Here is a 57283-nt window from a genome sequence, read left to right as displayed (position 1 = left end):
CCTGATTACCGTTGTCGATGCGTCCGCCTGCGGTGTTGAGGTTTTCCTCTTTGAGGCGGGAAATAATGCTGTTAATGCTGATGTTTAACTGGCTCACCCGGCGCTGATCCACCAGAACCTGTATTTCATTTTCCAGCGCGCCGCCAATTTTTACCGAGGCAACCCCTTCAATAGACTCCAACTGTCGTTTGATTTGCTCATCGGCATAAATACGTAATGACTTCATGGCCTCAACCGACGGTTCCGGCGTACTGAAGCTTAAACCATAACGCAGGATAGGGTCGAGACTGGGGTTAAAACGCAATAACCGTGGCTTATCCACATCCAGGGGGAGTTGCAGAATATCCAGCTTTTCGCGCACTTCCAGGCTGGCGAAATCCATGGCGGTGCCCCAGGCAAACTCCAGCACCACATCAGACTGACCCGGGCGGGAGATAGATTTTACCGTGCGAACCCCTTTTACCGTACCGATGGTTTCTTCAATGGGTTTAGACACCAGTTGTTCTACTTCAGCCGGCGCAGCGCCGGTATAGTCGGTGCGAATGGTCAGAGTGGGGTAAGCCAGTTCCGGTAATAAATTTACCGACAAGCGGCCTAAAGACACCATACCAAACAACAGCACGGCGAGCGTAAACATGGCAATCGCGACGGGGCGCTTTACCGCAATATCAACAAGTTGCATAACAATCTCCTGGCGGCTATCAGCTGTTTACAATTTCAACTGGTGACGCATCCTTAAGATTGTGATGCCCTACGGTAACAACGGTTTCTGAGCCTGACAGGCCATTGGTAATTTCAATGAATTCACCGTTTTCAAAACCGGTGGTCACATCAAGTTTTTTCGCAACGCCTTCTTCTACCACAAATACACTGGTTTTATCGTCGATGGTGAGCAGCGCTTTACGTGGTAACAACGTTGCATTGGCATGGGTTGCGTAATCAATAGCCACTTCTGAGAACATACCGGCTTTAAGGCGACCGTCGGTGTTAGGCACGGTCAGGGTAACTTTAAATGTCCCGGTGGTTGCATCGACAACCGGGCTGATCCGCTCAACATAACCGGTCACGGTGTCATTGCCCAGTGCAGCAATTTTCAGGCTGGCATTTTGTTTGGACTGAATGGACGCCATTTCACTTTCAGGTAAGTAAACAATCCCCTGTAACGCTTTTTGCTGAACAATATGGAACATTCTTTCGCGCTGGAAAGATTCGGTAAGGTTACCGACTTTGGCATTACGCTCGGCAATAAAGCCGCTGATGGGGGCGGTGATAGTGGTTTCTTTTAAATCCAGTTCTGCCAGCGCCAGTACCGCTTTTCCTGCTTCATACTGGGCGGTGAGCTTATCAAAGGTATCGTCACTCACCAGTTTACTGGAGTACACCTTTTTAATTTTGCTTAATTCTTTTTCAATACCAGTCAGGTCGGCACGGGCTTTACTAAGATTCAGCTCGTAGCGCTTCTTATCGAGCTGGGCCAGGACCTGGCCTTTTTCTACATAGTCGCCTTCTTCAACGAAAATGTGCTCCACAATGCCAGACGCACGGGCCACAACAAAGGCTTCTTCTTTAGCTTCTAAAATTGCGGTGGTCTGGTAGCTCGATGAGATATCTCCCATCGTGACAGGCGAGGCTTCTACCGGAATGCTGACAACCACTTCTTCTTTTTGCTCAGCTTTACTGTCGGTAGCCTCAGCATTGATACAACCGGTTAATGTGACGCTGCTCGCCAGCAGGCCGGCGATGAGTAAGGAGCTAATGTTACGGTGGGTTTTTACGTGTTCCATGGTTTTACCTTGAAAGTATATAGTTATATACGCCTGACAGCATTCACTGTGCCAGATTGTTAAGTTAATTATAAATCCCCATAAAACAATAAATTAGCGAGCAGTTGTATCTTTGTGTAAGGAATTGTATCAATTTGAAGTGGTGGTAACGGCTAACTTTTAAGTTAACTGCTTACTTGTTGAGTGTTTTGGCTACTTTTGTGTGTATTAGTAGCCAAAAAGCCCGATTCAGGCTGAAAAAATGCAGAAAAACCGAATCAACGCGCGACAATTGTTGCTGGGGCTGTAACAATTGTGGCCTTAGGCGTTACCACGGTTTTTACTACAGCGTTTTCGGATAATTCATGTCAGCACCGGTTAAATTAGTCAGCTTTTCCATCGCCTGCATCTGCATTCTTTTGGCACTCAATTTTGGTATTCGCTCCTCCATGGGGTTTTTTATGGAGCCGGTCTCCACCGAATTTGGTTATGGCCGGGAAGTCTTTGCTTTCGCGCTTGCCCTGCAAAACCTTTGGTGGGGGCTGTCGCAACCTGTGGCTGGCGCTATCGCAGATAAATACGGTACAGGCAGAACCGTTGTAGCGGGAGCCTGCCTGTATGCGGCGGGCCTGGCCGTTACGGCGACCACCGATACGGTTGCCGGGCTCAATACTGGCGCAGGTTTGCTTATGGGCATGGGGATCGCTGCAACCGGGTTTGGCGTGGTACTGCCAGCCATGGCACGCATGGTCTCTGTTGAAAAACGGGCTTTTGCGTTAGGGTTGGGCAGTGCCGCCGGATCAGCCGGCCAATTATTGGTGGTGCCGGTTGCACAGGAATTTATTCTGAGTTTTGGCTGGGTCAATGCGTTGTTATTACTGGCCGGCTGTTCCTTGTTAATGGCGGTTTTAGCCGGCAATTTTCGCCATTCCAGTGCCGCACATCTGGCCGTTAACAAAGACAGTACCCGACAAACCATGCTGGAGGCGCTCAAAGAAGCCTGTGGTTACTGGCATTACTGGTTAATTGTGGTGGGCTTTTTTGTTTGCGGTTTTCAATTGGCATTTATTACGGTGCATATGCCGGCCTTTTTAAGCGATCGCGGATTTTCTGCCGAAACCGCCGTGGTGAGTTTGTCGCTTATCGGTCTGTTCAATATTTTTGGTTGTTTACTGTCCGGCTCCTGGTCGGGGAAGTACTCGAAGAAGAATCTGCTCACCCTTATTTACGCCCTGCGGGCCATTGCTATTGCCGCCTTTATGCTGTTTGAAATGAGTGAAATGTCGGTCTATCTGTTTTCGATTGTTACCGGCTTACTCTGGCTGGCTACGGTACCACCAACCTCGGGACTGGTGGCGCAGCTGTTTGGTTTGCCCTACATGGGGCTGCTTTATGGGATCGTGTTCCTGAGCCACCAGTTAGGCTCATTCAGCGGTGTGTGGCTAGGCGGGTATCTGTACGACCTTACCGGGTCTTACGATGTCGTGTGGTGGAGTGCCTGTTCGATTGCGCTGGTAACCGCAGTAGTGCACGTGTTTATTGATGAGCGACCCGTACCGAGAATTCGTCAGCAATCGCTGGTAGCAGGCTAACGGGGCCGTTGCGCTTGCACTGTCCCGTTAGCCGCGGGACTAATCAACAATACTGAAGCTGGTGGTGATTTCCACATTGCCTTTTAACATCAGCATTACCGAGCAGTATTTCTCCGCCGACAGTGACACCGCGCGGTCAACGTCTTTTTCTTTTAAGTTGTCACCGCTTACGGTGTAATGCGCGTGGATCTTAGTGAACACACGCGGAGGCTCTGCAGCGCGCTCTGCGTCGAGTTCACACTGACAGTCATGAATGGTCAGACGGCGTTTTTTAAGGATATCCACTACGTCGATACTGGAGCAGGCACCCACGGCCAGCAGGACCGTTTCCATAGGTGACAGGGTTTCACCGTTGCCGTCGAGGGTTTGACTAAATCCGCTGTCGGTTTTACCAGAGAAGGTAAGGGCTTGTTGCCAACTGACTGTCGCTTTCATTGTTATTATTCCACCAGGGTGATTTTTTGTTTATCCAGTTTAATTTTATGTTGTTTATACAGGGCACCTAAGGCGCGCTTATAAGCCGCTTTACTCACGTTAAAGTGGGCGTAAATTTCTTCCGGCGGGCTTTTGTCGGTTAACGTAGAAAACCCCCCGTGTGCCTCAAGATCGTCAAGTATGGCTTGTTGTAATGCATCCCGTCCGCTGGCATTCACCTGCTGCAGGGCCACATCAATTTTGCCATCTTCCCGAATCTGCTTAATGTAACCAGTGGTTTCATCGCCAACGCGTAAAGTTTTAAACGCATCACTACTAAACACCAGTCCCAGATGGGTTTGGTTGATGACCACTTTATAGCCTAAGTCAGTCTGGCCGCAGACGATCAGGTCGACTTCCTGTCCGGGACTGAAGTAAACGCCGTTTTCGCTTAAAAAGGGATGCAGTTTAGTGGTGCCTAATAAGCGGCTGGTAGCCTCATCAAAGTACAGGTAAACCGGGTAAAGCATGCCCTGATTAACCGGCATCGCCTGGTTCTGGCGGGGGACCATTAAGTCACGCGGCAGACCCCAGTCAAAAAAAGCGGCGAAGTCGGTAACGCCGACTGCCTTGAGCACTTTTACCTGACCGGTGGTGATTTTGGGAGTGGCCAGGCTGGCCGCCAGCTGTCCGTTTTCGCCGGTATAGACCATGGCCTGTACTTCGCTGTCGACCGCCAGAGGCTGGTCTGTTTCTTCGGATAAAACAATACTGCGGTCATCCTCAGAGTGGGACAACTGATAACCAAAAGGAAACTCTCCAACCACTTTAAGCGGGTTAATCTGACCAATTTTTAGCATGGGGACTGACTTTTAAAATAAAACAAGTAACATGATAACCGATATGTCACGAAGAACTAACCGCTTATGATGTTAAATTGCGATTTAGGCGAAAGTTATGGCGCCTGGACAATGCCTGTTGATGAACAAATCATGGTTCATATCGATATGGCCAATATTGCCTGTGGTTTTCACGCCGGCGATCCGCTGACCCTGCAAAAAGCCATTGGACTGGCTATTGGGCACAATGTGGCCATTGGTGCACACCCCAGTTATCCCGATTTGGCGGGGTTTGGCCGACGTAGTCTGGCCATGGGAGATGATGAGCTGATTGCCTGTCTGCATTATCAGATTGCCGCCCTCGACGGCATGGCTAAAGCGCAGGGCGGGGAAGTGGAATACATTAAACCCCACGGTGCGCTGTATAATGATTTAATGCAGAAGCCGGCACTAAGACGCACCGTTATGCAAGCCGTTGCAAGCTGTTCGGTAACGAATGCACCGCTGATGATTCAGGCCCATCCCGACCATCAGCAGTTGAGCCGTGAAGCCGCAGAGTTTGGTCTGGTATTACTGTTTGAAGCCTTTGCCGACCGCAAATACACTCCGGAGGGTTATCTGATGTCGCGCAAGGAATCCGGTGCAGTGTTAAATGAAGAACAAGCCTATGAGCAGGCCACCCGGCTGATGGACGAAGGAATTATTATTGCCAGCGATTACAGTGTGCTGAGCATGCCGGTAGATACTTTGTGTGTGCATGGTGACTCCCCCGGAGCTGTGGCCATGGCCGAATCGTTAAGGGTGGCTCTGACCAAGCGTAAGCTGACCAATGTCAGACCGGGAGCCGATGCCTGATATGCAACCTTTCGCAGCGATTCGGGCCATTGAGTTTGCCGGGGAGGATGGATTGATTTTCTACACCACCGGCGCCACACTGGCGGCGCAGAATCAGGCGGTGAAGTCATTACACCATGCAATCACAGCCCGTCGTCCGGACTGGCTTAGCGAGCTTGTCCCTGCTTACGATAGTCTGATGCTGGTGTTTGATATGACACAGGTCGACTACCATGCGGTTTATCAGTTTGTCTCTCACCTGCCAACAGCTTCAGGTACGCACAGCGCTGAGGCCAGGTTACACCGTTTACCTGTGTGGTACGGCGCGCCGGATGCCAACGATCTGGCGCTGGTGAGCGAAGTCACCGGGTTAAGCCACGAAGACATCATTTCCCGTCATCAACAAACGCCCTACAACGTTTATGCAGTAGGGTTTGCGCCAGGCTTTGCCTACCTGGGGGAGTTAGACGCCGAACTGGCCACGCCACGTTTGGCGAATCCTCGTAAAGCGGTACCCAAAGGCGCAGTAGCCATTGCCGATCGGCAAACTGCCGTATATCCGGACGTATCGCCCGGAGGCTGGCATTTGCTGGGCCTGTGTCCGGTGCCGTTATATCAGCCTGATGCAAGTGAACCTACGTTAATACAGGCTGGTGATAAGGTTACCTTTTATGCCATTAACGAAGATGAGTATTATGCGCTGGTGCAACAGGCCGGAGCGTCGCACTAATGGCTATACGGATTACCGGTATCGACTTAGCGGCTTATCCGGTGGATGGCGGGCGAAAAGGTCAGCTCCATCAGGGATTTTGTCAGTCCGGCCCCTTGGATCCTTACGCCTTTACTGTGGCTAATTTATTGTGCGGGCAGAGAAGCGCCACCGCCATTGAGTTTATGGGCGGGCTACGGGTGGAATTTACCGCACCGGCGGTGGTGAGTGTGACTGGCGCGACAGCAGAGATCAGCCTGGATAATCAACATCAGCCATGCTGGCAAACCCTGCATGTTAAAGCTGGTCAGCATCTTAGCGTTACGCCTGCTCGCCCTGGTAGCAAGCATTATCTGGCTATTCAGGGAGGTTTTGACTTTCCGCAGGTGATAAACAGTGCAAGCCTGGTGAAACGTGAAAAGCTGGGCGGTCTGCATAATGATGGGCAGCCGCTTAACGTGCACGATGAGGTACAAAGCCTGGCTGTAACGTCGCGATTTCACCTTCCGCCAGCGTTACCTCAGCCATTGATCCCCGATTACTCGCTTGCCGTGCGGGTAGGCCTGGTGCCTGGCTATCAGCATGACTGGCTCGACAGCCTGCAATGGCAGCGATTATTCAGCAGTGAATATACCGTAACTCCCCAGATTGACCGAATGGGCTGCCGCCTAAGTGGCCCGGCTATCGAGCTGCCCTCCAGGGCGCTTTATTCAGAAGCCATTGCACTGGGGGCAATGCAAATCCCGCCTGATGGACAGCCTATTGTGATGATGGCCGATCGGCAAACCCTGGGCGGTTATCCCAAAGCCGGGACTATTGCGCGATGTGATCTGAATCATTTCGCACAGGGCATTCCTGGTGATAAGATAACTTTTTATCAACTCGACGCAGATGATGCCAGAGCTAAATGGTTGCTACAATTAGCGGCTATCGAGCGCTGGTTATCCCTTTAGGTCTTTCAGGACCTGGCGTTTTTTCAACGAGACTCTCATGACCATAGCATATATAAACGGCGAGTTTGTGCCGTTGGAACAAGCCCGTATTTCACCGTTGGATCGCGGTTTTCTTTTTGGTGACGGCATTTATGAAGTGATCCCAAGTTATGCGGGCAAAATGGTTGGATTTAGCCAGCATATGGCGCGATTCACCAAAGGACTGGCTGCCATCGAGATTGATTACAAGATTAACAAGGATGAATGGCAGGATGTGGTACAACGTCTGATAGACGAGAACCGCGAGACTCTGGGTGACAATATCGGGGTATATCTGCATATTAGTCGCGGCGCAGATACCCGCCGTTATCATGCTTATCCGGAAGGCGTTACCCCTACGGTGTTTGGCTTTGCATTTGCGTTATCGGCACCGGTGAAAGCTGATCGGCACGCACATCCTGGCGCCAGTGTCTCGCTGGCTGAAGATTTGCGCTGGGAACGGTGTCACATTAAATCGACGGCGCTGCTCGGTAATGTCATGCATTTCCAGCAAAGTGTTAAAGAAGGTAATGCAGAAACCTTGCTGTACAACCATCAGGGCGAGATCACCGAAGCAAGCAGCAGTAATGTGTTTATTGTTAAAGACGGCGAGGCGGCAACCCCACCGCTGGATAATCAGTTATTGCCGGGGATTACGCGGATGCTGGTACTCGAATGTCTCAGGCTGGCGGGGATAAAAGTATCAGAGAAAGTGATTACCCTGGGCGAATTATTGTCGGCAGACGAAGTGTGGATCACCAGTTCCGGAAAAGAGATCCTGCCCATCGTGAAAGTCGGTGATAACCAGATTGGCGACGGCAAGGTGGGCGAAATCTGGGAAAAAGTGTTTGCCCTTTACAGCGAACAGAAGTTCGTTTTGTAGCAGGTCGCTTTTAATCCCAAATAAAAAAGGAGTCGTCAGACTCCTTTTTTGTATTAATCGAGGTTTTCACAGTTTTCGTCGGTACATTCACCGTAAAGATACAAACTGTGGTGGGTCAGTTTCATCTTGTTGTCTTTGGCAATTTGTTCCTGACGCTGTTCAATCAGGTCATCCTCAAACTCGATAACCTTGCCACATTTTAAGCACACTAAGTGGTCGTGATGCTCTTTGTGGCTGATTTCAAATACCGATTTGCCGCCTTCAAAATGATGGCGATTTAAAATGCCGGCATCGTCAAACTGGTTGAGTACCCGGTACACGGTAGCCAGACCAATCTCTTCACCATGTTCGATCAAAATCTTATACACGTCTTCTGCACTGATGTGTTGATTTTTTGGCTCTTGCAATATTTGCAGGATTTTTAATCTAGGCAAGGTAACTTTGAGGCCGGCTTTCTTTAATTCTTTATTTTGGTCCATTGGGTGCCTACATCTGGGATGCGAATTTCAGGCTATTATAGGTAAGTTGAGCAGATTTGAAAGCCTAACGAGGCATAGAAAATGGCGATTTCTATAAATAATGTCTATTTTTGCCTTAAACGTATAGGGTATACACTATGTTTTAAATAATGTGAATGAGATGTGCTGATTTTAACGTTCGCACTGCAGGGGCTCTCAGGAGCGCCTTTAACTCATCGATTTAGGGCTGGAGCGCGGAAATTTTCAACTTAAGTCTTCTTATGTTGAGGCCGATTAAACGGTATGTTGTCGCCGACAGTCATTAACCCCTTCGCTGCTATACTTAGTACAGCGTTGCAAACAGGAATATCAATGCCCATAACAGTCGTTAATAAAATCATCTTGGGTTTCGCTTCCTTCGGTTGTTTATTGTTAATCACCAGCATCCTTTCATACTGGGGGTTGTCAGGTATTCAATCGTCTGCCGAAGACGTCATTGAAGAGAAGATGCCCGTACAAACTCTGATGAACGAGGTTAATACACAAATACTGACACTGGCCACGATTACCGCAAACGGCTATCACGTGAGTTCTTTACCAGCGCTGCAAAGCAGCAAATCACAATTTGAAACCCGTTCTGAAACCTTTGTCAGCCGCCTTGATGACCTGGCGCTGCAACGGAGCGATGACAAGCAGGCGAGTGAGGCAATCGCCGCCAGTAAACGCTATATAGAACAGAGCCATGGCATGTATCAGGCGCTGCAGCAACAGCTCGTATTTGAACAGCGTATCGCTGAACAATCAGAAAAAGTACTGATGATTGCCGATGAAGCCAGTGCGCTAATGCTGGATTTAAGTTATCTGGACAGTAACGATCCGGGCATCGAAACGGTGATTGGTACGGGTAACAACATCGATAATAAGCTACTGACCATGAACACTGCCATCGAAGACTTAGTGAATAGTCGTGATGCTGATGCCACCACGGTTATTGAAGAAGATCTGGCGTACCAGATCAGCAATCTGGAAGTGGATAAGGATTACCTCAACCGTTTGGCTGAAACTGTTGATACGCAAGGCACGGTAGCCCTGTTTAATGAACAGTATGAAGCCTTTAAAGTTGCCCTGGCAGGTGAGGAGGGGCTGGTTTGGATGCAGCAACAAAAATTGGTTTTTACCAGTCAGAGTGCTGCACGTCAGAATGCGGCGAATGAAGCACTTAATTCAGCCCAGTCCACTATTGAAACGCTGTATGGGCAAGTTAACCAAAGCACGCTCAGCGCACAGCAAAAAATCCTCGATACGGTAACGGGTGCCTTAGTTAAAACGGGCGCTGTATTTGTTATAGGCTTAATTGCGGCCGTGGTACTGGCGGTTATTACAACTCGCAGTATTGCCCGTCCACTGGTTAAAATAAATCGTGGCCTGACTCAATTGAGTGAAGGGGATTTAACCCGCAAGCTGGACGATAACGGCAGTGATGAATTTGCGGCCCTGGCGTCTAAAATTAATGCCCTGACCGAAAGTCTGCGCAGCCTGGTGGGCAATATCCTGTCGCAGGAGCATCGGTTAGAGGAAGTCACTCAGTCGAGTATTGCATTAGGTGAGGAAAGCCTGCAGCAGGTTGGTGAGCAGCGTAAGCAGGTACAGGTGACTGCCACCAATACCGATCATGTGCGTGAAACCAGTCATCACAACCTGAACCAGATCACCACAGCCATGGAAAAGCTCAGTCAGGTAGAGCGGCAGAGTCAGAGTATTGCCGAGCTGGCTGAACATAATCGTCAGCAAGTGCTTGAGCAAGCGCGTCAGGCTGAAGCTTCGGCGCAGGTTGTCCACCGCCTCGATGAGAACAGCCGCAATATTGGCAGTATTCTGGATGTGATTAAAACCATTGCTGAACAAACCAATCTATTGGCTCTGAACGCCGCAATTGAGGCAGCGAGAGCCGGAGAGCAGGGGCGTGGATTTGCGGTAGTTGCAGATGAAGTCAGAACGCTGGCAAACCGCACGCACAATTCTACCGAAGAAATTGAAGCCATGATTGGTAGCTTACAAAAAGATGCGCATCAGGCGGTGCAAACCATTAATACCGGGCGCGAGCAGGCCCAGCAGGGCGCTAAAGCAACTGAACAGGTCACTGAGCAGGTCGCATCGATATCGTTGATTATTCAGGAGCTCAGCAGTATAAACCGTGAAATTGTTACCGATACGGAACGCCAGGATGCGCTGCTTGCTGATGTGGCTGTGAGTCTGCAACGAATTGTTGAACTGGCTGAGCTGAGTGCCAACAGTACTGAGCGGGCAAACCAGTCCACATCAAAAATAGACGTGGAAATTGCCGACTTGAAAAGGGCGGTGTCGAAGTTTAGACTTTAGTATAAATCCGCACCGCATTTTCAAGGAAGAACAATGAAATATCCGCTTTATTGGCTACTAGCTCCACTGGTTTTGACGGCCTGTGGGGCCACCGAACAGACAACCTTGCCCGACAACGGTGAATATGCACAACTGCCGCTAACGGCCGATGTGTTAGCGATGCCTGCGTGGCAGACGCTCAACCGTTTTCCGCCCCGCTATCCAAAAAAAGAAGCGATGGCGGCGAATACGGGTTGCGCCACCATTGAGTACGTAATACAGCCAGATAATACTGTGACAAGCTTACGTGTAGTGGACTCGAGCAGTCGGTATTTTGCACAGGAAGCTGAACAGGTGATTGCTAAGTGGGAGTGGTCGGCACTGCCATCTGGTATGGTGGACAAACCGGTTAAAACCCAAACGCGTTTTGAGTTTTGTCTTGAAGATGGCTCAGGACTATGTCAACTGGAAAAGCTTGCAGACAGAACCCAGTGTAGCGGCAGCGATATGATTGCTTCGGTAGGGATGAGGGTGCGCCGGGGGTAGGTGACATCAGGTAGCATTTTACAGGCACAAAAAAACGCAGGGAAAACCTGCGTTTTTTGGTTTACTGGCAAAAACTTAGGCCAGTTCTGCCAGGCAAAGCTCTTCGTTTAACTGATGGCACCAGGCGCGAATACGCTCGTCGGTAAGTTCTGGCTGACGATCTTCATCGATACCCAAACCCACAAAATGGTTGTCATCGGCCATGCCTTTAGACGCTTCAAAATCGTACCCATCGGTAGACCACTGGCCTACCAGGATAGCCCCACGGGCTTCCACGATGTCGCGAACCATGCCCATGGCATCAAGAAAATACTCTGCATAGTCTTCCTGATCGCCACAACCAAAAATCGCCACCAGTTTGTCGGTAAAATCGATTTGTTCCAGTTCCGGGAAGAAATCGTCCCAGTCACACTGGGCTTCACCGTAATACCAGGTAGGAATACCAAAGATCAGTAAATCGAACTCTGCAATTTGCTCTTTAGAGCTTTTTGCAATGTCGTGAACGTCAATCAGGTTTTTACCTAATTCTTTTTGAATTAACTTGGCAACATGCTCTGTATTGCCAGTGTCGCTACCAAAAAACAGGCCAACACTTGCCATATCTAACCTCTATCTACTTACTCTGAAAATGGTTATCCGGATACGCCGCTGCTCTGCCAGAACAGCTGGATAATCCCTTTTGCAATAAAACCCATGGCTCCCAGACCCAGCACACCATAGGCAACCACCCGGCCAATCATGGGAACATCGTTCTTTTTCAATACGTCATGGACGGCAAAAATCATCAGAACAAACAATATCACCAGCCCTAAGTCGAGCATGATAGATTCTATTTGTTCGTAATACTTCGCAAGCATAAAAAACCTTTACTGTATTTTCGCGCGCAAACTATACCACAGTAATGCGGCTATCGCAGGCATTCTTACTGACTTTTGTGTTAGGGCGGACGAACGGCTGACTGTTGTATCAGAGCGGTTGCCGCTACCCAAACCTTACGTAATCAGGCTGGCGCGAAGTATAGCATACCCGACCTTTTCAAATGCAAATGTTTATCATTTACAAAATTGATGTCAGTCCAATAACGCCCGCTCAACCAGGCCGTTAACCACCTGCGGTTTCTCGGCATGTAACCAGTGACCAACGCCTTCCACAATTTTTGCTTTCGCGTTAGGGAAATACTGACCAATGACCGTTTGATGTGCCCGGGTTATGTAGTCGGACTCGCCGCCTTTGATAAAGGTGACTTTGCCCGTGAACTGCGCGTTATCGGGCACTGTGAAGCCGCCCACATTGGCATAGTCCTTCTCCAGCCCTGTCACGTTGAAGCGCCACTGCCAGTGACCGGTGTCATCCTGGTAGAGACTTTTCAGCAGAAACTGCCTGACGCCCGGTATTTTGATCTCGGACTGCATGACATTATCAGCTTCTTTACGTCCGCTGATGGCGCTGAGATCAACCTTTTTCAGCCCGGCAAACACCGCTTGGTGATGGGGCGGGTAGGTGACCGGTGCAATATCCATGGGTACCAGTGTATCCACCCGGTCAGGATGGGTGAGAGCGGTTAGCATGGCCACTTTGCCGCCCAGCGAATGGCCCACAATATGGCACTTATCAATTTGCTGATCATCCAACACCTGGACGAGTGCGCTAACACAATCCGCCAGGGTAAAGGTGTCTACCCAGGGCGATTCACCGTGGTCAGGTAAGTCGATAGCGATTACATTAAAGGCGTCTGTGAGGTGGCGTCTGAGTGCGGCTAAATTATCCAGATTACCAAACAAACCATGGATCAAAACCACCCAGGGGGCGCCTTGATTATTGCAGTGATACTGCTCGAAATTTAGTGATATAGGCATGAGAATAAAAAAGCGGGGGAAGGCCCCGCTAATAAAGATTAAATCGCGAAATCTTCTAAAGACTGGCCTTTTTCAAGGGCGTCTTTAAATACCACAGGCATTCTGCCTACGCCGGTCCAGGCAATGGTTTCACCATCAACTGTGATTTTATATTTTACCGGGCGTTTTTTGCCTGATTTACGTTTTGGCTTGGTTTCTGTCACATCCTGTAAATCTGCTACATCAATGCCAGCTTCCGCCATTTGTTTTTTAATTTCTTCAAGCTTGGCAAGTTTTTCTTGCTGCGCTTTAATTAATTCCGCTTCCTGCTCTTTTCTTTTTTCGATAATGTTATTCAGCTTTTCCTGAACACTCGTTAACTCTTCTACCGATAAATCCTTTACGGCACCTTGTAAACGTCGTCCATGAGTTAAAATTTCTAAAAATTCACTCATTAATTACCTGCCTTTGTTTAAAAACTATGACAATTCTAATTTATAGTTGTGCTTTTTCAAAATTATATTTAAAAAACATTAAATGTATTACATATTCGGATAATTCGGCCCGCTGGCTCCCTCTGGCACCACCCACCGAATATTCTGCGCCGGATCTTTAATGTCGCAGGTTTTACAATGGATGCAATTAGCGGCATTAATCTGGAACACCGGCTGCTTTTCATCGCCTTCGACTATTTCGTAGACACCAGCAGGGCAGTAGCGTTGCGCCGGTTCCGCGTAACTGGGTAAATTCACTTTTACCGGTATCTCAGGGTCTTTAAGTTGTAAATGACACGGCTGGTCTTCGTCATGACTGGTATTGGCTAAATAAACCGAAGATAATTTATCAAAACTGAGTTTATTGTCTGGTTTTTCATAGTTTATTGGCTGGCATTGGCCCGCAGATTTTAATTTTTTATAGTCGGCATTTGTGTCTTTTAATGTAATAAAAAGATTGCCGTTAAAAATATTCTGTTCCAGTGTATTAAAAGCCCCGCCGAGTAAATTGCCGAATTTATGCAACGCCGGACCAAAATTACGCGCCTTAAATAGCTCCGTTCTTAAATCACTTTGCTGATAGGTCTGATTAAAATCTGAGCAGTAATCAGCGGTGCTACTATTTGCTAATTGTTTAAAAATAACCTCGGCTGCCATTTTTCCTGATTGTATGGCCGTATGAATACCTTTAATTTTTGAGAAATTTAATGTGCCGGCATTACAACCTACTAAACATCCACCAGGAAAAGCCATTTGCGGTAACGAATTAAATCCGCCTTTGGTAATCGCCCGTGCCCCATATGCTATGCGTTGTCCGCCGTTTAAATATTGTGCAAACAACGGGTGATGTTTCATGCGTTGAAATTCATCGAAGGGACTTAGGTAAGGGTTGTCGTAATTTAAATCAACAATTAAACCCACATAAATTTGATTATTTTCGGCATGATATAAATAACTGCCGCCGGACGCTTGGGTAAGAGGCCAGCCGGCAGTATGGACCACCAGGCCTGGCTGATGCACTGCCGGGTCGACCTGCCAGATTTCCTTAAAACCAATGGCATAGTGTTGGGCGGTGGCGTCTTTATCGAGGGCAAATTTTTCTATCAGGGTTTTCCCCAGATGACCCCGGCAACCTTCGGCAAACACCGTATATTTAGCTTTAAGTAACATGCCTGGCATGTAACTGTCTTTTTCAGAGCCATCAGCCGCGACGCCCATGTCGCCGGTGATGATGCCGCCCACGCTGCCATCGTCGTTGTAGTGGACATCGGCGGCAGCAAAGCCGGGGAATATTTCAATGCCCATGCCTTCGGCCTGCTCAGCCAGCCAGCGACACAAATTCCCCAGTGACACAATATAGTTGCCTTTATTATGCATGGTTTTAGGCGTGATCAGATCCGGCAGCTTAATACTGGCGCTTTCGCTGCGTAACAGATAAGTGGCATCCTCGGTTACTGGTTGATTAAGCGGCGCGCCTTTCTCCTGCCAGTCGGGAATGAGTTCGCTGAGGGCCGCGCTTTCCATTACGCCACCGGATAGGATGTGCGCGCCGACTTCAGAGCCTTTTTCCACCACGCACACTGATAACTCAGTATCGGCTTGCGAAGCTTGTTGGGCGAGTCTGATGGCGGTGGCAAGGCCCGACGGGCCTGCGCCAACAATCACAACGTCAAACTCCATTGATTCTCTTTCCACGGCCTCTCTCCTCAAATTCTGGGTTGATTTATTGTTCTCTGTAGGGACGCTGACTGGCAACCATATTTGCCACTTTCATGGCTTTTATTGCGTTGCGTCAAACTAAACCAGGTTGACGTTAACGTCAACTGCAAGTAAATTTTATGCTAAAGATGTTGCAAAAGTGTTGTTACGACAAATTGACAGTCGCTGTCATTAAAGTGCCATACTTATTGGAGCACGATCTAAGCAGATTAAACCGTTAAGGATGAAAGAGGCTTATATGAAAATACTGGTGCCGGTAAAACGGGTAATAGATTACAACGTCAAAGTGCGGGTTAAGTCGGATCAGTCCGATGTGGATTTAACCAACGCCAAAATGGCCATGAATCCTTTTTGCGAAATCGCAGTGGAAGAGGCGGTCAGACTCAAAGAAAAAGGGGTTGCTACAGAAATCATCGCCGTCAGCATTGGTCCTAAAGCCTGTCAGGAGCAGATCCGTAATGCTATGGCGCTGGGAGCAGACCGCGGTATTCATGTGGAATGCGACACATTTCCTGAGTCGTTACAGGTGGCCAAAATACTGGCCAGCCTGGTTGAACAGGAATCGCCGGGTCTGGTTATCATTGGTAAACAGGCCATTGATTCGGATAATAATCAAACCGGCCAAATGCTGGCTGCGCTGACTAAACTGCCCCAGGCGACCTTTGCCTCGGCGGTGAAAGTGGAAGGGGACAGCCTGAAAGTGACCCGCGAAATCGACGGTGGCTTGCAAACTCTGAAACTCAGCATGCCGGCGGTGGTGTCTACCGATTTGCGCTTAAACGAACCACGCTATGCTAAATTGCCGGATATCATGAAAGCCAAGCGTAAGCCCCTGGCAGTGATGACCGCTGACGAGCTGGGCGTTGATATTACGCCCCGGGTGACCACCCTGAAAGTCACGCCACCGCCGGCCCGAAGTGCTGGCGTTAAAGTTGAAACCGTCGCTGAACTGATGACAAAACTTCGCGATGAAGCAAAGGTGATTTCATGAGCATACTGATTTACGCAGAACACGATAACAACCACCTTAAAACTGAAACCCATAAACTGGTAACGGCTGCTAAACAGCTCGGTGATGATATTCATATTCTGGTTGTTGGGTCAGGCTGTGCGGCAGTTGCGGAACAGGCAGCGGCGATCGCCGGCGTAGCCCGAGTGATGCTGGCAGACAATGATGCGTATGCCCATCAACTGGCCGAAAATACGGCCGCTCTGGTGCTGAGTATTGCCGAAGGGTATTCACATATACTGGCGGCAGCGACAACCACTGGTAAGAATTTTATGCCACGGGTGGCGGCCTTACTCGACGTGGTCCAGTTGTCGGACATTATTGGTATCGAAAGCGCCGATACGTTTATCCGGCCTATTTATGCCGGGAATGCCATTGCCACTGTTCACAGCAGCGATACGGTAAAAGTTATTACGGTGCGGGCATCCGCTTTTGATGCGGCAGAAGAAGGCAACAGTGCATCTGTAGCAACGCTCGACACGGTAATTGAAAACACCCAGGTGACCTTTGAAAGTGATGAAATGACCAAGTCTGACCGCCCGGAACTGACTGCGGCTGGCATTGTGATTTCAGGTGGTCGCGGGATGCAGGATGGCGAGCACTTTGCCATGCTTGAGCGCATAGCCGATCAGTTGGGTGCCGCAGTAGGCGCAAGCCGTGCCGCCGTTGATGCGGGATTTGTTCCTAATGATATGCAGGTAGGGCAGACCGGTAAGATTGTTGCGCCGCAACTTTACATCGCAGTGGGCATTTCTGGCGCAATACAGCACCTGGCGGGAATGAAAGACTCAAAAGTGATTGTTGCCATTAATAAAGACCCCGAAGCGCCCATTTTTCAGGTAGCCGATTACGGTCTGGTGGCAGATTTATTTGAGGCGTTGCCTGAAATAGAAGCGGCCCTGGCGGGTTAGCTTCAAACTTTGTAAGTAACATCCGGCAGCCAGGCATCCTGGCTACCGGATATTTAATTAAACGCGCACTACCGAGTTATCGTCGAAGCTGACCGGCGAGGGCTGGTAGGCGTCTGCTTCCCAATCGTTTTCCCAGCTTTCACCATCGAGTAAATAACGGAACTGGTATTCTGCTTCGGCCGGCAGGCTAACCGTTTGTGTAAAGTCGCCATTCTTGAGCTTTTTCATTGGCTCGGCCTGAACATCCCACGCATTAAAGTCGCCAACCAGCTTAGCTGAGTCCGCATTATTGGCTTCACTCGCTTTAAGCTTAAACGTGACTTTGCAAATTGGCTTGGATTTTAAATATTGTTTTTTCAGACTCATTGTTTCTCTCCTGCTCAACAATCTGTAATTAAATTACAATTTACGCTCAAAAAGTCACCGGTTCAAGGGCTTTTGTTTGAAAATTGGTCATAAATAGACAAAAAATGACCTTTTGAAGTCAACCGTTGACCAAGGTCACGAAAGCATTCGAAATTCGTTACATTTATTAACAAAAGAAATAAAGCTAATAGTCGCGATACTTCGTAATATTAGCATCAGAAAAGTCTATGTTTATCAGGCTGGCGAAGATCAGCAACACAATCAGAGTGGCACATTCATGAAGTTATCGTCTTTAGCGAAATCGGGTCTTCCGATTATTTTACTCGGGCTGGCAGTCGTCGCGGCGGGTATTATGATCATGTCGAAAAAACCGCCGGAAAAGAAAGAAGTAGAAGAGCTGGCGTTTTTGGTGGATGCACAGCCGGTGTTTACCGAGCATGTCGAATTTACCGTGACCAGCCAGGGTAACGTACAGCCAAAACACAAAACCAGTATTGCCACCCAGGTGAGTGGCCGGGTGATCGATATTGCCGACAATTTTGTGGTGGGCGGTTTTTTCAGTAAAGGCGACGTATTGCTGACGCTGGAGCAGGATGACTATCAAACGGATTTGAGTCTGGCTGAAGCCGAACTGGCTCAGGCTGAGGCCGCGCTGCAGGAAGAGCAGGCACGCGGTAAGGTTGCCGCAGAAGAGTGGCGTTCGGTAAACGGGGTAGTCCCACCGGAGCTGGGCTTACGAAAACCGCAGCTGGCCAAAGAGCAGGCCAATGTTAAAGCGGCAAAAGCCAAGCTCGCCAGAGCCCAGCGCAACCTCGACCGTACTCAGGTTATTGCCCCTTATGATGGCATTGTCATTGAGCGCAACGCCGATTTAGGGCAGTTTGTGGGCACCGGCGCGCTGGTTGGCGAACTCTATTCTACCGAGGTGGCGGAAGTGCGATTGCCACTGACCGATGCCGATCTGGCTTTTATTGATTTGGAAAGCGGTATCTCGCATCGCAACCCGGTTACGCTTAGCGCCATGGTAGGCGGTAAGTTGCAGCAGTGGCAAGGTACGTTAGTTCGCAGCGAAGGCGTTCTTGATACCACCAACCGGTTGATTTACGCCGTGGTGGAAGTGCTCGATCCCTACCTGCGAAACAGCGGTGAATATATTGTGCCCCTGCGCTTTGGTCAGTTTGTACAGGCGGTAATCAGCGGCACGGATGCCCGTTCGCTGATTGTTATTCCCCGAAGCCTGATGCGCCTCGATGGCACCGTACTGGTGGCAGATGAAAATAATGAATTGCAGATTAAACAGGTTGATGTTGCCCGCTCTAGTCCGGAATCAGTGTATATCTCTGGCGGTCTGAGTGATGGTGACAACGTAGTAAGAAGTGCCGTGCCTAATCCCTACAATGGTATGCCGGTACGCCTGCCGGAGCAGGATCCTGCTGAGCAGGACGTAGAAGATGAAGAATCTGCGTTAGATACCGGAGTGTAAACCATGCAATCTTATAACACCCATAAAGGCCTGATCGCCTGGTTTGCCCGTAACAGCGTGGCGGCGAATCTGTTAATGTGGATTTTACTGATTGGCGGAGTATTTGGCGCTTTTAGTATCCAAAAGCAGGTATTTCCTAATTTTGAGGTGAATATTATTTCCGTGCGGGTACCGTATCTTGGTGCAGCGCCTCAGGAAGTGGAAGAAGGCGTTCTGTTAAAAGTTGAAGACGCCATAAAAGACCTTGACGGCATCAAGCAGATTACTTCTACCGCTTCGGAAGGCATGGGCTCGGTGACCATCGAGGTGGAAGAAGACTACGATGTGCAGGTTGTCCTCGATGAGGTTAAATCTCAGGTCGACGCTATTCCTAGTTTCCCTGGCAACACCGAGAAACCCATCGTTTATCGCACTAAGTTTCAGCAGGATGTGTTATGGATTGCCGTTTATGGCGATGCCAGCGAACGGGAATTAAAAGAATTTGCCAAGAACCTGCGTGACGATGTAGCCAATTTACCCGGTATTTCCAGCGTTCAGGTGGTGGGCGATCGCGACTATGAGATCTCTCTGGAACTGTCGGAATACACCTTACAAAAATACAATCTGACCTTTTCCGAAGTGGTGAATGCGGTTCGTCAGTCGTCTATTGATTTACCCGGTGGCGCCATTAAATCCGATAATGGCAATATTCTGCTGCGCACCAAAGGTCAGGCATATACCGGCTGGGAGTTTGCACAAATTGTGCTGTTAACCCGAGAGGATGGCTCGCGATTAACCTTAGGTGATATTGCAACCATTGATGATGGATTTGTAGAAGATCCCCAGTACGCCATGTTTGACAATCAGCCGGCAGTGAATGTGCGCGTGAAAGCGGTTGGCGATCAAAATGCGCTGGAAATTTCCAAAGAAGTTAATCAGTACCTGGCTAAGAACAAGAAGGACTTTCCGGCCCATATTAAGGCCGATGCCTGGGGCGATTCGTCGTTTTACCTGGCAGACCGGCTTAACATGATGCTGGAGAATATGTTCTGGGGGGGCGTGCTGGTATTTTTGGTTCTGTCATTGTTTTTGAAAATTAAACTGGCGTTCTGGGTAATGGTGGGCTTGCCGGTGTGCTTCTTAGGCACGCTGATGGTGTTGCCACTGGACATGATGGGGGTGTCGATAAACATGCTCAGCTTGTTTGCCTTTATCCTGGTGCTCGGGATAGTGGTGGATGATGCCATTATTATGGGCGAGTCAGCTTATTCTGAAATTGATGCTAAGGGACACAGCACCGATAACGTCATTGCAGGGGTGAAAAAAGTCGCTATGCCCGCAACTTTCGGGGTACTTACTACTATTGCCGCATTTTCGCCCATGCTGATGGTGTCGGGACCGTTTGGGGTGATATGGAAAACCATCGGGTTAGTGGTCATTGTGTGTCTGACGTTCTCACTGATTGAATCAAAACTGATTTTGCCGGCACATTTAGCCCATATGCGCTTAAAGCCGTACGATCCGGCCAAAGCCAACCGTTTCCAGCGCTTCCGCGATTTCTTCAGTGAAGGCATTAAGTCGTTTATTAAAAACATCTATGCGCCATTTTTGGTGAAAGCGATTAAGGCGCGCTATGTCACACTAGCCGCGTTTGTGAGCATGTTGATTTTAACCTACGGCATGTTTAAAGGGGACTGGGTGCGCTTTGTGTTCTTCCCTACGATCCCCAGTGATTTTGTGATGGCTTCGGTAGAACTGGAGCCTGGTTCGTCGTTATCGCAGCGTGATAAAGCGCTGGATACTATGCTTGATGCAATGTATCGCATGAACGATCAAATCAGCCGGGAAACCGGTTCTGGGGTGATTAGCCATGCAGTGGCCTTTGATCAGGGCTCACTGGGCGGGCAGGTATTTGCTGAACTGAGTAAAGGTGAGTCACGGGACGTTACCGATACCGAAATTCAGCGCCGCTGGCGGGAATTAATGCCAGAAATCCCTGGCGTGAAAACGCTTAATTTTAATGCTCCAGGCGGTCCTGGTGGCGGTTCAGATTTAAGTTTTGAGTTTAGTTCCAGCGATATTAACCAGCTTGAGCTGATCAGCAAGGAAGTGAAGGCCGCATTGGCTGAATATAACGGAGTGTCGGATATTAACGATACCTTCGCCGGCGGCGCCGATGAAATTCAGCTGCAACTGAAACCGCAGGCGGAAGCGCTGGGGATTACTCTTCAGCAGTTAGGACAGCAGGTACGTTATGGCTTCTATGGTGCAGAAGTACAGCGGGTTCAGCGCGACGATGAAGAAGTCAAGGTGATGGTGCGTTACCCCAAGGAAGAGCGTAATTCCATTGGTCACCTGGAAACTATGCGGGTACGTTCACCGGCGGGGCAGGATGTGCCGTTTGAACAGGTGGCAGATATCGAACTGGGCAAAGGGTACGACTCAATTATCAGGGTAGACGGCCAGCGTTCGGTAACGGTTTCGGCTGCGGTAGATAAAGACATTGCCGAACCTAACGAAGTCACCATGGAAATGATCACCCGGGTAATTCCGGAAATCATGAAAAAGTACCCACGGGTGGAGTTTAAATTGCAGGGCAATTCCCGTGAACAAATGGAAGCCATGACATCGCTGGCGCAGGGCTTATTATTTGCCTTATTTGCTATTTACGCGTTGCTGGCTATTCCGCTGCGTTCTTACACCCAACCACTGATTATTATGTCGGTTATCCCATTTGGTATTGTGGGGGCGATTCTTGGCCACCTTATGCTCGGGCATGCGGTGAGCGTGTTATCAATTTGTGGCATCATCGCTCTGTCCGGGGTGGTAGTTAACGACAGTCTGATCATGGTGGATTTTGTTAACCGCGCACGTCAGGAAGGGCATCGGCTGATGGATGCGGCGATAAGCGCCGGTACACAGCGATTCAGAGCGATTATTCTGACCTCGCTGACCACGTTTATGGGCCTGGTGCCGATTATGTTTGAACGTAGCTTACAGGCACAGGTGGTGATACCGATGGCGATATCACTGGCATTTGGTATTTTATTTGCCACGGTAATCACTTTATTACTGGTGCCTGCTCTGTATGTGATTCTGGATGATATTAAAAACGGCCTGACCCGAAACAAGCGCTCAACGCTGGCGGCAGACGCTTCCGCGGAGGCGGTTTCTAAATAATAGCGCCGTGAAGTCAAGTTAGAGTAAGGAACAGAAGCGCCGGCAGGGAAACCTGACCGGCGCTTTTTTATTGGTTGCCTTGGTGAGGAGCTTACAAAATGCCACTTTAAAATGAACCGGTTTAAAATAAATCACAAAAAGCTTGAATGCTGATAAATTATACAGTACTGTTTAGTTATACAGTATTTGAGGGTATTGTGATGAACACAGGTTTAAAAACGATTGATAACTTAATTGAACGCTTTGGTATTACCGTTGGTGAAGGGCACGATGCCTTTCAGCAAGTATTGGATCTCTACGGTGGTGACAGCCGTGCGATGACAATGAAACTGCCTTTTTGCTTTTATCAGATCATTACGAATTTGCCGGTGAGTCGTCGTTTATCGCTACACCAGTTTTATTTACCTCACCGTAAAGCGCGGCTGGCCAGTTTTTTAATTGATGAAAACGGTCAGATTGTTGAGCAGGTGTATTATCAGCGCGACAGTAAATATGTTAAAGCATGTAAAAAGTTGCAGGCCCTGGTACAACGTCATTATATCAAAGACTGGGCAAATGCAGCCTGAGACTGGCTTTCATAAAATTGTTACTAAAACCGTATAATGTAAGATAAATACCATTGTTATTTATTCGTAATATCGGATAATCACGCTTCTAGATAAGGAGTTGTGCGTGAAGGTTATCTTTTCACACGGTAAAGAAAGTGGCCCATGGGGAACTAAAATACGCTTTCTGGCCAATATTGCAGAAGAAATGGGATGCCAGATCCAGAGCATCGACTACAGTGATACCCTGGATCCAGAGAAAAGGGTGGAGATGCTCAAGGAAGCTATCCCCAAGGCGGATCCCGAAGTGCTGTTGGTAGGCTCAAGTATGGGCGGCTATGTTTCGTTAGTCACGGCATTGCAATATAAGGTACGAGGCGTATTTCTGCTGGCACCGGCAGTGGCTATGCCGGGATACCGGGTACAGGAATACCCGGTCACGTGCCCGGTAACCTGTGTACACGGCTGGCAGGATGAAATCATCCCGGCTGAGAACATTCTGAATTTTGCCAAGCAACTAAACATTACCTTGCATCTGATACCCGGCGATCATCGCTTAAATGACTCGCTGAAAGCGGTCGGCGTTTTGTTTAAACAGTTTTTGTTTGAGCGTCTCACCGATCAGTCTAAGGTCTGATTTGCCTGCTGGCAGAGGCATAGAATTGAAAAATGGCCAGTGATGCAACCAGACAGCAAAAATTAATCAGAGTAGGCATTTCATTTACCCTATTTGTGGTCAGTAGCCTCTACTTCTATTATCGCGATACATCACAAACCGAAAAGTTAAACGCGCTGTTTAACGATACACTTTTTGCGATGCCCGGCGTCAGTACTGAACTGAGTGCATTCTCTGCTAGCCCGGATGGGGTGGCCATCGACATTATCGCCACCGGATTGCCAAACCCGGCCACAGAATATAAACCATACTTGCTGGCATTTGTGTGCAGCCAACCCTCGTTCAAAAAACTTCTGCTGTCGGGCAAATCCATTGATTTTGACATGCGCGCACCGGATCGATTGGTTGGCAGCCATGTTAATATGCAAATTGATGCCGCGCGATGTCACTATCGTGATCAATGAGCGGTGTGTTTTGTAAGTCATTATCACACGGATTAGTATTGTTTAGGACAGGCAGAATAAGCCCGCCATATTGCGGCCGGCTTGGCAAAGCTTGCAACACAAGGAGGTTTTCTGAATGAGTGATTGGGTTTTACCTTACGAATTTGATTTTTACGGACGAACGGTAAAGTACGGTATAAAAGGTGAGGGTGAACCGCTCGTTATCGTCCATGGTACACCCTGGTCGTCGTTTAATTTACGCCACCTTATTGAACTTTTATCGGCAGATTTTAAGGTGTATTACTTTGATTTGCTTGGCTACGGTCAGTCAGATATGCGTGATGCAGACGTGTCGCTCGGCATACAAAATGAACTGCTCGATGCGCTGATGGCGCACTGGAAGCTGGCGTTGCCACTGGTGGTGGGTCACGACTTTGGCGGTACCACTGTGCTCAGAAATCATATTCTTAATCAGCGGCCATACAAAAAACTGGTGGTGATTGATCCGGTTGCACTGTCACCCTGGGGCTCACCTTTCTTTAAACACGTAGAGGCCAATGAAGCTGCTTTTGCCGGCGTACCTGATTATATTCATCGGGCAATTGTGGAAGCTTACATTAAAACCGCTGCTTTTCAGCCGCTCAGTCAAGACACCATTGATGGCATTCTGGCCCCCTGGTGCTCAGAGCAGGGCAAGCCTGCATTTTACCGGCAAATCGCCCAGGCAAGTTCCAGGTTTACCGATGAATTCCAACATCGTTTTAATGAGATTACTGCGCCCGTGCTGATTTTGTGGGGAAAAGAGGATACCTGGATCCCCGTTGAGCAAGCTTATAAGCTGCAGGAAAAAATTGCCGGGGCGGATCTGGTAACGATACCTGCTACCGGTCACTTGGTGATAGAGGAAGCACCGGCGCTTTTGTCGCAAGAAATCCTGCGCTTTTTTAAAGGCTGAGACTGAATTAATGAGGCGAGTACAGTTTATCAGGGAGGCAATGAAATGGGGTTTATAAACAAGCTCGGTAAGGGATTAAAAGGGGCTATAAAGGCAGTACGTAGCGATGAATATCAAATCAATAGTGTTGATATCAATTGTATTCACTGTGGTCATCAACACTTTGATGAAGGTAAGGCACAACTGAATACTGCTTTCCTTACCTTTATTAATGCGGACTGGGCAAACCAGAGTGCGTCAGTCTTAGTGTGTAAAAACTGTAGCTATATTATGTGGTTTGGCAAAACGCCTGGTAAGAAGGTGTAGTGTTGCAACAACTCATCATCAGAGGTAAATCAAGATAGATTTCAGGCAGGCCATCTACCTGAAGCTATTTAAGTACGGTGTGAAGAACGTTACTGTATAAGTTTATAGCCTCGGGCTCTCGGAGCTTTACGTAGAGAGCTGTGCAGTCGCAGCTAACGTATGCTTTTAACGTTATTTTATTGTTTAGCGTTGATGTTGGCTGAAACAAAAAAAGCCCTGACTGAACAGTCAGGGCTTTTTAGTATTTATTGATTATCAGCGCGATTAGCTGTTAATCACAGCTACCATGGCTTTGGCCAGATCGTCGATGTTAGCCTGGCTGATGCCCGCTACGTTTACGCGGCTTGAATCAACAAAGTAAACGCTGTGCTCATTACGCATTTTCTGTACTTGTTCCGGGGTAATACACAGGAACGAGAACATGCCTTTCTGGTTGTTTACAAAGCTGAAGTCTTTCTGCGCGCCGTTAGCGGCCAGTTTATCAACCAGCAGGTTACGCAGGGTAGACATGCGATTACGCATTTCGTTAACTTCGGTTTCCCACTCTTGCTTAAGTGCAACGTCGGACAAGATAATGTCTACCAGCGCACCGCCGTAGCTTGGTGGCATGGAGTACATTCCACGGGCTACAGACTGAATTTGTGCCTGAGCGATTTTCTTGGTGGCGCTGTCTGCCGTCACGATGGCCGCTAAGCCAACACGTTCACGGTAGAGGCCGAAGTTTTTGCTGCACGAGGCGGCGATGATCACTTCCGGTAAGCTTTCGCACAGCAGGCGAACACCGTAGGCATCTTCTTCCAAGCCATCACCAAAGCCCTGATAGGCCAGATCGACAAACGGCAGGAACTCTCGCTCTTTAGCGACTTCTGCCACTTGTTGCCATTGTTCTTTGGTAAGATCAGCACCCGTTGGGTTGTGGCAGCAACCGTGCAGTAATACCACATCGCCTTTTTCCACTTTACGCAGTGTTTCCATCATGGCGTCGAAACGAATCGAAGCAGTGGCTTTGTCGAAGTAGGGGTAAGTTTCCAGGCTTAAACCGGCATTGCCCATTAACGGAATATGGTTAGCCCAGGTTGGATCGCTGATCCACACCTTGGTGTCTTTATTAACGCGAGTCAGTAACTCGGCAAGAATACGTAATGAGCCGCAACCGCCCGGCGCTTGCACAGCTGCCACACGGTCGGCCATCAGTACCGGGCTTTTTTCACCCAGGATCAAGCCCAGCATACCGTCGATAAAACCTTGTACACCCTGCGGAGTGATATAGGTTTTAGACTTTTCGCGCTCAAGTAAAATGGTTTGCGCTTTGGCTACCGCAGATAAAATAGGGGTGTTGCCTTGCTCGTCTTTATAAACGCCAACACCTAAGTCAATTTTATTAGGGTTAGTATCTTGCTTAAACGCAGCAGACAAACCAAGAATCGGATCCGGGGCAAGTTGGGGTAGCACTTCAAACACGTTATGTCCTCTAAATGTACAGGAATCGGTTTACTAAGTTTATGAACAGTCCTGGGCTTTCACAAACTCAAACAACGGTGGTCGTGTGTTGTGGTTCAACACGGTTGTCAGTCTGACCACTTCATCATCTTCCGCTGGCACGGGAGTTAACCAGTCGGGCTGCGCATTATGCCATCAACTGCTGCAAATTCGAATAGAAAAGCGGTTATTCCTGCACAATTTTCCACTGAAACTCTCGGGGTGGGGATACCTTTTTGCCGTGTTCATATTCCTGCTCAATCCAGGTGACTTCACCGCGATGATTAACCAGCAGCAGGGTAGAGCTGCGTGTGCCGTAGTTGGGTGAGGCGATAAAGATAGACGACAGACGCTGTTCCCATTCAAGCGGCACGCCGGTATCCGGCAATTCGTGTTGCGCAGCCGGGGTGTTATCCTGAAGCAGGTTAAACAGCGCATCATAATCAAGCGAGGTGGCTGTACTGATGTATTCCTGCAACCTGGTTACGCCCCGCCTTACTTTGGGCCAGGGCGTATTGAGCGCACTGTTGGAAAGGCCGTGAAAGCCCGCAGCCAGCGGCGTAAAACGGTTGGTGTGATTGTTATACACCTGCAGGCGGGTAACATTGCCGTACAGCAAATTGTAGCCGTTATAGGCCTCGCAACTGTCGCTAAGCTGCTGTTCAAATAGCGCTTCGCTGGTACTGCAAGAGAGATAGTTAACCACCAGCTCGCCACGGCTACGCGCCTCAGCTTGTTCCCTGGCGGGATTACGAATATTGGTCAGCGCTGCAATCTTACCGGCACGGCTCATCCCCATCCAGGTACCACCGGCTTTTAAGTCTTTACCCGCCAGTAGGCCGGGGGATTCGTCCCACCAGTCGCTGGCTTGGGTAGGCCGCTGATATAACTCATCACGATTGGCGGCAATAATAAGCGGATAGTCTTTGTGCTGCTCAACGGCAACAAAAATAATACACATAGCGTTTGTGGCGCACTCCGTAGCGGTTACAATTAGCGATAACAGAATAACCGATCGTTGGCGGAATATGCAGTCATTCAAAGCGCCATTACCCGAATCAGTCCCACAATACCCGGTTGGTTTGTGGGGGAAATGTTGCCGTTGGTGGCTTGAAAAACGCGGCTGGACAGTGCGCGGCAGTATTGCCAATCACCCTAAAATGGTATTGGCCGTGGGCCCGCATACGTCTAACTGGGATTTTATTATTGGTGTAATGTTTAAACTGGCACTGGGTCTTGAGGTGGCTTTTCTGGGCAAGCACACGTTGTTTGAAGGGCCGCTGGGCGGTCTTATGCGACGGCTCGGCGGCATTCCGGTGGAGCGCAGCAAAGCTCATGGTGTCGTGGGAGATGTGGCTGCGCGAATTGGCCGTGCAGAGCGGTTACTGTTGGCGCTGGCACCAGAAGGCACGCGAAAAGCGGTATATCCGTGGAAAAGCGGCTTTCTTTACATTGCACAAACCGCTAGAATTCCCATTCAGTGTGTCGGCCTTGATTATCAACAGAAAACGCTGGTTTTCGGGCCCGTCCTTACAGTATCCAAAGATGTAACGGTGTCTATGGAGTCGGTATACACTTTTTACCGCACCATTACCGCTAAATACCCGCAGCAAACAATTACGGAGCCCAACGCGTGACCAAACCGGGAGTGACCACTCGTCAAGTACATGCCGACAGACTGCTAAATCAACCAGCCGACGGTGCCGTACATACCAGTACGACCAATTCTGTCTTATTCGAATTTGAAAAAACGCAAGATCTGGTAGATGTGTTCCAGGGCAAAAAGATGGGCCATGTTTACGGCCGCTCGTCGTCCGGCTCCATGGCAGCGCTTCAAACCATTATCGCCGATATGGAAGGCGGCATCGCCACGGCCTGTTTCTCAACCGGCATGGCGGCTATTACCAGCACCATGTTGTCGCTGTTTAAAGCCGGTGATCATCTGATTGTCAGTCAGTATTTGTTTGGGAATACCCGCAGTTTCTTAGATACCTTGCAGGATTTGGGCATTGAGCTCAGCTTTGTTGATGTTACTTCCATTCAGGAGGTGATTGCGGCCAGGAAAAGCAATACCCGGGCGGTGTTCACTGAAACAATTGCCAATCCGGTAACTCAGGTTGCCGATCTGCGTGCGATCGGTAAGTGGTGCGAGGAACAATCGTTACTGTTTATGGTGGATAACACCATGACACCACCACCAGCCTTTGATGCGAAAGCGATGAAGGTGTCACTGGTGCTCACTTCCCTTACCAAATATCACGGTGGTCATGGCCACGTGCTCGGCGGGGCCGTTACTGATATGGGGAATTTTGACTGGACGTTATTCAATAATATCAAACCGGCCTACCAGGTGGCTGATGAGCGGATGTGGGGCATTACCCAAATTCGTAAAAAAGGCCTGCGTGATTTGGGTGCCACGCTGTCTGCGCAATCAGCACATCTGATCTCGGTAGGTATCGAAACCCTCTCTTTGCGGATGGCGCGTAGTACCGAAAACGCCATGAAACTGGCCACCTACCTTGAAAGCCAGGACAAAATCGAGCGCGTTTATTACCCGGGCTTGTCGAATCACCCGCAACATTATGTGGCTCGGGAGCAACTGGGTGGTTATGGTGCCATCCTGAGCTTCGATCTGGTTCCTGGCATCGAGCCTTGTGAATTCTTAGATGAGCTTAAATTAGTGTTATCGGCCACGCATCTGGGAGATACGCGTACGCTGGCACTGCCGGTGGCCTCAACCATTTTCTTTGAAAATGGTCAGCGTGAGCGGGCGCGCATGGGAATTACCGAAACCATGATCAGAATGTCGGTAGGTATTGAAGATACTGATGATTTGGTTGCTGACTTCGACCAGGCCCTGGCAAAGTTTTAAGCACAAACATCACGCATTAAAAAAGCCTGCATTTTGCAGGTTTTTTTGTCTCTGCAATTAATCGTCTGCTGCTGTAATACCCTGTAATAAAAGGTTTTTATCAGGAGTGAGGAAAGTGTGGCTGGTTAGCCTCGTATATCAGCAAAAATATTTGCAACAATTTGTGAAAAAATTTGAACTTTAGCCAAATGCGAAGCACTAACTTAATGTAACAAGCAATTATGGGTTTTAATGTGTGAACCCTCGATTGTTAAAGTGTGTTCCAAGTTGAGTGTGCATATTAGCCCCGCAGTTCGCGGGGCTTTTTTTATGCGCTGATAACGTTACATGGCCAGTGCTTTTTCCACGTCTGTGCGGAGTTCTTTGTCTGAAGGTTTAACAGAGCTCTTGTAGTGCTTAACAATTTTACCGTTCTTGTCTACCAGGTATTTGTTAAAGTTCCAGCTTGGTGCTTCACCGGTGGCTTTGGTTAAGATACGGTAGAGCGGATCGGCGTCATCACCTTTTACGTGGGTTGGCTCGAACATCGGGAATTCCACCCCATAGGTTAATTCACACAGCTCAGCGGTTTTTCCTTCGTCGTTATCTTCCTGATTGAAGTCGTGAGATGGAAAGCCCAGAACGACGAAATCTTCGTCTTTGAGCTCGTCATACATGGCTTCAAGGCCTTCAAACTGTGGTGTAAACCCGCAGTAACTGGCAGTGTTAACAATCAACAGGGTTTTACCCTGATATTCGCTGCACAGGTTCACGGTTTCCTGAGAATTGAGCTTACGTTTCATGAACTTTAATACGTCAGGGCAGCTGTTTGCCTGCGCGAATAAAGGAAGCGTACTGAATAACAATGCGCCAACTAATTTTTTCATTGTTTTGTTCCTGTAGTTAGGGGGTTAACACCAATACTCTCAGTGCAGGCTGGTTGGATCAATTTATCCGTTCGGTTTATTAAAAGACCAGCATGGCAAATTCAAGGACAAATGAATACACCCGGCATAGATAGCTGGCTATAATGGGCACGAATTTATAACGAAGTAAATAATAATATGCGACATACTCTAATTAAAAGCAGTGTTTTACTAGGTCTGAGTGTGGTAGTTGCAGCTTGCAATAGCACCGCACCTGAGGCCGTCACGACAGCACCTACCGCGAATGTCCGTGAGTTCGCGAAAGTGGTTACACCGAAGGTCACTCAGGCAACTCAAGCTGATGACATCATCACTCTGGAACAAATTATGGCCGATCCCAAATGGCTCGGCCGTCAGCCGCAGAGTCCGGGATGGGGCATTGATGGCAGTGTGGTGTATTCCCGCAAACAGGAAGAGACCCAGCTGTTCGATGTGTACCGGATTGAAAATGGCCAGTCGGTAAAAGTAACGGCAGATGCGCTACATCAGTACAAAGCGGATGAGAAAGTAACCAGCAATGATGGTCAGTACACGGCCTGGAAATACGAAGACAGCGTGTTTGTAAAAATGCCCGATGGTGAAGTGGTGCGGGTTACTTATGGCCAGCCTCTGAGCAACCTGGGCTTTTTAACCGACAATCGCTTATTTGCGCGGTTATATAACACTTATATCACCATTGATTTAACCACCGGTCAGCAGGAAAAACTGCTGAGCTGGGAGTTTGCCGACGAGCCAGTGGCTAATAAACCTGCCAAAGACTTTGTGGCCAGTGAACAGCAATCGCTCATCCGCTATATTCAGGTTCAGCGTAAGAATCGTGACGATAAGTTCGTTCAACAACAAATGATGCGTGCACAAAGTCCGGCGGTAGCGCCTGCGCCGGTGTATTTTGATGACAGTGAGCGTCTGGTGGCCGCTGAACTCTCGCCCAGTGGTAAGCATGCAATCATCGTTACTACCAAAAAAGGCAGTCGCCGCGATGATTCTGACATCATGCCCCATTACATTCAGGAAGACGGGCGCATTGCCGCTATCAACGTGCGTCAACGTGTTGCTGATGCTAAGCCGGTTACCCAAACGACCTGGCTGGTGGATGTAACAACCGGCACCAAACATGAACTTTCTTATGTAGGCTTACCCGGCTATAACGATGATGTACTGGCCGATGTGAAGCGAGAGAACGCCGCTGCCCGCGGTGAAGATTACACCGATAACCGTTTGCCACGGGCAATTGGATTACTCAGCAGCTGGTCTCGTAGCGGTCCGTCTATCCGTTGGCATCAGGATGGTTCACAGGTCGCCCTGATCCTGGAAGCCTGGGATAACAAAGACAGCTGGATAGTTACGGTAGACCTTAATGCTAAAAAACTGGAGACACAGCTTCGTCAGCATGATGATGCGTGGATCAATTACCATCACAACCAGTTTGGCTGGCTAAACCAATCGCATACGCTGTTTTATCAGTCGGAGCAGTCTGGCTACAGCCATTTGTATTTGCAACAACCCGGGCAAGCGCCTCAGGCCCTGACCAGTGGTCAGTATGTGGTGGATAGTCTGACGCTGACTAAAGATGATCAGTACGTATACTTTAAAGCCAATAAAAAGCACCCTGGCATTTATGAAATTTACCGGGTGAATACGGCTACCGGTGAACAGCAGGCACTGACTGATCTGAATGGTCTGACCGATTATGTACTTAGCCCAGACGAGCAAACGTTATTGCTAACGCATTCAACAGTTACCCGACCGCCGGAGTTATATGCTCTGGGCGTAAACAGCGAGCAGGTACCGCAACAACTAACGCATACCATTAGCGAAGCGTTTCTTGCCAAGCCTTGGGTAGCGCCGCAAGTGGTCGCGATTGACTCCAGTCATACCGAACAGCCCATTTACGCCCGCGTATATTTACCTGAAGGCTATACCGAGGGTGAACCACGTCGGGCCGTGGTATTTAACCACGGCGCTGGCTATCTGCAGAACGCCCACTTAGGTTGGTCTGGTTATTTCCGCGAGTTTATGTTTCACAGCCTGTTGGTCAAGCAAGGCTATGTGGTGCTGGATATGGATTACCGGGCTTCGCGGGGATACGGCCGTGACTGGCGCACCGCTATCTACCGCCAGATGGGAACGCCGGAGCTTGAGGATCTTCGTGATGGCGTGAACTGGCTGGTGGAAAACGCCAATGTGGATCGCAACCGAATTGGTACCTATGGCGGTTCCTATGGTGGCTTCCTGACGTTTATGGCGATGTTTAACGCACCAGACCTGTTCCAGGCCGGGGCCGCCTTGCGTCCTGTCTCAGACTGGGCGCATTACAACCACGGTTATACATCCAATATTCTCAATACACCGGATGTCGACCCTCTGGCTTATCGCAGAAGTTCACCGATTTACTTCGCAGAGGGCCTGCAAAAGCCCTTGCTGATTAACGCTCCGATGGTGGATAACAACGTGTTCTTTGTGGATGTTGTGCGCCTGGTACAGCGTTTAATTGAACTGGAGAAAACCGACTTTGAAACGGCTATCTACCCGGTAGAGCCTCATGGGTTTGTCCAGCCAAGTTCATGGCTGGATGAATATCGTCGTATTTACGCGTTATTTGAAGAAAACCTCTAGTCTGCTAATTATGCCTTACGGCGGGCGGCTATAAAGTCCGCCGTTAAGGTAAACAGCCACATCAGTAAAAATAACACCGCACCACATACTGCACCGTATAAATGCGCGTCAATGGCAACGCTGGCGTCGATTAAGCTGGCAACATCCTCACTGCTTCCCTGAAACTGCTCAAACAGCAGCTTGGCTGCTACACCGGCCAGTAACAACCAGCCTGAACGCACCTTATTGAGGATATCCATGCAGGCTCCCCACACAAAAATGCCGTGTAAAGCGCCGGATAGCCCCACATACCATATCAGCTGTGGCGAGAAAAAATAAATGCCCAGACTGGTACCCAGACCACACCAGATAAACAATTTCAGAAAGGTTACCGGCCGATAGTGCTCACCGTGTAATGCCCACAGCAACACCAGACCAACCAGATTTAACACCAGATGGTAACCATTGGTATGGATTAGGTTGCCACTGATCAGGCGCCAGGTTTCCATACTTTGCAGTGCGTAGCGGTCGTACGCCAGTAAGTCTGTCATCGACTGACCGGCAAAAAATAAAGCAATACTGACCATCGCCAGAATTAACGGGCCAAGACTAAACTGTGGTTTTACTGGTAGCGCAACTATCATTGGAATTTATTGTTGATCAAAAGGCTGGGGCGCTATCATAACGAAAATGCCCTACGAAGCCTAATAAAGAGTCGGAGACAATAATGAGTCATATTCTGATTGAAACCCAAGGTGCTATTACCACTATCACCTTAAATCGCCCGGAAAAGAAAAATGCCCTGACCCGGGAAATGTATCAAACCATGGCCGATGCGTTGGTTGAAGTTAATCAAACAGAGCACTGCAAAGTAGTGGTTATCCGCGCCGAAGGAGACGTTTTCTGTGCCGGCAATGAGATAGCCGGCTTTGCAAATCACGGTAAAGAACCCCACCTGGCAGAAACTGTCAGCTTTATGAATGCGCTGCTTAACTGTAAAAAAACGGTAGTCGCCGAAGTTTCGGGCAAGGCAGTTGGCATTGGTACCACCATGCTGTTACATTGTGATTTCGTGTATACCCACGGCGAAGCCCAGTTCGTATTGCCTTTCATTAATTTAGGCTTGGTTCCTGAGTATGCATCAAGTTACATCCTGCCACGTATGGCGGGACGTCGCCGGGCCAGTGAATGGTTGTTACTGGGTGAGCCTTTTGGCGCTCAGGAAGCCTATCAGTTTGGTATGGTCACCAAAATAACAGAACCCGAAGCCTTGCGGGATACTGTCAACAAAGTTGCCGCTAAGCTGGCCGCCAAACCGGCTTTTGCTTTGTTACAGTCAAAAGCATTAATTAATAACGAGGCAGAAGCCATTCACCAACATATGGATGTTGAACTGGATGTGTTTATTGAAGCCATGGGCACAGAAGCTGCGCAGGAAGCTTTTGATGCGTTCCTGCACAAGCGACCAATTAACCCGGAAAAATTTAAATAAGAGGAAGATTCACCTTGAGTCGTAGTCGCACGCGCATTCTTTTTTTAGCAGGGTGTTTAACCCTGTCTTCCAGTTTTCATGCTCTTGCTCAGCAAACGCCGGCCCCCCGTGAAGCGGGTGAGCCGGAAGCCGCTACCGGTTATATCGAGAAAAAAGCCCATTTCAGTGAGGATTACATGGTGGTAGCCGCCAATCCTTACGCCTCATGGGCTGGCAAAAACATCATTGAGCAGGGGGGCAGTGCCATCGATGCAGCGGTTGCTGTGCAGGCCATGTTAACCCTGGTTGAGCCACAATCCTCTGGTATTGGTGGCGGCGCCTTTATGCTGTACTGGGATAACAAAGCCAAGAAACTGCACACTTTCGATGGCCGTGAAATGGCCCCCGCGGGGGTGAATGCCTATTGGTTTATGGAACATGGCAAGCCCATGAAATGGATTGATGCGGTGGTTGGCGGTAAGTCAGTTGGCGTACCCGGCGCACTCAAGGCGTTAGAATCGGCCCACGGCCAATTTGGTAAACTGGACTGGCCGGTATTATTCCGAGATGCCATTAATACCTCAGAAGAGGGGTTCAAGGTGTCTAAGCGGCTGGAAAAACTGGTCACCATGGCCGAGCAGTATCACAAGGGCATGAAAACCTTCCCGAGTACCGCTACCTACTTCTATCCGGCGGGTAAGCCGTTACAGGCTGGTACCACTAAAAAGAATCAGGCCTTAGGTAAAACCCTGCGCAATATTGCAGAGCAGGGCGCGGATTACATGTATAACGGCGACCTGGCAGCCAAAATCGCTAAAGCAGTTCAGGGCGCAGACATTAACCCCGGCGCGTTAACGGCAGAAGATATGGCGAATTATAAAGCCATCGAGCGTAATGGTGTTTGTGGTGAATACCGCAGCAAGCAAATCTGCGGCATGGCGCCGCCCAGTTCAGGTGGGATAAACGTTTTTCAGGTACTTAAACTGCTGGAAGGCTTCGATTTATCCAAATACCCCATCGACAGCGTAGAATTTGCCAACCTGTACACTCAGGCGAGTGCCTTAGCCTATGCCGATCGTGAAAAATACATTGCCGACAGTGACTTTACTAATCTGCCCTACGGAGCCTTGATTAACGAAGGTTACCTGAGTCGTCGTGCCGAGAGCATTAAAGTTGATAAACCGTGGCGCTTTGCCCGTCCCGGCGAGCCTTTTTCAACCCAGGTTAGTCAGGGGAGTTCGCTGGAGCAGCCGAATACCAGCCACTTTGTTATTGTCGATAAAGAAGGCAATGCGGTATCTATGACCACTAGTATCGAGTTTATGTTTGGCTCGGGCATTATGGTGGACGGCTTTTTACTGAATAATCAGTTAACCGACTTCTCGTTCTCGCCATCAATGAACCGCTTCCCGGTACCTAATCGTGTTGAGCCACACAAACGTCCGCGCAGTGCCATGAGCCCGACAATGGTATTCAATGATGCAGGTGAACTTGAAATTCTGGTGGGTTCACCCGGCGGAAGCCGCATTGTGAGCTATGTAGCACAAACCCTGATTGGCGTAATTGATTACAATCTGGATATTCAGCAGGCCATTAACCTGCCGAAGATCACTAACCGTAACGATTACACCGCACTGGAAAAAGGTACGCCTATTGAAGCCCTGCAGGGCGCCCTGGAAGCTCTTGGCCATAAAGTGAAAGTGGTCGACCTGAACAGTGGTCTGCACGGTATACAGGTAACCAAAAAAGGCTATGTGGGCGGCGCCGATCCGCGACGTGAAGGCGTAGCGGTAGGCAAATAACACAGCGCTTTTAAGGTACGTCAGATATAAGCAAGGCCGGTAAGCATCACTTACCGGCCTTTTTATTTTTAACTCTGAATCGCCTTTTCAGCAGGCGGCTCCTTTACTAAACGCTAACGGCGTTCAGTGCTTGTTCAACATCGGCGATGATGTCGTCGATGTTTTCAATGCCCACTGAAATTCGCACCAAATCGGCGCTTACACCGGCACTGGCTAACTCTTCTTCGTTTAACTGACGGTGCGTGGTAGTGGCCGGGTGACAGGCCAGCGACTTGGCGTCGCCAATGTTTACCAGGCGCAAAATCATCTGCAGCGCATCAATAAACTGTGCGCCAGCTTCACGGCCACCCTCTATACCAAAACTTAAGATCCCTGATGCCTTACCACCGGTGATTTTCTCGCAGGTGGTGCGATAGGGGCTATCGGCCAGGCCTGCATAGTTTACCCAGCTGACTTTTTCGTGGTTACTCAGGTAGGCGGCCAGCTTTTCGGCGTTCTCACAGTGGCGTTCCATGCGCAGGCACAGGGTTTCCAGTCCCTGCAGGATCTGAAAGGCATTCATCGGGCTGATGGCTGCGCCGGTGTTACGCAGCGGTACTACCCGGCAACGGCCGATATAGGCTGCAGGACCAAGGGCCTCGGTGTACACCACACCATGATAGGACGGATCAGGCTCATTCAGTACGGCAAAACGTTCTTTATTGGCCGCCCAGTCAAATTTACCGCTGTCCACAATGATGCCGCCCACGCTGGTGCCGTGGCCGCCAATGTACTTGGTTAGACTGTGCACCACAATATCTGCGCCCAGTTCAAAGGGGCGACATAAAACAGGCGTAGCAACGGTGTTATCAACAATCACCGGCACACCATGTTTATGAGCAATTTCGGCCAATTTCTGAATATCTACCACGTTACCCGCCGGGTTACCGATAGACTCACAAAATACGGCCTTGGTGTTTTCATCAATGGCTTTGTCAAAGCCATCGTAATCGTCGTGAGAGACCATTTTTACCGTTACGCCCTGACGAGGCAGAGTATGGGCGAACAGGTTATAGGTGCCGCCATATAGCTGACTGGTGCTCACAATATTGCTGCCCACCTCACAGATAGCTTGCAGGGCATAAGTAATGGCCGCCATACCGGAGGCTAATGCCAGCGCACCAATACCACCTTCCATTGCCGCCACGCGTTCTTCCAGTACCGCAGTGGTGGGGTTCATGATGCGGGTATAAATGTTACCCGCCACTTTAAGATCAAATAAGTCAGCGCCATGCTGCGTGTTGTCGAAGGTATATGAGGTGGTTTGATAAATGGGTACGGCTGCCGCTTTGGTGGTCGCTTCAGACTCGTAACCGTGGTGAAGTGCAATGGATTCTAATTTCATCGTGTTTGCTACCCTGAGATGTCCTGAATAAAATTCAAGCGATAATCATGGTTTATGTCACCCATCCCTGCAACAAGTATTTTACATTTGCCAACTGATTAACCGCTTACTCTGCTGAATTCATTGATCTAAATCAGGCGGTGTTCAAACCAGTACTTTGGGAGGATTGTTGCTGAAATCCACTGTACCTATGCTTGGTAACAGACACGCTTTTTCGTTCACGGAACGAGACAAAAATGAGGAAATACCCATGAAAAAATCAGTCGTATTGATGGCACTTGGTGCCGGCTTACTGGCAAATGGTCTGGCTGCTAAAGAGACAGAGTCTCAGGATGTAAAAATGATCAATCTGGCTCACCAGAGTGGTTGCGTTACCTGCCACTCTATCGCCAGTGGCGGCAGTGGCCCGGCTGGCTTAAAGCCGATTGGCCCGGCGTGGCAGGACGTGGCGAAAAAATACAGTGATGTAGAGAATGCTCAGGAAGCGCTGGTAACTACTGTTCTAAATGGTTCCAGCCCCTATGCCAGCCATTGGAAAGGTGAGGTAAGTGGTTTTGCAATGCCACCCAATTCAGTGGTCATCAACAAAGAGCAGGCTAATGAGCTGGTGGGCTGGATCCTGCACTTAGCCGATTAATCATTATCGATAGACTATTACGGTCCCGGCCAGCCCGGGATCGTAGTTATAAAAAGGGATCAGCCTGAATTTTATCGACCTTCCACTGACCGCTCACTTTCTTAAGCTCCAGCGTACGTAAATCTTCCACTTTATCGCCGTTATACTGACCAGAAAAAAACAGCGTAACGTTAGCGTTGTCGGCATATTCAGTTCGGCCCACCGACTGACTGGTTTGTGGGGTCACTTCTACTGTATCGTATTTAAGGTTAAATACATGGCGCTGAACATTATTCTGGGTGTGATAGCGTTTCAGGATCCGGGCCATGCGATCGGTACTTAACTCCACTGCACGGTCAAGGTTTTCATCCAGGTATACGCCACGAATAAACATTACCGCGGTATATTCCGGGGTGTTTTCATCGAGCATGCCATAGCGGCCAATGCGTTCTTCTTTTTCGCAGGCGCTGAGCAGGAAAATAGCAATAAAAGAGATAAAAAATAAACGAATGCGTAACGGCATAACTATAACCACCGGTATTAATCAGTGCGTTACTGTAACTTTAGTCTATATATTTGGCAAACGGATAAAAAACGGGGCCATACGGCCCCGTTTCTGATTGATTATAGAGTAATCAATTACTGTACTTCTTCCTGATCGCCAAAGGCGCCAGCGAATAGTGGACTGGACAGATAACGCTCGGTACCGCTGGCAAGCAGCACTACCACAATCTTGTCTTTGTTCTCCGGACGCTCAGCAAAGCGCTTGGCGGCAACCACGGCTGCACCAGAAGAAATACCCGCCAGGATACCTTCTTCTTTCATCAGGCGGTGGGCCATTTCCATGCACTCTTCATTACTGACCTGTTCTACTTCGTCTACCAGATCAAGGTCGAGGTTACCCGGGATAAAACCGGCGCCGATACCCTGAATTTTGTGTGGTCCTGGTGTCAGTTCTTCGCCCGCTTTAGCCTGCGTGATTACCGGTGAGTCGGTTGGCTCAACAGCAACCGAGGTAATGGCTTTACCCTGGGTGTTTTTAATATAACGGCTAACACCAGTGATAGTACCGCCGGTACCTACGCCCGCTACAAACGCGTCAACTTTACCGTCGGTGGCTTCCCAGATTTCCGGTCCGGTGGTTTTTTCGTGAATTTCCGGGTTGGCCGGGTTTTCAAACTGTTGCAATAACACGAACTTGTCCGGGTTAGAATCTACAATCTCCTGAGCCGCTGCTACTGCTCCCTTCATACCTTTTGGTGCTTCGGTAAGTACCAGGTTAGCGCCCAGGGCTTTAAGCAGCTTACGACGCTCCAGGCTCATGCTTGAAGGCATGGTCAGGGTAATTTTATAACCACGTGCGGCTGCTACAAATGCCAGCGCGATCCCGGTGTTACCACTGGTTGGCTCTACAATTTCTTTGCCTTCGGTTAAAACACCGCGCTTTTCCGCATCCCAAATCATGTTCGCGCCAATACGGCACTTAACCGAGAAGCTTGGGTTGCGGGATTCGATTTTTGCGAAAACGTTACCGCCAGTCACGCGCTTTAGCTTCACGAGTGGCGTATTACCGATGGCCAGTGAATTATCGTCAAATACTTGCATGGTTATTCCTTTTGTTTGTCTTGGCTCCAGCGCGCTTGAGTTCAGGCTGGTCAATCTCACAGAGATTATTGGTGGAGCTTATTTGGTTACCCTTATATCATTGTTATTAAGTCATAAAATGCAAAGTGATTTTTGCTATATGATATGGTTATTTTAATGGTTAAGTGAATAAAGGATCCCAATGGCATTTCAAGGCACCGACAGTTATATCGCCAGCGATGACCTGCAACTGGCAGTGAATGCAGCGATTACCCTCGAACGACCCCTGTTAATCAAAGGCGAGCCGGGTACCGGTAAAACGTTGCTGGCTGAAGAGCTGGCTGCCAGCTTAAACACGGATTTAATTCAGTGGCATATTAAATCTACTACCAAAGCGCAGCAGGGGCTGTACGAATATGATGCGGTATCGCGACTGCGGGATTCGCAGTTAGGCGACGATCGGGTACATGATATCGGCAATTACATTGTGAAAGGCAAATTGTGGGAAGCTTTTGTTGCTGACAAGCGCCCGGTACTGCTGATAGATGAAATTGACAAAGCTGACATTGAGTTTCCCAACGATTTGCTGCTCGAACTGGATAAGATGGAATTTTACGTTTATGAAACTCAGCAGCGCATTAAAGCGGATATCCGTCCCATTGTAGTGATTACCTCCAATAACGAAAAAGAATTACCCGACGCGTTTTTGCGGCGCTGTTTCTTTCATTACATCAAATTTCCCACGCCGGATGAAATGCGCCAAATCGTCGACGTTCATTTTCCTAAAATTAAATCACGCTTACTGGAAGAGGCATTAACCTCATTCTTTAAATTACGGGATATTCCCGGGCTGAAGAAAAAACCGTCGACCTCCGAGCTGATTGACTGGCTGAAATTACTGGTGGCAGAAGATATACCGCCTGAAGCCCTGCAGGATAAAGAAGGCAAAACCAGTATTCCGCCTTTGTACGGTGCATTGCTTAAGAACGAACAGGACATTCACCTGTTTGAGAAACTGGTCTTTATGGCACGTCGCTAATGCTGGTTGATTTTTTCTTCACGCTCAGACGCTTCGGCGTAAAAACCAGCCTGCGGGAACTGCTGGATCTTATTCGCGCCCTCGAACAGCAGGTTATTTTTGCCGATGTGGCTGCGTTTTATCATCTGGCGCGGATTACGCTGGTAAAAGATGAATCACAGTTCGATAAGTACGACCGTGCTTTTGCTAACTATTTTGAAGGGGTCGATGCCATCGATTTGTTTGGTGACAGCATTGATGAAGAGTGGTTACGCAAAGAATTTGAAAAGCGTTTGTCTGCCGAAGAACGGGAAAAGCTGCGTCAGGAAGGCGGTTTGGAAGAGCTGATGAAAAAGCTCCGGGAGCGACTGGATGAGCAAAAAAAGCGTCATGCAGGCGGCAATAAGTGGGTAGGTACCGGTGGAACGAGCCCGTTTGGTGCGTATGGCGACAATCCAGAAGGCGTGCGCATCGGGCAGGACGGAAATCGCCGCTTTTCTGCTGTAAAGGTTTGGGATAAAAGGGAATTTAAGAATCTGGATGGCAATGCAGAGCTGGGTACGCGTAACCTTAAAATGGCCTTGCGTAAGTTACGCCAGTTCGCCCGCGGGGCGGCCAGTGAAGAATTAGACATCGCTTCCACCATTTCCAATACGGCCAGACAGGGTGGCCTGCTCGATATTCATATGCGTCCTGAACGGCATAATGCGGTGAAGGTGTTAATGTTCTTTGATATTGGCGGTTCGATGGATAGCTATATCAAAGGCGTAGAGGAATTGTTCTCAGCCGTTCACGCCGAGTTTAAGTATCTGGATTACTATTATTTTCACAATTGTGTGTACGAATCGGTGTGGAAAGATAATGCCCGGCGGGATAACGAGCGTATGGATGTATGGGATGTTATTCACAAATATGGGCCGGATTGTAAGGTGATCTTTGTTGGCGATGCCACCATGGGGCCATATGAAATAGCCTATCCCGGTGGCAGTGTGGAGCACTGGAATGAAGAGCCTGGCGCGACCTGGATGAATCGAATTACCAGCCATTTTAGCCATTGCATCTGGCTCAACCCGCAGCCGCAGCAATACTGGGGATATTATCAGTCTGCTGCTCTGATAAAAGAATTAATGGCAGACAAGATGTTCCCGTTAACCCTTCAGGGCTTATCTGACGGTATTTCAGCATTACAAAAAAAGTAACAATTTCAATTTTGCCCAACGAGGCATTAAGAGTATAAAGAGAATAAAAATGACAGGGAAATCGTGACATGACAGTCGAAGCATCTGAGCAATTACCTGATAACCACACTCAGCAAACACCATCTCCAGAGCCTCTGAGCTCTAAAGAAACCCGCGAAATTGTGACGCCCTATGCTTTTGGGGTGGCTGATGAACTGCTTGGCCAGCCCTTAGCATCACCCATGCGGCGGTTGATTGCTCAGTGTATTGATGCCTCCATTGTGGTGTTGTTGAGTACGGCTCATGCGCTGGTACTGGCCTTTTTTGTGGCGATTACTTTTTTTCGGGCCGGAAAGCATTTGGCAGAAGGCGAGAAAAAACGCAGTTTTGCGCGCAAGATGCTGCGCCTGAGCGCCGCCTGTTTATTGTTTTTTGTAACCTTTGTACTGGTTGAATCTTATAACGCAACACCTCCAATAAAAGAGCTCTCCCGCGACTCGGCACTGGTGTCTACCGGCCTCAGAGTGGCACAAAAATATGCCTGGCAAAGCTGTGAGGGCGAGTTTAGCTGTTACAGCGAATTTGCCGCAGGCTTTGGTGAGGCTTACGGCACCACGAGTGATACCGAGCAAGAGGCTACCGCCGCGTTTGATGAGTTTACAGCCGATAAGGATCTGACCGAAGCGCAACAAAGCGAATTACGCGAGCTGTTTGTGGCCGAGTTTACTCAGAGCAAGGCTTCCAATGCAGGCAGCGAAGCGGCAAACGAAGAGGTGCAGGCGGCCATTCGGGAAGGGCTGCGCGCCGGTTCTATGGGGGTGATAGAACCCGCAAAACCGGCGCCGGCAGAGTTGTTGCCAACGCCGGCAGAGTTGTTGCCAACGCCGCCAAAACAGCCTGAGCCAGAGCTTAAAATAGGCCTGGGTAAAGACAATGACACGGAGAAAACCAACAGTTTGATCAGCTGGGTGGACGGAATCATTAAGGATCTTGGCCTGGGTTTTGGCTGGGCAGCACTGTATTACAGCGTACTGACAGCCTGGTGGCGCGGCCACACCATTGGCAAGCGTATTATGCGCATCAAAGTTGTAAAGCTTGATGGCAGCCCGCTGAATTTATTTGAAAGTTTTGGCCGCTATGGTGGTTATACCGCCGGCATCGCCACCGGTTTGCTGGGCTTTTTACAGATATTCTGGGATCCTAACCGGCAGACCATTCAGGATAAAATTGCTGAAACACTGGTGTTGTACCGTCCGCCTGGTGCCGTGCCTATTCCTCAGTTGATCAGTGAACATCACGCGCCGGAGCCAGCCAATCCGGAGCAAGCATGACCCTGCGACTGGCACTGTTAGCTGCGGGCTGTGCCCGCCGTTATGGCGGCAACAAGTTACTCGCAGTGCACCCGGCCAGTCAGCAACCGCTGCTACACCATGTCATCAGTGAATATAAAAAAGCGGGCATTACAGACATCGTAGTGCTTACCGGCTATTGGCACAACGCTATCATTAAAACGCTGCCCACCGGCGTTACCCATCACTATGTAGACGACTGGCAGGAGGGAATGGCAGCGAGTGTGCGAGCGGCAGTAGCGCTTGATTTAACAGGTTACGATGGACTAATGATTGGGCTTGGCGATCAGGCCGGGATCAGTGCAACATTAATCAACTCACTCATAACAGACTATGCCAGCAACCCGGTTATCACTGCTACAAACTGTCAGGGGATCATTGGCCCGCCAGTTATATTTCCCCCCCAAACACTGACTGTACTAGACCAACTACAAGGCGATAGCGGTGCAGGCAAATACCTCAGAAAACTGGCATTAACCGCGCCAGATACGATCCAAACGGTATACACCGACTCACTGACCGATATTGATTGTCCGGCGGACTGGCATAAGCTGGATTGATTTATCTGAACTCAGCCCTATATTTGGAGAATGAACAAAACAAAATCAAACTATGCTTTAAGTGCTGCCATCCTGCCAGTGGTGATAGCCGTTGCGTTGCTCTGGGTTATTCAGTCTGCCGGCGTGCTGTTTGATCTTCCCTTAAACGTGCTTGGCGTGATCCCCCAGGACTGGAGCCGGTTGTACGGTGTGGTGTCTTCTGCGCTGGTGCACGGTTCCTACGAGCATCTGTTTAATAATACATTGCCATTAATTGTACTGGGTGCCATGTTGCGATACGGCTATCCAAACTCAAGACTAAAAGTGCTGCTATTTGCCTGGTTAGGTTCGGGCCTGGGAGTGTGGTTGTTTGGCCGCGAGTCAGTGCATTTAGGGGCGAGTGGCGTGAGTCACGGGTTGTTTTTCTTTTTGTTTACCGTGAGCTTGCTGCGTAAAGATAAGCGCTCGGTTGCGCTGATGATGATAGCGTTTTTTATGTACGGCGGTATGATCATGTCGATTTTTCCCCGCGATCCGGGGATTTCTTACGAAGCCCACTTCTTTGGGGCAGCAGGCGGCGTGGTAGCAGCTTTACTCTTTTGGCGGCAGGATCCAAAACTGGCTGAAAAACACTATGCCTGGCAAGATGACGAGCCCGAGCGGGAAGATCCTGTAATAGGCGATTTGTGGCGCAGGGCCCCTTATCCTGAAGGGCAGGCAGACCCTGCCGCTCAGCCTCATTCTGGGCACCAATCAGCAAATCACTCAGGGCATTACGATAGCCATCAGGATATCGATCGCCACGGCCATCACCGGTATCATTAGCTCAACGCTGCTACACTAAGCCCAAAGTAATCACTAATACCGGCCAGTATATTGGTGGTGGCCAGCGAGGCCAGAATAAATCCCATCACGCGGCTGATGATGCTGGCACCAGCACTGCCGATAATCCGCATGATCACCGAAGAAGCCAGCATCAGTAGCAGGGTGATAACCAGAACTATCATCATCATGGCGGCTGTCTGGGTTTGTTCCCACAAAGTGTAAACATTATTTTTGGTTAGTAGCACCGCCGCCAGCATAGCGCCAGGACTGGCAATAGACGGCACGGCAATGGGAAAAACGGCGGTTTCCCGGATGGTGGCAGCCATTTTAATTTCCTGCTCAGGCTTACTCTCACCAAATATCATGGTGAGTGCAAAAATAAACAGCACAATGCCACCGGCTACCTGAAAAGCCGCTAAAGGAATATGCATGGCAGTTAAAATAATTTCGCCGGCGACGATAAAAAACAGCAGGATCACGCTGGAAGTGACAAACGCCATCAGGGCAATAAGGCGGCGCTGTACGGGCGTATGTTGCTTGGTGGCGGCGATAAACACCGGCAGCGTGCCTATGGGGTCGATCACCGCGAAAAAGTAAATAAGGACGGGGATAAAATCAATCACAGGCTATAACCAGCGTGGCACCAGGTTTTGATAGGCCAGATAACGCTCTTTGTAACGGGCATTTAAAAAAACTTCCTCTAATTGCGTTTGTTTATGCAGTGCTGCCAGCCCAACCAGCAGGCAAATTAAACTGAAAAGACTGGGTAAAGCCAGCAAAAAGCCAACCTGGGCGATAGCCACACCGATATAACCCGGGTTGCGGCTGATCCGATATAATCCCTGTTCCACCAGAGCGTGTGTTTCATAGTCAAGAATGCCACTGCGCCATTGCTTACCCAGTGAAAAGTTCGCTCCCACTGCAATACTAAAACCGATGAGCAATAAAGCGGCACCGGTCCATTGCAGAGATACTATCCGTAACCCTTCAAGGGGCAGTAAATAGTCATATACGGGCGGGTGAAGGGCAATCAGCACGGATACTAGCCAGATAGCGGCGCGAAACAACCGGAATGCGAGGTGATTCCACCAGTGGCAGCTAAAGGCAGGCCCCATGGTAACAATGGGTTGGCTTGTACGCTTTTTATACACAATTAAGCCGGTATAAAATACCGCTACAAACGTAAAAAAGCCTGCCAGAAAATAACGCAGCAGGAAAAGATCTTCCATACACCACTCCCATGTGAATCTACATTTATGATTACTGATTAATATCAGGCGTGCAATTCCGGTTAGCCTAATGACGCCCCGTTTCAACTCAAGCCGGGGCGGATTCGAGTCTTTTTTGCACAATGTACAGTCGGTACCCGAGCATAATAGCGGCGCTGGTCAATCCGGCAATAATACCTATCCAGAAGCCATCGGCCGCCAGGGGGGCGCTGCTAAGCCAGTCGGTACGACCTAAAATAACACCAATGGGCAGTCCAATCAGCCAGTAAGCACAAAACGTTATGTAGAACATAGCGGTGGTGTCTTTATAACCCCGCAGAGCGTTGGCAGAAATAACCTGAATAGCGTCTGAAAACTGAAACAGCGCGGCATAAATCAACAACTGGGAGGAAATAGCAAACACTGCCTCGTTACTGGTGTAAAGGCTGATGATAAGCCCTTTGGCCAGCAACGTGAACGAGGCGGTTAAGCAGGCAACGCTCAGCCCGATAATAATGGCGCTCTTAACCGCTACGCGAGCCTGGCGAACGCGGTGTTGACCCAATCGGTAACTGACCCGAATGGAAATGGCCATGCCCATGCTCAGTGGGAACATAAACATGAGCGCCGAGAAGTTTAAGGCTATTTGGTGAGCCGCCACGATATTCGCGCCGAATGGCGCCAGTAACAGGGCTATCACTGCAAACAGGGTGACTTCAAACAATACCGTCATAGCAATGGGGAGGCCTAACCGAAAGGTCTGCAAAATAGTGCGGCGGTGAGGCTTATGCCAGAGCAGGAATAAGTGGTAACGGCGTAGCCGGGGTGCGAGACTGATATAAACCAACGTTGCTATAGCCATGGCGACAAACACCAGTGCGGTAGCCACACCACATCCGGCTCCGCCCATAGCTTCGATACCGAACCCACCATAAACAAACAGGAAATTACCGGCAATATTTACCACCAGGCCAATGACGGTGATGATCATACTGGGTTTGGTGTGGCCTAAGGCTTCACAATAGTTACGTGACCACTGGTAAAGTGCGAAGGCCGGAAACGCGAGAAACACATAATATACGTATTCAGCTGTAATGCTGGCCAGGTTAGCTTCCATGGGAAACAAACTGACGATGGGACCGGCGTAAAACGCGCCGCAAAAAGGCACAATACTTACCAGCAGCAATAAATAACCGGCTTGTTGGGTGGCATTCGCCACGTCATCATGACTTTTAGCCCCTTGTAACCGTGCAATCAGGGGCGGGATAGCCAGTGCAATGCCCTGAATAAAGCTCATGATAGGAATAGAGATACTGAAACCCAGCGCAACCGCCGCCATATCTACGGCACTGTAGCGGCCGGCGATAATCGTATCGCTAACGCCCATCAGCATTTGCGTAATTTGTGCAATGAGTAACGGCCAGGCCAGCTTAATCAGGCGCCGGCTTTCCAGCGCGGTGCGAGGTGATATCACCATCATTAGTTCAGTTTACCCGCAATGGAAAACGGTTGAATATCTACCCAGTCGCCGGATTTCAGCTCATCAGCTTCGGCCGGGATCAGCATGTAGCAGTTTGCCTGACTGAAACTGGTCATGACCCCTGAACTTTGTTTTGCCAGTGGTGTAACCATGAGTGTGCCGGCTTCATTCTGGCTGAAAACAGCGCGCTGAAAGTCCAGCCGTCCGGCGCGACGCCTGATATCGCCGGTAAGTTGCGCTTTGAGGGTTAGGCGATGGCCGTTAGCCAGGCCAGTTTCTCCCTGCAAATGACGAATTACTGGCACTACCAGCTGTTCGGTGGTGACGCAGGCCGAGACCGGGTTGCCCGGCAGCCCGCAAAAGACCGCGTTCCCCAGGCGTCCGAACGCAAAGGGTTTGCCAGGTTTAATTGCTACTTTCCAGAAGCCAATTTCCCCCAGTTCGTCGAGTACCGGTTTCACAAAGTCGGCATCACCCACCGACACACCGCCGCTGGAGATGATTACGTCACAATCTTGTTGGGCTGTTTGCAGTACCTGCTTAAGCGTTTCTGGTTTATCTGCCACAATGCCGAGGTTTTTGATGTGTACCTGCCAATTTTGCAGAAGGGCCGTTACGCCGGTGCGATTCGACTCATAAATCTGCCCCACGGCCAATGGGTTACCGGCTTCGACTAATTCATCGCCAGTGGCTAATAAGCCAATGGTAAGTTTGCGATAAACATCTACGGTGGCAAGCCCCAAAGAGCTTAATAGCATGGTATCGGTAGCTGTTAAGCGGTGGCCGGCGGTGAACAGCTGATCGCCCTGGGTAATATCGCTTCCGGTTAAACGAATATTAGCCTGCGGCGCCGTGTTGGTTTGCAGCGTAATTTTATTGTCTTCACGGCTAACATTTTCCTGGATGATCACGGCATCACAATCGGTGGGAATGGGGGCGCCGGTCATAATGCGCACACACTGACCGGCTAATACGGCCGGTTGTTCGCTGTCGCCGGCAAAAACTGAGCCGACAACCTGCAGAGTATTACCGGCCTGGCCATCACTGCTTTTGAGGGCATAGCCGTCCATTGCTGAATTATTGCAGGGAGGCACGTTTAATGAGGCGATGACCGGCTGAGCCAGCACCCGGCCAACGGCCGCTTTTATCTCTGCTTTTTCGCTACCGCTTACCGGTTGCGTTTGGCTTTGCATGGTAGCTATTGCATCGGATAAAGATAACCAGGGAGAATTAGACATAAGGCACTGACTCAACAAAATTTGCTGCGGAGTATAGCACTATCACTGACGATATTTATATGCCTGCTATCCCGCGGTTTACTCAGTTTGCGGACTGGTTATACCATTTGGTGATCATGGCCAGTATTTCTGCTTCTTTGAAAGGTTTACTTAAGTGATCATTCATTCCGGAGGCGAGGGCTTTTTGCTTATCTTCAAACATGGCTGCCGCAGTGAGCGCGATGATTGGTACCGGGATACCCAGTTGGCGGATTTCACGGGTGGCCGTGTAACCATCCATCACCGGCATTTGCACGTCCATTAAGACAATATCAAAGTTGTTTTGTTGCACTGTCTCAACGGCTTCCTGACCATTATTCGCCAGCGTAATGTTCATACCCAGACCGGTGAGTTGTTCTTTAATGACTTCCTGATTGATTAAATTGTCTTCCACCACCAGAATGTTGGCAGGCCCTGGCAATTCCACTTTTTCGTTGCTGGTACTTTGATTTTCATACTGTGCACGTTGCTCTGTTGAGGCTGTGCTCACCGGCACAGTAAACGTAAACTCTGACCCCTGGCCCAACTCACTGGAGACATCTAATTCGCCGCCCATGGCCGTGGCCAGACGGTGACTGATGGTCATTCCTAAGCCGGAGCCGCCATAAACCCGGCTGGTTGAGGAATCGGCCTGAGTAAAGGCTTCAAACAATACAGCCTGTAACTCCGGGCTCATGCCGATCCCGGTGTCAGTGACATGCCAGCACAGTGTGGTGTTGCCACGGCTATCGGTTAGCTGCTCCACCATCAGGGTGACGCCGCCTTCATGGGTAAATTTAATGGCATTGCTTAACAAATTGGCCAGAACCTGCTTAATGCGCAGTGAGTCACCAACAAAATACGCGTGTGATATTTTACCAAACCGGCAGGAGAGCGTGAGCCCTTTGGTTTCAGCCTGGCCACGGAATAAGTCGTCGAGTTGACCTATTACTTCACGCAGCGAGAACGTTGCCGATTCGAGGTTCATCTTGTTCGCTTCGATTTTAGAGAAATCGAGGATGTCGTTAAGGATACTCAGGAGCAGTTCGCCAGCCTGATGGATTTTGGTAAACCTGTCTGTTGCCCGTTCTGATGCCTGATCTTTCAGGCCTAACCGGCTAAGACCTAAAATAGCATTCATGGGGGTTCTGATTTCATGACTCATGTTGGCCAGAAACTCACTCTTTGCCTGATTAGACTTTTCGGCCTGTTGCATGGCTTCATTTTGTCTTTGTTCAGAAAGCACCAATCGTTGGTTGGAAAGCGAGAGTTCTTTGGTTCGCTTATCCACCGCAAATTCAATTTCATCGGTATAACCGGCCACAATGACCATAAACCAGCCAAGCAGACCGGCAAATAAGGTTGCACTGGCCAGTAACAGGTGCACGCCCCAGGGCTGGTAAATAAAAGTATTTTCATTCGCCACAAAAAGTACCCAGCTTCTCGCGCCCAGCGATATTTCGTACCGGTTTAGTAAGGGAAATTGGTTGCTAAGTGACTGGCCATTCTGGTTAGCCATGGTTAGCCTCTGCACTTGAGAAGGGCTGAGGTTGTGGCTGAATAACACGCCCGAGTCATCATTAACCATAGGATCCATTAACAAAATGGCATGGTTGTTACTGGATTTCTTAAAGGCCAGCGAAGCAAGATCCTGAGCCCGTATAACGCCCGTGGCATAGCCGTTTTGAAACGGATTGCCGGTGGTGGATTTAACCGGCAGGAATAACAAAACACCGGCTTGCTGGCTGTTTTCCTGAACCAGCTTAATGGGCGTGGTAGGGTAAATTTGTTCGGTTTGCCAGGCGGTTTTTAACGCTTCCTGACGAGAGGCCTGAGAAAAAACGTCGTAGCCAAGGGCTTTTCGGTTGTCGGCAAAGGGTTCAATAAATGCTACAACGACATGGAGAGGGCGCTTGCGAAAGGGAATAAGGTTGTTTTCACTGTCGCGCTCGGTGATAGTAAAATTAACATTTTCTTTCGCATAGCCACGTTTAAGCAGTGCCTGAAGCGCCTCTACATTGTTTTCGCTAACCCGAATATTCCAGGACAATCCCTGTAAAACCGGATTCTCTGCCAGGATATTGCTTGTGAACTGGTTAAATTGGGTTGGCGTTAGGTTGGGCTCGGCCCGAACGAGGCCGGCAACAGAGTGTAAAATATTGGTGGCATTGCTAACACTGGCCTCTAGATTACGGGCCAGTATACTGGCGTTATTATTAAATTCTGCTGCCTGCTTACTGCGTTCTTCGTTTAAAGCCAGTGTACATAACACCGCCGCCGACAGCGAAAAGCCAGCCAGCGATGCCAAAATAAAGCGACCTCTTGGGAAAGGGGAAACCGCCAGACGTGGAAACAGCGACAATAACCAGGGCAGGGTGAAAATAATACCGATTGCATCGCCGGTCCACCAGCTTAACCAGGTGGATAACAGATCGCCTTCACTGATAATGCCCTGATGTAGAAGCAAAAAGACGCTTAATGTACAACCGACGAGAGTGCTACAAACTGCCGCGACGAACAGAAAGCGAAATATCACCGCAGGTTTGCGGTAAGTCATAGGCAAACCAACAAAGCGCCTGACCAGTAAATAACCAGCCTGAGCCTGTAACGTAGCGTAAAACGCCAGAATGGCCGGATTTAACCATTTAGAGATATCTAATCCGGTGCTGGTTCGAATGTAAATACTGATACAAAACGAACCGATAAAAACCCCAGGCAATGCCCGTTGACCAAACGCTAAAACCGCCGCTAAGGCGAGACCTGCCGCAGGCCATATAATAGTGGCAAAGCCCGGAGGAACCGCCATTAGCTGACCAACATAACCAAGCAGGAAATACCCGACAGCGGTAATAAGTACGACTTCTGCGGTGAGCCAGCGTTGCCGGGATGATCTGATGGTGTTTTGCATAGGCCTCGATGGCTAAAGGTGGCTAATTAGCAAAGATAACAGGTAAGTGCATGCTGTAAAGTTTAACAGATAAGAGTCGGTTCGCTATTGAAGATGAAATTTATTTCGCGGAAACAAGTAATTCGGACGGACTTGCGAAAAGCCAATGCAAAGCACATTACAAGCAGCGCGACTGCCAATGACCGTCAAAACCACCGGCAAAAAGCCAACACGGTAATAAGTTTAATCATTAAGGCTTTTTGGTTAATTTAGTTCATTAACTGCCCAGGTTGAAAAAAATACCAACCGCCAGTTCAACCCAAACAAACAGAAAGATGACTAAGGTAAGACAGCATAAAACCAAACGGGCAGGGCGTTGTGCGTGTTTTACGGTAATCAGTAAAGCACTACCGGTGATAAATATCAGGCTGCCCATCACTATGAAATCCATCACCGACCAGTTCACCTCTGAGGTTAGCATCCCCGCAGTCAACGGAAGCAGTAATATAGCCAGTGTGGCCATAGCAACGTGTTTTATAGAAAGTTGACGGTTTCGGCCTGGTAACGTGAATGTGGTCATAATGTTCTCCTTTTTAACGCCTTAATATCATATAGCATATCAGTGCCCATGCTTACAGGTTTAGTGAGTGGGCAAAGTGGGGACGTTAAATAGCCCTGCCAGGAGATTGACATTCCAATAATAAATAGTACTTTAGTTGTAGTGAAAGTAACTTGATGCCAGGAAGGCGGGTTTGTTGAACAAACTAAAGTTGTTGTCTTTATCTCTTCATCCTCGACTCTATCGATTCATGCTCAGGCTTTGGGCAGGTTTTTCGGTTTTTATTATCATTGCTTTTGTGCGTTTTCTGTCGCTGGCAGATGAAAATAACGTTGTCACTGTCAATTACGATGAACTGGTAAGAATGCTTACCCAGTTGGATGTGATTAACCTAATAGCCCTACCTGATTTCTGGCGAATCAGTCTTACCGATGAAGCCGGGAATCTGGCCATGTTCCTGGGCGAATACAGCGCTTTATCTTTGCTGATTTTTAGCGCCGGTCTGTACACTTATCATAAAAATATAGAGGCGCTAACACGCAGACAGGTATTTATGTTGTTTATCTGCGCTGGCTGGGCACACTTATTATTAGCCAAATGCATTTTGCTGTTTTCTATTCCGGATAAGCTAACAGGACCGGTGATAGCCGTAGGGGCACTTTCGGTACTCTATTTTTCATTGCTGGCGTTAATTTTTGATACTTACCTTTGTTTGCGCAGGAAGGCAGCATGATCCGGCGGTTAGCGCTATTTCCTTTAAGCTTAGTTCCAGCATTTAGTTATGCGGATTCCGTGTGGCGACCGATTGCCACCCACGCCACGATGTTGGCGATGGTATTGTTTATTAACCTGGTGTTCTTTGGCGGCTTGTACATGCTTTCAATCATTAAGGGAAAGCGTCACCGGGCAATACTCGAAAGCCAGGTGCAGGAGGCTCAGGTTGACTTTTTAACTCAGGTGTTGAACCGACGTGGTTTTGAGCGGCGTATCAGCGATAAAAAGCAATTACAGGGCTACATTCTGATTGTGGATATTGACGATTTTAAGCGTATAAATGATCGCTATGGCCATCACTCGGGCGATTTGATTTTACAAAATGTGGCTACCCGTTTGAAGGACGCTCTTCGAGAGCAGGACATGATTGCCCGTTTTGGCGGTGAGGAATTTGTGATTTACGCAGCACTTCAGAATAAACAATCAGCAGAAGAGTTATCCAGACGACTGGTGGCTGACATCAGCGCCGAAGCATACCAGATCCCCGGAGTAGAAGAACCACTCAGCGTTACCATAAGCGTTGGCGTAGCGAGCGTACTTGACTCACTCAATGTATCAGACGTGACATCCCGAAAAGGTATATTAAGTAGTGCATTTAAAATTGCCGATAGCAATTTATATAAAGCTAAAAGCCTGGGGAAAAATCAATCGGTGATGAGCTAATTACACCCTGGCGAAAGGTAACTCGTTCAGGTTTTAATAATTTACCAAAGTGGTGTATTTCTGCGGTTGAAATTAATCATCCCACTCAATATTATCATGCTATTACTTGATTTACGGGCAATCAGGAGTATTTTGAGACATCTGTGTAAACACCAAAGTGGTGTATTTGTTTACACCATTTTGTAATCTATTTAATAGTTAGCTGCCAAAAGGAATTCATGCTTGGTCGAATATAAATGGAGATGCACAGCTTGTGATAGCTCGAACGAAAGCGGCACCTCAGTTTGCAGTAAATGCGGTTGCGCAGCTGGCGCTAGTGTTAAAGAGATAGAACAGCATTTAAACCCTGATAAAATCCGGATGGATAAGGCGCGGAATGCTTTCGATAAAAAACTGACCCAACTTTTATTTTTACCTTTTTGTGCAGTCATTTTTTCGCTTACCGGCAGGCTTGAGATTTTAGCTGTATTGGCTCTGAGCTCATTATTTTTCTTTAAAACCCAATCATCATTTATATTGTTTATAAAGTCTGAAAAATGGCTAAGAAACGTCCTCATATCATGCTCAAGTTTGTTAGTAACTTTAATTGTCTCAAGAGTATTGTTCATATCTGACAATAGTATTTTTGTAGGTTGGCTAGTATTTGGCTACCTTATTGTCACTGTTTTTGCCTACTTCCTACTATTCAAGCACCAACGAGGAAAAGAGGCTTTTTCAAGGTATTATCGAGCTAATGGCAGCTAACAAAAAAATCAAGTCACTCACTTCGTTCGCTGGGACGCATACACGCAGGGCGGCTTCGCCATTATGCCCTACGTGCCTGCGCCCCTTATTTACAAGTTAGCCCCCATTCGTTAATCCATTCAAAAATAAATGATCGGGGTAAGTTTACGCCGGTGTCATCACTCGTTTTTGCGCCCCGCCGCCAATGGTTATTTTTGTGCCCAGGGCTATCAACCAACCATAGTAATTTCTTCCCGTGGTTTGCGCGGCGCGTGCAGTATTTCGTTGTAAGCGGCCCGTGCTTTTATCTGCAATCGTCTAGCGCAATTCTAAGGTTCATTGGTAACGTAGCTTTATCAGTTTCGGCAAATGGCTAACGCAAAAATCAGTTGTTGTTTTTCTGGTGGTTGTTTAAGGTAAGAGCAAATCAGGGAAGGGCAATTAAGTAATGCAAACATCTTGGTACAGGGCAGCAAAGCTGCGAACGTTCAGTGTTGGGGCTAACAAAGCGCAGCACGGGACAATAACGCGCAGTTCCCCTTTTTTGCAAAGAGCGCAAAAAAGTGGCCCTTCGCTATTGCCCGTGTGCTAGGCGTTAGTTCCCAAAAGGAAATTCGTGAATCAGTTCTCTTTTTTAGAAAAGCTTCGTTCAAGGTATTTAAGCACTGAAAGTGAAGAGCTTCTCTTCAACAACAAAGAGTGCACTATTGAAGGGACTGTTTATCGCTTAAATTCTTGGAAAGACTTTCATGGTAAAGACGCCATTGTGGTTTTTGAGTTAAAAAAGAAAGGTGTTCTAATAACAAACAGCTATTGTATCGGTATTAGATTTTCCGCTAATCAAGAAGCCTTGCTGTTGAGCCAAGAACAATTATGGGAAATAGGAATTCCATAGAATGGTAACCAATTGTTCAAAGGAATAAATTTGAGTTTAGTAAAAGTAGAATTGCCTAAGTCGATCTATTGGCCTTTAAAAATTTTACTTTGTATAGCGGCTGCTTACGTATTTTATCAAGTCCTGGCAGACATAAACGATGGCTTCATTACCCGTAGAGGTATTGTATATTCCTTAGAGTCAGAGCCTCGAAGCTTCTATATCAATATTATTAAGCGGTTTGTTATTTTCGCGGTATTAGTTTGGTTTGGAACATCTGGAACCCGCAAAAAGGAGATATCAAGTAATGGCAACTAACAATCAAATGTTGGGGACACAAACGCGCGGGCTGCTTCGCATTATAGCCCACGCGTTTGCGCCGCCAAATTAGGGCGTTATGTGCCCATTTAGCTGGAGAGGGATTTGTTGGAATATTTTGGTTATGCATCAATCATAACAATGGTGGCCTCATCTGCAGTTATTGGTTTGTTTCTCTTTGCATTTTCTAAAAAATACCTCAAAAGGAACTTAGGACTTCATAACATGTGGATTAAAGAAGACGTAAGGGCATGTATAGAACCAAAACAGTTTCAAAAAGTCTGGTTTCTAATTCAAGTTCAAAAGTATGCCGTGTTGTGCGTTTGTGTATATTTTGCAATTTCTACGTTAGCCAGCGTCATGGCAAGCACATAACAATCGCATTAACACTCGCTTCGCTCGCTAGGGTCAAATACACGTAGGCTCTCCTCGCGTTGCTCGGTATTTTAGCCTACGTATATTTGCCCGTTATGCGGGCGTTAGGTGCCCGTTCGCTGAAGTGCTCAAGATGTAAGAAGAACTATGAGGATTCCGAGCTACGATACCTTTCGAAGGTTATGACTTGGCCTCTAGGGATACTGTTCGCTATTAATCCCCAGCTTTTGGGGGCGATCAGAGAAGGAAGGAAGAAATATTGCAGTGAGTGTGCAAGGGTGTTGAATATGTGCTTGTTCTTCGGTGTATTCTTCTTTTTTATTTTTCCAGCGTTAGTGTTTTTAACTACGTAGCCAAGAATTTATCATGTGCAATACACCTAACAAAAAAATTATGTCGCCCGCAAGCGGGCTGGGACACAAACAGGCAGGCGGCTTCGCCATTTTAGCCTGCCTGTTTGTGCCCCATATTTAAAAGTTATGTGACAGGAGAGAAATCATAGATCTATGGCTTTAAGTGAATTCGAAATAAAGAAAGTAGAGAGAGCTGGGAACACGTTCTTAGAAAAGCGAAGACCACCTGTGCACATCAGAAAGCAATTAGATCTTAGCTGGCGTTTAGAAAACCAGTCAGTGTATATCTACGAAACGCGACCTGTCTGGAATAACCCTTCTGAGTATCAAGATTTGGATATTGCCAAAACCACGTTTATCCGCACTCAGGGGAAATGGAAGATATTCTGGATGCGCCAAGATTTAAAATGGCATGGATACGAACCAAACTTGCATGTTAAAAGCATCGAAGAATTCTTTTCAGTTGTAGATCAGGATCAGTACGCTTGTTTTTTCGGGTAAGTCACATAACAATCAAATGTTGGGGACACAAACACGCGAGCTATGCTTCGCCATTATAGCCTGCCAGTTTGTGCCCCATATTTAGGTGTTATACGTCAAGGAGAGTCATGCGAGTTCTGTCGATAATAATCTTTCTGCTTTTGTCAGGTTGCGCTAAGAATTACAACAATGAAATTGCTACATACAAAGCGGTAGGAAATAGATATGTCCTTACTGTGACAGGGATGCGCGGCAATATGGCTCATGATCCTATTTCACTTCTGTTTAGAGGTTCTCATGAAGCAAGTCAAAGTTTCGACATACCTCGCATTTCTGGCACTGTGAAAGGCTCTGAAATAATTACCGCCAAAGGATATTATGGTTTTCTGGGTCAAATAAACTTTGGCGGTGAAAGTGTCACTATCGAGCTTTTAATAAATAATTATGATGACAATACTCAGCCAGAATTAAATTGGAATGGCAAATACGTTCTTAGACAGGAATGACG

The 57283-nt window shown here is 48.6% G+C and carries 57 protein-coding genes (1 of these 57 cut by a window edge); 32 read left to right on the top strand and 25 right to left on the bottom strand.

What is annotated here, in order from left to right; all coding sequences use genetic code 11:
- Both AC27IB_RS03990 and AC27IB_RS03985 read right to left on the bottom strand, forming a co-directional pair.
- Nucleotides 1-682, bottom strand: the 5' portion of a protein-coding gene (locus tag AC27IB_RS03990; RefSeq protein ID WP_487119094.1) for an efflux RND transporter permease subunit. 2603 nt of this gene lie to the left of the window's left edge; only the first 682 of its 3285 coding nucleotides appear in the window; it begins with the start codon at nt 680-682; the stop codon falls past the left edge of the window.
- Between the two features lie 19 nt (nt 683-701).
- Nucleotides 702-1784, bottom strand: a complete 1083-nt coding sequence (locus AC27IB_RS03985) for an efflux RND transporter periplasmic adaptor subunit (RefSeq protein WP_487119092.1) — start codon at nt 1782-1784, stop codon at nt 702-704.
- Between the two features lie 344 nt (nt 1785-2128).
- Between AC27IB_RS03985 and AC27IB_RS03980 the strand changes: the two genes are divergently transcribed.
- A complete protein-coding gene (locus AC27IB_RS03980) occupies nt 2129-3355 on the top strand; it encodes an MFS transporter (protein WP_487119090.1) in 1227 nt (408 codons plus the stop codon).
- Between the two features lie 39 nt (nt 3356-3394).
- On the opposite strand, the gene AC27IB_RS03975 is transcribed toward AC27IB_RS03980, so the two are convergent.
- Both AC27IB_RS03975 and AC27IB_RS03970 read right to left on the bottom strand, forming a co-directional pair.
- Nucleotides 3395-3790, bottom strand: coding sequence for an OsmC family protein (locus tag AC27IB_RS03975; protein WP_296043867.1), 396 nt, complete (start codon nt 3788-3790; stop codon nt 3395-3397).
- 5 nt (nt 3791-3795) lie between these two features.
- Nucleotides 3796-4629 carry a CvfB family protein gene (locus tag AC27IB_RS03970; protein WP_296043870.1) on the bottom strand — a complete coding sequence of 278 codons (834 nt, stop codon included), beginning with the start codon at nt 4627-4629 and terminating at the stop codon, nt 3796-3798.
- A gap of 66 nt (nt 4630-4695) precedes the next feature.
- On the opposite strand from AC27IB_RS03970, the gene AC27IB_RS03965 reads away from it, so the two are divergent.
- Genes AC27IB_RS03965 through AC27IB_RS03950 form a run of 4 tightly spaced genes read left to right on the top strand, consistent with a single transcriptional unit; the run spans nt 4696 to nt 8005 of the window.
- On the top strand, nt 4696-5463 hold the full coding sequence (locus AC27IB_RS03965) for a 5-oxoprolinase subunit PxpA (RefSeq protein WP_296043873.1): 768 nt from the start codon (nt 4696-4698) through the stop codon (nt 5461-5463).
- Nucleotide 5464: 1 nt separating this feature from the next.
- Complete coding sequence (gene pxpB / locus AC27IB_RS03960) at nt 5465-6172, top strand: 5-oxoprolinase subunit PxpB (protein ID WP_296043875.1); 708 nt, start codon at nt 5465-5467, stop codon at nt 6170-6172.
- The gene (locus AC27IB_RS03955) at nt 6172-7104 is read left to right on the top strand and encodes a 5-oxoprolinase subunit C family protein (protein ID WP_487119087.1); all 933 of its coding nucleotides are present in this window, start codon (nt 6172-6174) and stop codon (nt 7102-7104) included. The genes pxpB and AC27IB_RS03955 overlap by 1 nt, the downstream gene beginning before the upstream one ends.
- A gap of 37 nt (nt 7105-7141) precedes the next feature.
- Nucleotides 7142-8005, top strand: a complete 864-nt coding sequence (locus AC27IB_RS03950) for an aminotransferase class IV (protein ID WP_487119085.1) — start codon at nt 7142-7144, stop codon at nt 8003-8005.
- Between the two features lie 53 nt (nt 8006-8058).
- Here the strand turns inward: AC27IB_RS03950 and fur are convergent, their stop codons facing one another.
- Nucleotides 8059-8484, bottom strand: coding sequence for a ferric iron uptake transcriptional regulator (gene fur / locus AC27IB_RS03945; protein ID WP_296043879.1), 426 nt, complete (start codon nt 8482-8484; stop codon nt 8059-8061).
- Nucleotides 8485-8835: 351 nt separating this feature from the next.
- Between fur and AC27IB_RS03940 the strand changes: the two genes are divergently transcribed.
- Nucleotides 8836-10842: a methyl-accepting chemotaxis protein gene (locus AC27IB_RS03940; RefSeq protein ID WP_487119082.1), complete on the top strand. Its 2007-nt coding sequence runs from the start codon at nt 8836-8838 to the stop codon at nt 10840-10842.
- 33 nt (nt 10843-10875) lie between these two features.
- Complete coding sequence (locus tag AC27IB_RS03935) at nt 10876-11367, top strand: energy transducer TonB (RefSeq protein WP_296051634.1); 492 nt, start codon at nt 10876-10878, stop codon at nt 11365-11367.
- A gap of 75 nt (nt 11368-11442) precedes the next feature.
- Here the strand turns inward: AC27IB_RS03935 and fldA are convergent, their stop codons facing one another.
- The 5 genes from fldA to AC27IB_RS03910 form a co-directional block, all read right to left on the bottom strand.
- A complete protein-coding gene (gene fldA, locus AC27IB_RS03930; protein ID WP_296051637.1) occupies nt 11443-11967 on the bottom strand; it encodes a flavodoxin FldA in 525 nt (174 codons plus the stop codon).
- Between the two features lie 32 nt (nt 11968-11999).
- Nucleotides 12000-12224 (bottom strand): DUF2788 domain-containing protein, encoded by a 225-nt coding sequence (locus AC27IB_RS03925; protein WP_070175106.1) that lies wholly within the window; start codon nt 12222-12224, stop codon nt 12000-12002.
- A 213-nt stretch (nt 12225-12437) separates the two neighbouring features.
- The gene (locus tag AC27IB_RS03920; protein ID WP_367269690.1) at nt 12438-13223 is read right to left on the bottom strand and encodes an alpha/beta fold hydrolase; all 786 of its coding nucleotides are present in this window, start codon (nt 13221-13223) and stop codon (nt 12438-12440) included.
- A 38-nt stretch (nt 13224-13261) separates the two neighbouring features.
- Nucleotides 13262-13657 carry an H-NS histone family protein gene (locus AC27IB_RS03915; protein ID WP_296051644.1) on the bottom strand — a complete coding sequence of 132 codons (396 nt, stop codon included), beginning with the start codon at nt 13655-13657 and terminating at the stop codon, nt 13262-13264.
- A gap of 87 nt (nt 13658-13744) precedes the next feature.
- A complete protein-coding gene (locus AC27IB_RS03910; protein ID WP_296051646.1) occupies nt 13745-15391 on the bottom strand; it encodes an electron transfer flavoprotein-ubiquinone oxidoreductase in 1647 nt (548 codons plus the stop codon).
- A 262-nt stretch (nt 15392-15653) separates the two neighbouring features.
- Between AC27IB_RS03910 and AC27IB_RS03905 the strand changes: the two genes are divergently transcribed.
- Entirely contained in the window at nt 15654-16406 is a 753-nt protein-coding gene (locus AC27IB_RS03905) for an electron transfer flavoprotein subunit beta/FixA family protein (protein ID WP_487119078.1), read from the top strand.
- On the top strand, nt 16403-17335 hold the full coding sequence (locus AC27IB_RS03900; RefSeq protein WP_487119076.1) for an electron transfer flavoprotein subunit alpha/FixB family protein: 933 nt from the start codon (nt 16403-16405) through the stop codon (nt 17333-17335). Before AC27IB_RS03905 ends, AC27IB_RS03900 begins: the two co-directional genes overlap by 4 nt.
- A gap of 57 nt (nt 17336-17392) precedes the next feature.
- On the opposite strand, the gene AC27IB_RS03895 is transcribed toward AC27IB_RS03900, so the two are convergent.
- A complete protein-coding gene (locus AC27IB_RS03895; protein ID WP_487119074.1) occupies nt 17393-17701 on the bottom strand; it encodes an isoamylase early set domain-containing protein in 309 nt (102 codons plus the stop codon).
- Nucleotides 17702-17978: 277 nt separating this feature from the next.
- On the opposite strand from AC27IB_RS03895, the gene AC27IB_RS03890 reads away from it, so the two are divergent.
- From AC27IB_RS03890 to AC27IB_RS03860, 7 genes are all read left to right on the top strand, one after another.
- Nucleotides 17979-19184 (top strand): efflux RND transporter periplasmic adaptor subunit, encoded by a 1206-nt coding sequence (locus tag AC27IB_RS03890; protein ID WP_296051657.1) that lies wholly within the window; start codon nt 17979-17981, stop codon nt 19182-19184.
- Between the two features lie 3 nt (nt 19185-19187).
- A complete protein-coding gene (locus AC27IB_RS03885; protein WP_296051659.1) occupies nt 19188-22343 on the top strand; it encodes an efflux RND transporter permease subunit in 3156 nt (1051 codons plus the stop codon).
- A 200-nt stretch (nt 22344-22543) separates the two neighbouring features.
- Nucleotides 22544-22909 (top strand): hypothetical protein, encoded by a 366-nt coding sequence (locus AC27IB_RS03880; protein ID WP_296051662.1) that lies wholly within the window; start codon nt 22544-22546, stop codon nt 22907-22909.
- Nucleotides 22910-23015: 106 nt separating this feature from the next.
- Entirely contained in the window at nt 23016-23525 is a 510-nt protein-coding gene (locus AC27IB_RS03875) for a YqiA/YcfP family alpha/beta fold hydrolase (RefSeq protein WP_296051665.1), read from the top strand.
- Nucleotides 23526-23557: 32 nt separating this feature from the next.
- Nucleotides 23558-23968, top strand: a complete 411-nt coding sequence (locus AC27IB_RS03870) for a hypothetical protein (RefSeq protein ID WP_487119071.1) — start codon at nt 23558-23560, stop codon at nt 23966-23968.
- A 115-nt stretch (nt 23969-24083) separates the two neighbouring features.
- On the top strand, nt 24084-24902 hold the full coding sequence (locus AC27IB_RS03865) for an alpha/beta fold hydrolase (RefSeq protein ID WP_487119069.1): 819 nt from the start codon (nt 24084-24086) through the stop codon (nt 24900-24902).
- A gap of 45 nt (nt 24903-24947) precedes the next feature.
- Nucleotides 24948-25208, top strand: a complete 261-nt coding sequence (locus tag AC27IB_RS03860; RefSeq protein ID WP_296051672.1) for a hypothetical protein — start codon at nt 24948-24950, stop codon at nt 25206-25208.
- 264 nt (nt 25209-25472) lie between these two features.
- Here the strand turns inward: AC27IB_RS03860 and AC27IB_RS03855 are convergent, their stop codons facing one another.
- Nucleotides 25473-26669, bottom strand: a complete 1197-nt coding sequence (locus tag AC27IB_RS03855) for an amino acid aminotransferase (protein ID WP_487119067.1) — start codon at nt 26667-26669, stop codon at nt 25473-25475.
- A 205-nt stretch (nt 26670-26874) separates the two neighbouring features.
- Nucleotides 26875-27648 carry an NRDE family protein gene (locus AC27IB_RS03850; RefSeq protein WP_487119065.1) on the bottom strand — a complete coding sequence of 258 codons (774 nt, stop codon included), beginning with the start codon at nt 27646-27648 and terminating at the stop codon, nt 26875-26877.
- A gap of 67 nt (nt 27649-27715) precedes the next feature.
- On the opposite strand from AC27IB_RS03850, the gene AC27IB_RS03845 reads away from it, so the two are divergent.
- Nucleotides 27716-28324: a 1-acyl-sn-glycerol-3-phosphate acyltransferase gene (locus tag AC27IB_RS03845; protein WP_487119063.1), complete on the top strand. Its 609-nt coding sequence runs from the start codon at nt 27716-27718 to the stop codon at nt 28322-28324.
- Complete coding sequence (locus tag AC27IB_RS03840; RefSeq protein ID WP_487119061.1) at nt 28321-29559, top strand: cystathionine gamma-synthase family protein; 1239 nt, start codon at nt 28321-28323, stop codon at nt 29557-29559. The genes AC27IB_RS03845 and AC27IB_RS03840 overlap by 4 nt, the downstream gene beginning before the upstream one ends.
- Before the next feature lie 323 nt (nt 29560-29882).
- Here the strand turns inward: AC27IB_RS03840 and AC27IB_RS03835 are convergent, their stop codons facing one another.
- The gene (locus AC27IB_RS03835; protein ID WP_487119059.1) at nt 29883-30425 is read right to left on the bottom strand and encodes a glutathione peroxidase; all 543 of its coding nucleotides are present in this window, start codon (nt 30423-30425) and stop codon (nt 29883-29885) included.
- 177 nt (nt 30426-30602) lie between these two features.
- Between AC27IB_RS03835 and AC27IB_RS03830 the strand changes: the two genes are divergently transcribed.
- Nucleotides 30603-33080: a S9 family peptidase gene (locus tag AC27IB_RS03830; RefSeq protein ID WP_487119057.1), complete on the top strand. Its 2478-nt coding sequence runs from the start codon at nt 30603-30605 to the stop codon at nt 33078-33080.
- Nucleotides 33081-33088: 8 nt separating this feature from the next.
- On the opposite strand, the gene rrtA is transcribed toward AC27IB_RS03830, so the two are convergent.
- Complete coding sequence (rrtA, locus tag AC27IB_RS03825) at nt 33089-33700, bottom strand: rhombosortase (RefSeq protein ID WP_296048873.1); 612 nt, start codon at nt 33698-33700, stop codon at nt 33089-33091.
- Between the two features lie 86 nt (nt 33701-33786).
- Here rrtA and AC27IB_RS03820 point away from each other — a divergent pair, with 86 nt between their 5' ends.
- A complete protein-coding gene (locus AC27IB_RS03820; protein WP_296048836.1) occupies nt 33787-34551 on the top strand; it encodes an enoyl-CoA hydratase in 765 nt (254 codons plus the stop codon).
- A 14-nt stretch (nt 34552-34565) separates the two neighbouring features.
- Nucleotides 34566-36332, top strand: coding sequence for a gamma-glutamyltransferase (gene ggt, locus AC27IB_RS03815; RefSeq protein ID WP_487119055.1), 1767 nt, complete (start codon nt 34566-34568; stop codon nt 36330-36332).
- A gap of 106 nt (nt 36333-36438) precedes the next feature.
- On the opposite strand, the gene AC27IB_RS03810 is transcribed toward ggt, so the two are convergent.
- Nucleotides 36439-37716, bottom strand: a complete 1278-nt coding sequence (locus tag AC27IB_RS03810) for an O-acetylhomoserine aminocarboxypropyltransferase/cysteine synthase family protein (RefSeq protein ID WP_487119053.1) — start codon at nt 37714-37716, stop codon at nt 36439-36441.
- 250 nt (nt 37717-37966) lie between these two features.
- Here AC27IB_RS03810 and AC27IB_RS03805 point away from each other — a divergent pair, with 250 nt between their 5' ends.
- Nucleotides 37967-38353 carry a c-type cytochrome gene (locus AC27IB_RS03805; protein WP_487119051.1) on the top strand — a complete coding sequence of 129 codons (387 nt, stop codon included), beginning with the start codon at nt 37967-37969 and terminating at the stop codon, nt 38351-38353.
- A gap of 46 nt (nt 38354-38399) precedes the next feature.
- On the opposite strand, the gene AC27IB_RS03800 is transcribed toward AC27IB_RS03805, so the two are convergent.
- Together AC27IB_RS03800 and cysK are read right to left on the bottom strand one after the other, a co-directional pair.
- On the bottom strand, nt 38400-38855 hold the full coding sequence (locus tag AC27IB_RS03800) for a hypothetical protein (protein ID WP_487119049.1): 456 nt from the start codon (nt 38853-38855) through the stop codon (nt 38400-38402).
- 116 nt (nt 38856-38971) lie between these two features.
- Nucleotides 38972-39937, bottom strand: coding sequence for a cysteine synthase A (gene cysK, locus AC27IB_RS03795; protein WP_487119047.1), 966 nt, complete (start codon nt 39935-39937; stop codon nt 38972-38974).
- 181 nt (nt 39938-40118) lie between these two features.
- Here cysK and AC27IB_RS03790 point away from each other — a divergent pair, with 181 nt between their 5' ends.
- The 5 genes from AC27IB_RS03790 to AC27IB_RS03770 all read left to right on the top strand — a co-directional run bounded on the left by AC27IB_RS03790 (nt 40119) and on the right by AC27IB_RS03770 (nt 44825).
- Entirely contained in the window at nt 40119-40955 is an 837-nt protein-coding gene (locus tag AC27IB_RS03790; protein ID WP_296048843.1) for an AAA family ATPase, read from the top strand.
- Nucleotides 40955-42133 (top strand): vWA domain-containing protein, encoded by a 1179-nt coding sequence (locus AC27IB_RS03785; RefSeq protein WP_487119045.1) that lies wholly within the window; start codon nt 40955-40957, stop codon nt 42131-42133. Before AC27IB_RS03790 ends, AC27IB_RS03785 begins: the two co-directional genes overlap by 1 nt.
- 68 nt (nt 42134-42201) lie before the next feature.
- Complete coding sequence (locus AC27IB_RS03780) at nt 42202-43443, top strand: RDD family protein (protein ID WP_487119043.1); 1242 nt, start codon at nt 42202-42204, stop codon at nt 43441-43443.
- Nucleotides 43440-44021, top strand: a complete 582-nt coding sequence (locus tag AC27IB_RS03775; protein ID WP_487119041.1) for a nucleotidyltransferase family protein — start codon at nt 43440-43442, stop codon at nt 44019-44021. Before AC27IB_RS03780 ends, AC27IB_RS03775 begins: the two co-directional genes overlap by 4 nt.
- A gap of 30 nt (nt 44022-44051) precedes the next feature.
- Complete coding sequence (locus AC27IB_RS03770) at nt 44052-44825, top strand: rhomboid family intramembrane serine protease (protein ID WP_487119039.1); 774 nt, start codon at nt 44052-44054, stop codon at nt 44823-44825.
- Here the strand turns inward: AC27IB_RS03770 and AC27IB_RS03765 are convergent.
- The 6 genes from AC27IB_RS03765 to AC27IB_RS03740 all read right to left on the bottom strand — a co-directional run bounded on the left by AC27IB_RS03765 (nt 44822) and on the right by AC27IB_RS03740 (nt 52236).
- Nucleotides 44822-45448 (bottom strand): MarC family protein, encoded by a 627-nt coding sequence (locus AC27IB_RS03765; RefSeq protein WP_487119037.1) that lies wholly within the window; start codon nt 45446-45448, stop codon nt 44822-44824. The genes AC27IB_RS03770 and AC27IB_RS03765 overlap by 4 nt on opposite strands.
- 3 nt (nt 45449-45451) lie before the next feature.
- On the bottom strand, nt 45452-46054 hold the full coding sequence (locus tag AC27IB_RS03760; RefSeq protein ID WP_487119035.1) for a methyltransferase family protein: 603 nt from the start codon (nt 46052-46054) through the stop codon (nt 45452-45454).
- Nucleotides 46055-46142: 88 nt separating this feature from the next.
- On the bottom strand, nt 46143-47507 hold the full coding sequence (locus tag AC27IB_RS03755) for an MATE family efflux transporter (protein WP_487119278.1): 1365 nt from the start codon (nt 47505-47507) through the stop codon (nt 46143-46145).
- Nucleotides 47508-47512: 5 nt separating this feature from the next.
- Nucleotides 47513-48751 (bottom strand): molybdopterin molybdotransferase MoeA, encoded by a 1239-nt coding sequence (gene moeA, locus AC27IB_RS03750; protein ID WP_487119033.1) that lies wholly within the window; start codon nt 48749-48751, stop codon nt 47513-47515.
- 82 nt (nt 48752-48833) lie between these two features.
- Nucleotides 48834-51677 (bottom strand): CHASE domain-containing protein, encoded by a 2844-nt coding sequence (locus tag AC27IB_RS03745; protein WP_487119031.1) that lies wholly within the window; start codon nt 51675-51677, stop codon nt 48834-48836.
- A 256-nt stretch (nt 51678-51933) separates the two neighbouring features.
- Nucleotides 51934-52236, bottom strand: coding sequence for a hypothetical protein (locus AC27IB_RS03740; protein ID WP_487119029.1), 303 nt, complete (start codon nt 52234-52236; stop codon nt 51934-51936).
- A gap of 172 nt (nt 52237-52408) precedes the next feature.
- Between AC27IB_RS03740 and AC27IB_RS03735 the strand changes: the two genes are divergently transcribed.
- Both AC27IB_RS03735 and AC27IB_RS03730 read left to right on the top strand, forming a co-directional pair.
- Nucleotides 52409-52948 (top strand): hypothetical protein, encoded by a 540-nt coding sequence (locus AC27IB_RS03735; RefSeq protein ID WP_487119027.1) that lies wholly within the window; start codon nt 52409-52411, stop codon nt 52946-52948.
- 59 nt (nt 52949-53007) lie between these two features.
- On the top strand, nt 53008-53652 hold the full coding sequence (locus AC27IB_RS03730; RefSeq protein WP_487119025.1) for a GGDEF domain-containing protein: 645 nt from the start codon (nt 53008-53010) through the stop codon (nt 53650-53652).
- Between the two features lie 191 nt (nt 53653-53843).
- On the opposite strand, the gene AC27IB_RS03725 is transcribed toward AC27IB_RS03730, so the two are convergent.
- A complete protein-coding gene (locus AC27IB_RS03725) occupies nt 53844-54269 on the bottom strand; it encodes a hypothetical protein (protein WP_487119023.1) in 426 nt (141 codons plus the stop codon).
- Nucleotides 54270-54991: 722 nt separating this feature from the next.
- Here AC27IB_RS03725 and AC27IB_RS03720 point away from each other — a divergent pair.
- The 3 genes from AC27IB_RS03720 to AC27IB_RS03710 all read left to right on the top strand — a co-directional run bounded on the left by AC27IB_RS03720 (nt 54992) and on the right by AC27IB_RS03710 (nt 57281).
- Nucleotides 54992-55270, top strand: coding sequence for a cytochrome b5-like heme/steroid binding domain-containing protein (locus AC27IB_RS03720; RefSeq protein ID WP_487119021.1), 279 nt, complete (start codon nt 54992-54994; stop codon nt 55268-55270).
- A gap of 1178 nt (nt 55271-56448) precedes the next feature.
- Nucleotides 56449-56796, top strand: a complete 348-nt coding sequence (locus AC27IB_RS03715) for a DUF3024 domain-containing protein (protein ID WP_487119019.1) — start codon at nt 56449-56451, stop codon at nt 56794-56796.
- A gap of 107 nt (nt 56797-56903) precedes the next feature.
- The gene (locus AC27IB_RS03710; protein WP_487119017.1) at nt 56904-57281 is read left to right on the top strand and encodes a hypothetical protein; all 378 of its coding nucleotides are present in this window, start codon (nt 56904-56906) and stop codon (nt 57279-57281) included.
- Nucleotides 57282-57283 lie beyond the last annotated feature (2 nt).

Source organism: Alteromonas sp. 4NH20-0104 (assembly GCF_057547795.1).
Note: the sequence above shows the minus strand (reverse complement) of the source record. Positions and strands in the feature narration are given on the sequence as shown.

Excerpts from the sequence above, each read along its gene's own strand:
- AC27IB_RS03940 (WP_487119082.1), top strand. The coding sequence starts at position 8,836 with ATGCCCATAACAGTCGTTAATAAAATCATCTTGGGTTTCGCTTCCTTC.
- AC27IB_RS03900 (WP_487119076.1), top strand. The coding sequence starts at position 16,403 with ATGAGCATACTGATTTACGCAGAACACGATAACAACCACCTTAAAACT.
- AC27IB_RS03715 (WP_487119019.1), top strand. The coding sequence starts at position 56,449 with ATGGCTTTAAGTGAATTCGAAATAAAGAAAGTAGAGAGAGCTGGGAAC.
- fur (WP_296043879.1), bottom strand. The coding sequence starts at position 8,484 with ATGGACCAAAATAAAGAATTAAAGAAAGCCGGCCTCAAAGTTACCTTG.
- AC27IB_RS03890 (WP_296051657.1), top strand. The coding sequence starts at position 17,979 with ATGAAGTTATCGTCTTTAGCGAAATCGGGTCTTCCGATTATTTTACTC.
- AC27IB_RS03965 (WP_296043873.1), top strand. The coding sequence starts at position 4,696 with ATGATGTTAAATTGCGATTTAGGCGAAAGTTATGGCGCCTGGACAATG.
- AC27IB_RS03950 (WP_487119085.1), top strand. The coding sequence starts at position 7,142 with ATGACCATAGCATATATAAACGGCGAGTTTGTGCCGTTGGAACAAGCC.
- AC27IB_RS03935 (WP_296051634.1), top strand. The coding sequence starts at position 10,876 with ATGAAATATCCGCTTTATTGGCTACTAGCTCCACTGGTTTTGACGGCC.
- AC27IB_RS03970 (WP_296043870.1), bottom strand. The coding sequence starts at position 4,629 with ATGCTAAAAATTGGTCAGATTAACCCGCTTAAAGTGGTTGGAGAGTTT.
- moeA (WP_487119033.1), bottom strand. The coding sequence starts at position 48,751 with ATGTCTAATTCTCCCTGGTTATCTTTATCCGATGCAATAGCTACCATG.
- AC27IB_RS03975 (WP_296043867.1), bottom strand. The coding sequence starts at position 3,790 with ATGAAAGCGACAGTCAGTTGGCAACAAGCCCTTACCTTCTCTGGTAAA.
- AC27IB_RS03845 (WP_487119063.1), top strand. The coding sequence starts at position 27,716 with ATGCAGTCATTCAAAGCGCCATTACCCGAATCAGTCCCACAATACCCG.
- AC27IB_RS03870 (WP_487119071.1), top strand. The coding sequence starts at position 23,558 with ATGGCCAGTGATGCAACCAGACAGCAAAAATTAATCAGAGTAGGCATT.
- AC27IB_RS03785 (WP_487119045.1), top strand. The coding sequence starts at position 40,955 with ATGCTGGTTGATTTTTTCTTCACGCTCAGACGCTTCGGCGTAAAAACC.
- AC27IB_RS03820 (WP_296048836.1), top strand. The coding sequence starts at position 33,787 with ATGAGTCATATTCTGATTGAAACCCAAGGTGCTATTACCACTATCACC.
- AC27IB_RS03860 (WP_296051672.1), top strand. The coding sequence starts at position 24,948 with ATGGGGTTTATAAACAAGCTCGGTAAGGGATTAAAAGGGGCTATAAAG.
- AC27IB_RS03850 (WP_487119065.1), bottom strand. The coding sequence starts at position 27,648 with ATGTGTATTATTTTTGTTGCCGTTGAGCAGCACAAAGACTATCCGCTT.
- AC27IB_RS03710 (WP_487119017.1), top strand. The coding sequence starts at position 56,904 with ATGCGAGTTCTGTCGATAATAATCTTTCTGCTTTTGTCAGGTTGCGCT.
- AC27IB_RS03915 (WP_296051644.1), bottom strand. The coding sequence starts at position 13,657 with ATGAGTGAATTTTTAGAAATTTTAACTCATGGACGACGTTTACAAGGT.
- pxpB (WP_296043875.1), top strand. The coding sequence starts at position 5,465 with ATGCAACCTTTCGCAGCGATTCGGGCCATTGAGTTTGCCGGGGAGGAT.
- fldA (WP_296051637.1), bottom strand. The coding sequence starts at position 11,967 with ATGGCAAGTGTTGGCCTGTTTTTTGGTAGCGACACTGGCAATACAGAG.
- AC27IB_RS03920 (WP_367269690.1), bottom strand. The coding sequence starts at position 13,223 with ATGCCTATATCACTAAATTTCGAGCAGTATCACTGCAATAATCAAGGC.
- AC27IB_RS03790 (WP_296048843.1), top strand. The coding sequence starts at position 40,119 with ATGGCATTTCAAGGCACCGACAGTTATATCGCCAGCGATGACCTGCAA.
- AC27IB_RS03775 (WP_487119041.1), top strand. The coding sequence starts at position 43,440 with ATGACCCTGCGACTGGCACTGTTAGCTGCGGGCTGTGCCCGCCGTTAT.
- AC27IB_RS03805 (WP_487119051.1), top strand. The coding sequence starts at position 37,967 with ATGAAAAAATCAGTCGTATTGATGGCACTTGGTGCCGGCTTACTGGCA.
- AC27IB_RS03865 (WP_487119069.1), top strand. The coding sequence starts at position 24,084 with ATGAGTGATTGGGTTTTACCTTACGAATTTGATTTTTACGGACGAACG.
- AC27IB_RS03905 (WP_487119078.1), top strand. The coding sequence starts at position 15,654 with ATGAAAATACTGGTGCCGGTAAAACGGGTAATAGATTACAACGTCAAA.
- AC27IB_RS03980 (WP_487119090.1), top strand. The coding sequence starts at position 2,129 with ATGTCAGCACCGGTTAAATTAGTCAGCTTTTCCATCGCCTGCATCTGC.
- AC27IB_RS03740 (WP_487119029.1), bottom strand. The coding sequence starts at position 52,236 with ATGACCACATTCACGTTACCAGGCCGAAACCGTCAACTTTCTATAAAA.
- AC27IB_RS03770 (WP_487119039.1), top strand. The coding sequence starts at position 44,052 with ATGAACAAAACAAAATCAAACTATGCTTTAAGTGCTGCCATCCTGCCA.
- AC27IB_RS03880 (WP_296051662.1), top strand. The coding sequence starts at position 22,544 with ATGAACACAGGTTTAAAAACGATTGATAACTTAATTGAACGCTTTGGT.
- AC27IB_RS03835 (WP_487119059.1), bottom strand. The coding sequence starts at position 30,425 with ATGAAAAAATTAGTTGGCGCATTGTTATTCAGTACGCTTCCTTTATTC.
- AC27IB_RS03955 (WP_487119087.1), top strand. The coding sequence starts at position 6,172 with ATGGCTATACGGATTACCGGTATCGACTTAGCGGCTTATCCGGTGGAT.
- AC27IB_RS03985 (WP_487119092.1), bottom strand. The coding sequence starts at position 1,784 with ATGGAACACGTAAAAACCCACCGTAACATTAGCTCCTTACTCATCGCC.
- AC27IB_RS03895 (WP_487119074.1), bottom strand. The coding sequence starts at position 17,701 with ATGAGTCTGAAAAAACAATATTTAAAATCCAAGCCAATTTGCAAAGTC.
- AC27IB_RS03745 (WP_487119031.1), bottom strand. The coding sequence starts at position 51,677 with ATGCAAAACACCATCAGATCATCCCGGCAACGCTGGCTCACCGCAGAA.
- AC27IB_RS03780 (WP_487119043.1), top strand. The coding sequence starts at position 42,202 with ATGACAGTCGAAGCATCTGAGCAATTACCTGATAACCACACTCAGCAA.
- AC27IB_RS03810 (WP_487119053.1), bottom strand. The coding sequence starts at position 37,716 with ATGAAATTAGAATCCATTGCACTTCACCACGGTTACGAGTCTGAAGCG.
- AC27IB_RS03925 (WP_070175106.1), bottom strand. The coding sequence starts at position 12,224 with ATGCTTGCGAAGTATTACGAACAAATAGAATCTATCATGCTCGACTTA.
- cysK (WP_487119047.1), bottom strand. The coding sequence starts at position 39,937 with ATGCAAGTATTTGACGATAATTCACTGGCCATCGGTAATACGCCACTC.
- AC27IB_RS03885 (WP_296051659.1), top strand. The coding sequence starts at position 19,188 with ATGCAATCTTATAACACCCATAAAGGCCTGATCGCCTGGTTTGCCCGT.
- AC27IB_RS03760 (WP_487119035.1), bottom strand. The coding sequence starts at position 46,054 with ATGGAAGATCTTTTCCTGCTGCGTTATTTTCTGGCAGGCTTTTTTACG.
- AC27IB_RS03800 (WP_487119049.1), bottom strand. The coding sequence starts at position 38,855 with ATGCCGTTACGCATTCGTTTATTTTTTATCTCTTTTATTGCTATTTTC.
- AC27IB_RS03830 (WP_487119057.1), top strand. The coding sequence starts at position 30,603 with ATGCGACATACTCTAATTAAAAGCAGTGTTTTACTAGGTCTGAGTGTG.